The following is a 54,797-nucleotide window of genomic DNA, read 5'->3' as shown; positions in this document are numbered from 1 at the left end:
CCATCCTTGCCATGAGCTCCTGGAAGGTCCCTGGATATGAGTTGTCAATCAGCGCCACACCTTCATCTCCGAATACAAGGTAGGCGTTGTAGGTTGTCCCCTGAAGGGTGTATCCATGGTAGTTTCTGATGTCCCAGTCAAGGACACCAGCCCAGTATACTCCATCTGCTATCTTCTCTGCTCTGGCCTTCATTATATCACCACACATTTAGTTCGTATATCATCGAATGTACTATACTATACGAACTTCTATATAATTTTTTCTGTTCCATGGTATTGAAACAGTAATATAGTCCTTCAGACATAATATGGGCCGATGAAGAGGAGACATAATTTCACGATATTCTCAACCGAAACTGGAATCGAGGTAATAGAAAGCCCTGTCAAGTCGCTCATACTCTCCGAACTTAAAAAGGGAGCACTCAGCTTCCAGGAAATAGTCAGAATCACAGATAAATCCAAGTCCACAGTATCAAAACACCTCTCAGACCTCAGGAAAGCAGGCCTCATAGTTGAAATGCCGGATCCTGAGGACAGGAGAAGAAAAGTCTTCGAGATAAACTCAAGGTACCTTGGTAAACTCACAAGGAAGAGGATCGATGAACTGGATGAGGAAAAAACAGAATTCCTTGCAGAGCACCTCACAGAGAGGGGTGACCCCCTTGAATTCTTCAGACTGATGTTCCATGTCCTGAGGGTTGAACTCATAAAGGAGGGCATAAACATCGACCCTGTCCTCCATGAGGCAGGAAAAAGAATAGGGGAGGTAATATACCCACGGATAGCATCGGAGGACCCTGGGGATCTCCTTGAAAATCTCAGGAGGTTCTGGATGATAAACCGCCTGGGAGTCCTTGAGGTGGAGAGCACAGATCCACTGGTGATCAGGGCCTATGAATGCTTTGAATGCGGACTACTCCCCCAGATAGGTGAATCTGCCTGTGCACTGGACTCAGGGATACTTGAGGCGGTATTCAGCCGTCACTTCAAGGGTGATGTCCTTGTGGAGGAGACGGAATGTTATGCCCGTGGTGATGGGCGGTGCTCCTTCAGGATTGTTCCTGAAAGCTGATTTTTTTGGTTTCTATACAGAGGTGTTGCTTCAGGATTGCTCCCTGAACCTCACAAGGGTTGTTGCAAGATACCCTGCACCGGAGGCAAATCCCCTTTCAACGACCTCGCCATCCATGCTGCAGTTTGCCACCGATACAACATCCTTTCCGCGGGGATCAGACTCCACAACCTCCATGGCCCTCCTGCCATGGCGTGACGTCTTCATGATCACACAGGCATCCACATCCCTGAGCACCCTCTCAAACCGATCATCAACCCGGGGCACCACAAGGAGGATCTCATCACCCTCAACGAGGGTTCTGCCAGCGGTGGCTGCACATGCCGTGAAGGAGGTGACTCCTGGCACCATCTCGGTCTCAAAGCCCATATCCTCAATGCGCCGCTGGAGGTAACTGAAGGTACTGTAGATGGAGGGATCACCCAGTGTTATGAAGGCAACATCCCGTCCATCCTCAAGTTCAGCTGCAACCATTCTGGCCGCAGAATCCCAGTGACTTTCAAGTTCATCCCGGTCATCAGTCATTGGAAACACAGGGTCAAGTATTCTGCAGCCATCCCTGCGTTCATTGAGGATATCTTCAACGATTGAGAGGGCTATGCTCTCCCTCTCAGATGATGAACGGGGTGCGCATATAACTGGAACAGATCTGAGCACATTCACAGCCCTGAGGGTCAGAAGTTCACTGTCCCCGGGACCCACACCCACACCAATGAGTTTTCCATGCATTAGAACACCTTTAATAACTCTGTAGACATGATGATGGTCTGGTCATCCTTCTCTGGAAATATCCAGACCCGCCTTTATTATCATTATTTATTCTGTGGCACTCTCTAAACTTATATAGTTCCACCCCCTTAAATAGGTCCATGGAAAACCCACTCTTCTGTCCAGACTGTGGAATGATGAGGGATAACTGCACATGCAAGGGTAAGGGGCGCCTTTCGTTCTTCAGAAACATTATAAGGCCTCCTGAGAAATCAGACACCCTCAACGAAGACCTCCAGAGGAGGTATCCCCACATACCCCCGGAGATCATAGAGAACTTCCCCTTTCCACAGCCAAGACCGGGACAGCTTGACATAATAAACGACATCTATCAGGCAATCGAGGAAGGTTACAGGTACGTTATACTTGAGGCCGGCACAGGCACAGGCAAATCAGCAATAGCCTGCACCCTCGCAGGGATCTACCAGCCAGCCTACATCCTCACCATGACCAAACAGCTCCAGGACCAGTATGCCAGGGAATTCGGGTTTCCCGTCGTCAAGGGGAGGAGTAACTTCTTCTGCCTCAACGACAACCTGGAGTCAACCTGTGACATGGGGACATGCCAGACACTGCCCTCATCAGAGAAGTTCCAGTGCCCCTACGGTGTTGTGAGGGGGGAGACGCTCCTCGGAGAGGAGGCCTTCCAGGACTCCTATGGTAACAGGGTATTCTTCAAGACAGCTGAGCACTGCCAGTACTGGGAACAGAAGGCAGAGGCCATAAACAGCCCCATAACCCTCATGAACTATGACTATGCATTCCTTGAACTCAACTACGTCGGCCACTTCGACCGGAGAAACCTCATGATACTGGATGAGGCTCACAACATCGAGGACAAGCTCATGAGGAGGCTCGAAGTAACCATATCAAACAAACGCCTCAGCAAGGATATCAGAAGAACAATACCCCCATCGATGCTCCGGGAGGATGACCCGGCTGAATGGGTGCTCCAGATTGAGGCAATAGCAGACCACTACAGTGACCTTGAACTGGATTCAATGTCAAGAAGGAGAAGGGACAGGATAAAGAGGACCATAAAGAGGCTCTCGGAGCTCAGGATGAGTCTGGAGGATGAACCAAAGAACTGGGTCATCGACGCCGATGATGACTCTGTCTCCTTCAAGCCCCTGAGGGTACATCACTATGCACATGACAGGCTCTTCTCCTACTCTGAGGTCTGCCTATTCATGAGCGCCACCATACTCAGTGAGAGGCTCTTCTGCCAGTGGCTCGGCATAAATCCAGGGGATGCATACTTTGTAAGGGTTGACAGTCCATTCCCTGCATCCAGAAGGCCCATAGAACTGAAGATCGCAGGGAAGATGTCCCGCAACAGGATAAGGCACACGGCCCCCGAGACCATACCCATACTTAACAGGATCCTTGAGAGGCATAAAAACGATAAGGGACTCATACACACCCATAACTATCGCTGCCAGCGGTTCATAATGGATAATATACCCAGCAGGAGGCTCATCGACCATAAGGCATCCAACAGGGAGGCGGTGCTGAGGTACTTTGAGGATTCCGACGAGCCCCTGGTGCTTGTAAGCCCATCCATGAGTGAGGGTGTTGATCTACCCTATGACAAGTGCCGCTTCCAGGTGATCTACAAGATACCATTCCCCTACCTGGGTGATAAGCAGGTTAACCGGAGGCAGAGGATGGATCAGAGGTGGTACGCCTACAAAACCATAATGACCCTCATGCAGGCCTATGGGCGTGGAATGAGGGCCCATGATGACTCCTGCTACACCTACATCCTTGACGGTAACATAGAGATGATATTCAGAAGCCCCCTCTACAGGTCACTTCTGCCAGAGTTCTTCAAGGAGGCCATAATAAATGAGTGAGAGTCCTGAATGCTAACAATCTGGCAGATCTCCTTTGTATCGGCGACACACTGAGGAGAGATCCAGAATTTTTTCTGTATATCCATAGAACTTATTGAGATACTCCAGATAAGCTTCGAAGACTCTTAATTTCTACCCTCAGTTATTGCACATTCTCTGCTCCTGTACAGCATCAAAAAGAAAAAATTTTGGGGTTTATTTTCCTGCTCCGCCCCTGAGGAATCCGAAGGCCACAAGACCAGCAGCAACAAGGACACCCACGATACCGTAGACGTACCATGAGGAGTCACCGCCCCTGGCACCTGAGGTCACATTCTTAACCTCATAGGCCTTTGCAGGGGCTGATGCAGGCTCCTCTGACACTGAGGATGCAGCGCCCACCTCTGGAGGTGAAGCCGCAGTATCCACACCCGGTGAATAACCTGCATGTCCTGTGAAACCTGAACCTGAAGGAACACCTCCAGTTGAACCACCCTGGGAACCTCCCTGGTTTCCTCCTGTGTTAACTGGCGTTCCACCGTTGTTCACCGGTATAAGGTCCTCAAGGTTTCGTGCAGGTATTGAACGCAGGTATGCCAGGGGGTTACCGTTTGCACCGCTCTGTATCACTTTGAGTTCGTCCTCGGTTATCCACTTCTCAACCTCCTTTGTGAGGACCATTGGGGACGTCATGTAGGATGGTGTTTGGCCACTGTAGAGCATTATAAAGGCGGCAGCCCACTTCTCGAACATGGCGTTCCTTGTGGTGCAGTCGCTGAGGTCGAACTGTGGCCACCTGAAGCTTATCATCACAGCCTTGCCAACCTTCTTAACTGGATCCCAGACTATGAGTATTCCCTCTTCACTTCCACCGGGTATCATCGGGGATTCGAGTTCCTCCTGGAGGACCCTCTTGGCGAAGTAGGTCCCGGTACCGGGACTCACACCCATGAGGTAGAGGAGGGCGTCATCCTTGCAGTATATGCTTGTCCCGAACCACTGATACTGCTGGCCAGCTGCAAGTGGATAGTTCTCAAGGGCGTACTCGGTGATGAAGAATCCTGGCTGGACACCCGGACAGACATGGTTGTGGAACAGGAAGGTTACCAGCTGGTCATAGGGGATGCCGTACTTCCAGGCATTGGCTATGCTCTCAATGCTGAAGTAGGAGCTACCGAATATCGCGGAATTGGCGTTATCCCTTGTCGCGTTATTGAGGGCTGCGGGACCTATATCGTTAACCCGTGCACCATCAGGCGCTGCTCCGGCACTCAGTTCACCTGTCAGTGGATTGTAGGTTATATGCACTGAGTCCAGTGTTTTCCCATCAGCACCCTTCAAGACGAAGGTGAACCATAGTGGTTTGTAGAATGGGCTGTGGACCGGCAGAAGGTTTTTTCTGCTTAGCCTTGAACCAAGAACGCTGAATATTCCGTCGTAGCAGCCATCGGTCGGGGTGCCGTTCAGGTAGACGTAACCGGCTGATGTGAGGGCAGCTACATTGAGATCGTCCCTTTCAAGGTTTATTCCTCTCTCAGCCAGGAATATCTCCTTAGCCATTTCAGCGGCCCTTCTACCGATTTCACGGAGCTCAGCATAGCTCACAGGATTCCATGTTGCATTCACATTTGCCCTGGTGGCGTTTGGCAGATTGAGGCTGTTTATGTAGTTCATGTCCAGTCCATGGGTCTCATTTACCTGGTTGTAGTTGACCTCCCTTCCTGCCAGGTAGTAGTACTGGTCGGCTGTCAGGTTGTCGAGTTCCTTAACGATAGTTACAATGGAGGCAGGGTTCTCTGTGACCTTTTTAACGAGCCAGGCGTTGAATTTGAGTTCCTGAACCACTGATACTCCGGTCTCCCTTTTGTAGGTATCTATGAGTGCCTGCTGGTCGAACTTCATGACCACAAGGGTACCGGTGTTTGTCCTTGGGTTCCACCTTATGAAGCCCACCATACTGTCCTCTGCACCGGCACCGGTTGTATCGAAGCCGAGGTATGACCTCTTCCCGGGGGTGTTATCGAGTGCAAGTATGAGGGCATCATCGTCTGAGCCGCCGGGAACACCTATGGTGACGTAGCTGGTTATCTCTATGGGTGAACCGGTGGACCAGTCCTGGATAGGTGGATAGTACATGTAGATGGTTTTACTCATGGCATATCCGCTTATGGTACCCAGGCACATGTGTCCATGGAATGCGGCCTGTTTGAGCAGATCTGCTGGTGCTCCAGCTGCCCATGCATTTGCAAGGCTTGCGAAGGGGAAGGCATCATCCCCCAGCTTTGATGTAAGGTTGTTCCACTGGGCAGAGCTCATGTTCTGGGACACCGTTCCAAGGTACACCAGTGTGGTGTTCCTGTAGAATGCCATGAGAAGATCGTTACCCTTCCTCACTATGAAAGCCGTACACAGAGGGTCTGTGGCTGTTCTTCGGAGTGTAAGCAGGTTAGCTCTACCGTAGCTTATCAGGCCACCTCCCCTGTTAAGTATTCCCTCCAGGACATCCTCTGTAGTCATATTACGGTACTTCACAAGGCCGGCTGTTGTTATAACAAGAACTTCTCCCTTCCCTGTGAAGTTCAGGAGTTTATCTGCTTTTTCTGTCAGCTCTCTACCGATCCGGTATGGTTCGGTTGCATTTAGAACAAGGTTTATGCTTGCATAGTATCCGGTGTCCCGGGGTCCATGGGGTTCGGTGTGAGGTTTAACCTTCTCTCGACGGTAACGTAGCCCGGTGCCCTCACAGTCAGTGTAAGGTTTGCCGCGCTTATGTTTGAATGCTGGAAGATCAGCTTTGTATAACCACTGGATGGGTCGTAGGTCCGGTTGTATTCTATGCCTGTACCTGAATCCGTGATTTCGAGGGTCGGATTGATCCTACCGTTATCATCGCTGTACTGGTAGCTGACAAGGACACCAACCTCGCAGGTTGCGTTGTCTGCAGCTGCCACTGAACCCGTAAGCATGGCCAGAAGGAAAAGAACTGAAACCATGAATAATCTCCTCATCCATTTCACCTCCCTCTAATTTGTTTCGTATTAACTAATCACTTCTTACAATATAAAGATATATTATTACATTTTTTTGTTGATTTAAATGAAAGGTAATAATGAAAACATGGTTTACCACCATCACCTATATCTGAATCGTGATCCAGAGATAGGGAGGGTGATAGTTATGGATTATGAGGATATAGTTGGATTTCACGGTCACTCCTGTGCCGGCACTGCCCTCGGATACAAGGTCGGTGAGATCGTAGCTGAAAGATTTGGAAGGTCAGAGGATGAGGAGATAGTGGCGGTTGTTGAGAATGACAGCTGCAGCATAGACGCCATCCAGTTCATGACTGGGTGTACCTTTGGAAAGGGCAACCTGATATTCAGGGATTACGGAAAACATGTTTACACATTCTTCAACAGGAAAACAGGCGATGGAATCAGGATATCACTTAAAAAACCAATGGATCAGCTCATGAAGGAACTCGGGGTTACGGACAGGGCTGAACTGACAGAGAAGATACTTGAAATGGATCCAAATGACCTCTTTGAGGTCAGGGATGTTTCAGAGAAACCTCCAGAGGAGGCAAGGATATATGGGTCCATCATATGCGCAGAGTGCGGTGAACCCGTCTCAGAGCACCGTGCACGAGTAAAGAATGGTAGGATGGTTTGTATTCCGTGCTTTGAAGGTTAATAAATCTTTCAAGAGTAAAGAATGGTAGGATGGTTTGTATTCCGTGCTTTGAAGGTTAATAAAAAGCAGTTAATAAAAAAGCGGACCCGGGGGGATTTGAACCCCCGACCTTGGGATCCGAAGTCCCACGTCATATTCCAGGCTAGACTACGGGCCCCCTACACACATCTCTATTTAAAGTTAACCATTTAAATATTTTCTCATCAACGTGTCAGCCGAAGACCAGACTCAGGGGACAGCAGACAGCTTTATACTAAATGCCTCTTAATTAATAAATATGTCTTCCGGGTTATTTCAAATGAGAAGGAATATGTTTTACTGTAGATTCAGACACCTCAGAGTTGTTGATGGCGATTGAAATGCTTGCAAAGAGGATAATACCATGTCTTGACTGTGACCTCCAGGTTCCAAATGGCCGGGTCGTGAAGGGAGTTGAATTCAAACAGATAAGATACGCAGGGGACCCTGTTGAACTTGCAACAAGGTACTATGAGGATGGTGCCGATGAGATAGTCTTCCTCGACATAACAGCATCACATGAGAGACGGGAGACCATGACCCATGTGATAGAGGCCACCACAGAGAACGTCTTCGTACCCATATGTGTCGGTGGGGGTATAAGGAAGCCAGAGGACTATGTTAAGATGCTTAAGGCGGGGGCAGACAAGTGCTCCACCAATACAGCCGCAATAAAGAACCCTGAACTCATCAATGAGGCATCAGACCTCGTCGGGTCCCAGGCATGCGTAGTGGCAATAGATGCCAAGAGGAGATACATCGAAAACCCCCGTGAATCAGATGAAAGGTTCATAATAGAGGTTGATGATGGATACTGCTGGTACGAGTGCAGCATCTATGGTGGAAGAGAATTCACAGGTATTGACGCGGTGAAATGGGCAATGGAATGCCAGGATAGAGGTGCAGGTGAAATTCTCCTCACATCAATGGACCGTGACGGTACAAAGATGGGCTACGACATTCCCCTCACAAGGACCATGAGCGAGAACCTTGACATACCTGTGATCGCATCAGGGGGTGTAGGGGAACCTGAACACATCTATGAGGCATTCACAGATGGTAAGGCAGACGCTGCACTTGCTGCAAGCATATTCCACTTCAATGAATACCCTGTCCCTGCAGTGAAGGAGTACCTCAGATCAAGGGGAGTTCCCATAAGATTGTAGTCAGCAGAGGGGGAGGGAAATGAGGATACCCGTGGGGGACTTTGACCTTGAGATGACCCAGAGGAGTGGACAGACCTCCCAGCCACCCTGGAGGGAGGTTGAGGGGGCCTTCAGGGAACTTCTCATCATCGAGGGGGTACCCTGTCCGGTTGAGGTCAGGAATGAGGCAGGGGTGCTCAGGGTCAGACCCTACGTGGATGTACCTCAGAAAACTCTCAGGGAGAAGATTGAATACATATTCGACCTGAAATTTGATATTGAAGATTTCTACACATTCCTGGAGGATAAAAACTTATCATACACCCTGGATTCATCGAGGGGGCTGCGGCTGTTCCTTGCAAAGGACCCATTTGAGTGTGTGATATCCTCAATAGCATCAGCCAACTGTTCGGTTGTGAGATGGACAAGGTCCATAGAGGACATAAGGAGGCTCTGGGGCCAGGCCCACACCTTCAATGGCGAGACCTTCCACACATTCCCCTCCCCACATGTCCTGGCAGGCGTGGCTGAGGACTCCCTTGAGGACCTGCAGAGGGCCGAGGATAACCTCCCCTCAGACTTCAGGTTCAATGACCTCAGATCCTGTGGCGTCGGCTACAGGGCGCCCTACATCCGGGAGACATCGAGGATACTCGCAGAGGAGATGGATATCAGGAGGATCGATGGGATGGACTATGACGATGCAAGGGAGCTCCTCCTTGAACTCCCGGGTGTGGGTCCCAAGGTCGCTGACTGCATACTCCTCTATGGTTTCAGGAAGACAGAGGCCTTCCCTGTTGATGTATGGATCAGGAGGATCATGAACCACATCCACCCTGGCAGGAACTTCAATGACAGGTCGATGGTGGAATTCGCACGGAGGGAGTACGGGGAGATGGCCGGCTATGTGCAGCTCTACCTCTTCAACCATGCCAGAAAATCGGGGCTACTTGATAGGCTCAGGCAGGGCACAGGATAACACATTGATCCTGATCTGGTGGGTCATTACATACCGGTGAGTCCAGATGAAGAATATAATTGCCAGATTCAAGGTATACACAAGGAAATCCTTTGAGGATCTTCGGAGGGTCCTTGATGAAAAGTACTGCTGGAAGTGCCCCCAGAGGTCGACAAGGGAGAATATAGGGTGCCGTGAGGCAGATGCCTGGATGAGGCTCCGCTCAGCCCTTGAGGATGAACTCAGGGCGCACCTGATGGAGACCCTGGGGAGGGATCAGTTCGACCGTGTACTTCTAAGGATGAGGGAAAGGGAGTGCACCGGGGATCTGAGGATAATCAGGAGGCGCGGGGAGTACCTGGTTGTGGTGGACAGTGTATCCGGGATTAAAATAGGCCATGAGGTCCTGGTGGGGTCCCGTGTCCTCAGGGTTAAAAAACTTGCGGGGGTAAGGCTCATAACAGACCATGGAGAACACCCCCTCCATGAAATTGAGGGGAGGGTCCTTGGGAGGATAGGGCCCCGGCACCAACTCTACAGGGAGCTGATGAACTGGAGGAATGGGAATGGATCTTAAGGAAAGGATTGAGTCTGCAGCATCAGTAAGGGAAGCATCAGATATTGTTTTTGATGAAATAAAGAGGATGACCGGGAGCAGGTACTGCTACGTTGCCTATGTTGACCCCGAAAACGGGGATAGTGTCGGCATAAAATTCTCCCATCTCACAGAGTACTGCAGACACTACGAGGAGATGGGTGAGGCACGCTTTAAGCTGCCATCCAGCGGTAAATACGGGGGGCTCCTCGGCTACTCCCTGGACACCGGGGAGTCATTCTTCACCAACAACCCTGCCGGGCATCCTGCAGCCCATGGAATACCCGATGGCCACAGGAAGGTTTCAAAGTTCCTCTCAGTCGCTGTTAAGGATTCGGAGGGGATACTCGGCCAGATAGTCGCAGGTGATCCACCAGAGAACTACGATGAGACACACCTGAGAATAGCTGAGGAAATTGCGGGGCACTATGCCGGGGTCCTCAGAAGGTTCTGGAGGGGTGAGATACCCCTGGAGTGATATCAGGGAACGATTCATTCGTCGTAGACCCTGACCCTGAGCATCCGGTCTCCCCTCTCTATGGATTCAACAACATCCATACCCCTCACAACCTTTCCGAAGACGGTGTGGACGCCATCGAGATGGGGCTGGGGAGATAGTGTTATGAAGAACTGGCTGCCCCCGGTATCTCTCCCTGCATGTGCCATGGACAGGGCCCCCTTAACGTGCCTGTTCGGGTTTATCTCGCACTTTATTGTGTAACCGGGGCCGCCTGTCCCATCACCCACAGGACACCCTCCCTGGATCACGAAGTCAGGTATGACCCTGTGGAAGGTGAGTCCATCATAGAATCCACTGTTTGAAAGTTTTTCAAAATTCGCAACCGTGTTCGGGGCGTCCTCCTCAAAGAGGATCAGTTCTATATCGCCCTTAACGGTTTCAATGACAGCACTTTTCATTTAACCACCTCAACATAAATATTTATTATCAGTTTAGGTTCAACATTAATACAGGTCCCCATATAAATTTTTGGTGATATCATGGATTCAGAGGAAATAATTGAACTTGAAAGGAAATTCATCATGCAGACATATACCCGGCAGCCCATTGTACTGTCCCATGGGAAGGGGGCAACTGTGTGGGACATCGAGGGCAACTCCTACATAGACTGCTTTGCCGGGGTCGCTGTTAACAGCATCGGCCACGCCCACCCAAAGGTCGCCCTGGCAATCTGCCACCAGGCACAGAGGCTCATACATTCATCCAACATCTACTATACCCGGGAGCAGGTTGAACTCGCAAAGCTTCTAACGGCCATATCCCCCCACGACAGGGTTTTCTTTGCAAACAGCGGTGCAGAGGCCAATGAGGGAGCCATAAAACTTGCAAGGAAATTCACGGGCAAATCTGAGATAATAGCTGCTGAGAACTCCTTCCACGGGAGGACACTTGCAACGGTAACTGCGACTGGCCAGAAGAAGTACAGTGAACCCTTCAGGCCACTACCAGAGGGTTTTAAACATGTCCCCTACGGCGACATCGGGGCAATGGCGGATGCGGTAGGTGATGAAACTGCAGCCATAATTCTGGAACCGGTACAGGGGGAGGGTGGAGTCATAATTCCACCAGAGGGTTATCTGAGGGATGTCCAGGAACTTGCAAGGCAGAATGACGTGCTCCTGATCCTCGATGAGGTCCAGACAGGATTTGGAAGAACCGGAGCAATGTTCGCATCCCAGCTATTCGGTGTAGAGCCAGATATAACTACCGTGGCAAAGGCCATGGGTGGCGGGTATCCAATAGGAGCTGTGCTTGCAAATGAGAGGGTTGCCATGGCATTTGAACCGGGTGACCATGGATCCACCTTCGGGGGAAACCCCCTGGGATGTGCTGCAGCCATAGCCACCATCGAAGTTCTGATGGACGAGAAGCTACCTGAGAGGGCAGCTAAGATGGGTTCCTACTTCCTTGGAAGGCTGAGGCAGGTCCTCCATGGATGTGATGCCGTCAGGGACATACGCGGTGTCGGCCTCATGATCGGAATTGAGATCGATGGTGAATGTGCAGGGGTGGTTGACGCTGCAAGGGAGATGGGGGTGCTGATAAACTGCACGGCCGGCAAGGTCATAAGGATTGTCCCGCCCCTGGTAATAAAGAAGGAGGAGATTGATGCGGCTGTGGATGTACTGGGTCATGTGATCTCAGATCTCTGATAGCTCCAGCTTCTCTCACCTGAAGAGGTCTGGCCTATCACCTTTGAATTCACTCAGCCAGGGAGAAAATTCAAGTACCCCTGACCTGAACCAGCAGAAGTCCTCATGCTCCATGCTCAGCTCAAGGGCGCCCCCACGGACCTCCACAGAGAATATTATGTTCACCGAGACCTTATGGGGGAACACCTGCTCATATGCACCCAGCAGGTGTAGAGGTGTTATCCTGAGGCCCGTCTCCTCACGGACCTCCCTTGAAAGGGCCTCATCAAGTGTTTCCCCTGCCCTCACCTTACCACCCGGGAGCTCCCAGAGTGATGGATTTGTGGACGATTCCCGGGACCTCCTGAGCATTAGAACACCATCCTCGCCCCTTATAAGGGCCCTTACAACTGGAATAAACGGCTTCATATCTTCACACCCTAAGGACTTATATTGTCATTTGGATAAAGATTTGATTAAACTTTAGGGAGGATCAACACTAATGTTTCCTGATATTGAGGTTAACGATAAAGGACATCTTCTGATTGGCGGTGCAGATGCAGTGGAACTGGCAGATGAATACGGCACCCCACTCTATGTCATCGATGAGATGAGGATAAGGGAGAACTACCGGAGGCTCCACAGGGCATTCTCAGGTGAATACTCGCGGTTCCAGGTATTCTATGCATGCAAGGCCAACACCAACCTTGCGGTCATGAGGATACTGGAGGAGGAGGGGAGCGGAATTGACGCTGTATCTCCTGGAGAGATCTACACAGCTCTCATGGCAGGCTTTGACCCTGACAGGATACTTTACACCGGTAACAACGTCAGGGACGATGAACTGCAGTTTGCCCTAGATTCAGGTGTCAGGATCAATGTGGATTCAAGGTCACAGCTCCTGCGGCTTTCAGAGATCGCCCCTGAGGGTCTCAGGATATCCTTCAGGGTGAACCCCCTGGTGGGGGCAGGGCACCATGAGCACTGCATCACCGGCGGAGAGATGAGCAAGTTCGGTGTAATGGAGAGAGAGGCACCTGAGGTCTACAGGATGGCCATGGACCTTGGATTTGAGCCAGTGGGGATACACGCCCACATAGGCTCAGGTATACTGGACCCTGAGCCATTCATGCTGGCCGTTGAAACCCTGATGGACATAGCCGGCAGGGTTCATGAGGCCACAGGGGTTGAATTTGAGTTCATAGACTTTGGAGGCGGACTTGGAATACCATACACGCCTGAAGAGGAACCACTGGACATTGATGAATTCGCATCAAAGATAACAGGACTCTTCAAGGATAAACTCTCAGAGTACGGTCTTGGAAGACCCATGATGTGCCTGGAGCCTGGAAGGTACATAGTTGGGGATGCATCCTACCTCCTCACAAGGGTCAACACCATAAAGGAGAGCTACAGAAAATTTGCAGGTGTTGACGCAGGCTTCAACACCCTCCTGAGACCTGCCATGTATGGATCCTACCACCACATACTCGTGGCTGAAAGACCCCTGGATGAACCATCTGAGAAGATGGATGTGGCTGGAAACGTGTGTGAATCAGGGGATCTCTTTGCAAGGGACAGGCAGCTCCCTGAAATTAATGAGGGCGATGTCCTTGCCATCATGAACGCAGGGGCCTACTCCTTCTCAATGTCCTCCCAGTACAACTCCAGGCCAAGACCCGCTGAGGTCCTTGTGAGGGAAGGCAAGGTTGATGTTGTCAGGGAGAGGGAGACCTTCTCTGACCTCCTGAGGGGACAGAATGTACCTGCAAGACTTCTGAAGAGGTAGATCTGATGACGAGGATGATACTCTTTTCCAAGATGCATGGGCTTGGAAACGACTATGTGGTTATAGATGAGAGCGCCCAGGAGTGCATACCTGAGGATAAGAAGCCAGAGTTTGTAAGGGAGGTATGCACCAGGGGATTCTCTGTGGGTGCGGATGGTGTTATATTTGTCCAGCCTGCATCCGGCGAAGGGGATATCCGCTTCAGGATATTCAATGCTGATGGAAGCGAGGCAGAGATGTGCGGAAACGGTATAAGGTGCTTCTCAAAGTTTGTATATGACAATGCCATAGTGAGGAAGAGGAGACTGGAGGTGGAAACCCTCGCAGGTATCAAGACCGTGGAACTGGAGGTCGAGGATGGTGCAGTGGTCTCATCAAGGGTTGATATGGGCACCGCAACATTCAAAACAGACCAGATACCCATGGATGTTGAGGAATACGAGTTCATAGACAGGTTCCTGCCTGTGGAGGGTGAGGACATTAAGCTCACAGCACTAAGCGTCGGGAATCCACACGCCATAATATTCGTTGATGATGCGGAGGGCGTGGACCTTGACAGGCTTGGACCGGCAATAGAGAACCATCCCCTCTTTCCTGAGAGGATAAATGTCCACTTTGTTGAGGTCGTGAGCCCCTCTGAGATAATCATGGTGACCTGGGAGAGGGGTGCTGGACCCACAATGGCCTGCGGCACCGGGGCCACAGCCAGTGTAATTGCGGGTGTTAAACTTGAAAAACTGGATGACAGTGTCCTGGTGCACCTTCCAGGAGGGGAACTTAAAATAGACGTCTACCAGGACGGCACAGAACTAGGGGCCTACATGGAGGGCGATGCCGTCATGGTATTTGATGGTATACTGCTCCGTGATCCATAAACGGTTTAAAAGGTCCTATAATTCATTTTTCAAATCCTTGAAAAATGGTAGGGGCCTGGTTTTATCAGGGGATCCACTTGGGGATCTCCAATATTGTTTGATTTCTGGGTCGGGGTAACATGCGTCTCTCACTGTTCCATGTGAGAGCATCCGTGATGTCTGGTTCCTTTCCTAAAGTTGGGTTATAATATTGTGCATCTTAATAACACTTCAATTTTTCAGCGGTTTTTGTCTCGAAAAGCTTTTTAAGAGGGGATATTTATTATTAGTGCTATGAGTAATCTACTCATGCAGTGAAAGACATACCATAGCCACTATTACCATGTCTTTTCTATTTTTTCGCTGAAACGTGCAATAAAATAGCCGGCTATGACAAGCCACAAAGGGAAAGAGCATCAAACAGCTCTAAGGAATACATTAAATATCTCCCCTAAGGAAAGTAAGACTGTTCAGGATGACACACAAACCCGCATCTTCCTTCACCCACGCCTAGTTTTAATATATGTGGAATAAAATGAACCCCATAAAAGTTTATGCTGCATATCTATATCCAATCTAGCATGCAGAGCAGACAATTAGATGTGTTTGCGGAATACTTAAAAGAGCATGAGATGTTTGCTATGAACAAACCGATGTCTCCTGCTTTCGGAACTCTCTTCTTAATGTCACGTATAAGATGAATGTAAGACCAAGGAAACACCCAAGACAAAGAGTGAAAAAACTTCGATCTTGAAGGAATAACCTTCACCTTTACCCTTGATGTTCTGCATTTTCTCTTTGGTTAGGGTTGTTTTAAGTGCTGGTTTGAGCTGCGCTGTCCACGGCCGGAATGTCATCTGTTTCTTGGTTGATTACAGTAGTGTAGCCTGTAAATCTCTTGGAAATTGTGGGGGTGTTAATTGTCTATCTTTTTCCTTGGATCTGCAACTTCAACACTTTCATTTAGTTAGGGTTAGTCTCATCTGTCGATAACTATTATGTTGGCTATTTCACCTTCTCTTTTTTATCAAATGCAAGTAGAATTAACGCCGCTATAGTCACTATAGTCATGGTATTTCTTAGTAACGCTGGCTGCCGGGTTAGTATTACTATATAAAATAATAAAGCCAGAACTATTGTGTAAAACAAAAGTTTTAATCTTCTTGCGGGGGTATCATAGATACTTTGAAGTCTCGCATATCCATAAAGAGTTAGTACAATTAACAGGAACATTAATAATCTTAACTCTGAGTATTGGGAAAAATTAAATTCTATGTATAAAAAAATCCCAAAAAAGACTGCAGACAGGAGTAACATTATTCTTTTTTCATGTTTTTCACTTATATCCATGGATACTCCTCCTATTTCATAAAAATAAAATTAAATGTCAGGTATATGTCCACCACCCCTCGTTAAGATGCGCTGTTCCCACGGTGCCTAGATAAACTGTCCCTAAGAAACCAAAAAGCTTACCCACGGGATGATTTGTGTAACCTGGTGCTACACAGACCCAGGCACCTCCATAGTAGACTCTCCACCAGTTAAAGCTTCGGTTGTACCATGCATTTCTTTTCCATCTTCCCTGTCTCTTTAACCTTTGATTTAACCTGTACTTCCAGTTTTTACCTTTAATGTTCTTCATTTCCTCATCAGTCAGAGTTCTGTTGTCTGCCTTCACAGCAGAGGCGGTATCTGTCAGGTTATTTATGGTTTCTGATGAGGTGTTCTCGTTGCTTTGATCTGTTTGATTATTTGTTTGTTCTGTGGTTCCGTTGACCTGTGGATTATTGGGATCATTTATAACCAGTGCATATCCGCTGTAGATCTCAGCGAACTCTTCTATATTCATTTCGATGTTCCCGAGGCTTGGATCTGCGAGTTTGACCGTGTCATTGGTGATTCCGTTTATTACGGTGTAGTGTCCGGTGCCGTCATTGATGGTATCTTCTGGTGTCATTGATGTTGTGGTGGGGTCTGCGGAAACTCAAAGGGATTTTGATCTAGCTTTCGATATAACCTTGTCTATCATGGATCCTAATGTCATCAGTATTAGGACCATGAAAAAGTATCCAATTAAGGCTATTAAAAAGAGTCCCCCATGAGCAGATAGTAGTGTCCAGGTTGATGAAATATTGTGGTGAATCATCGATCCAAGTAATCCTCCCAGTAATCCTATGAATAAAGATACCGTGGCTGTTATAATCATGTTAACCTCTTTTTCTTCCATCTTACTGAAATGTGCGATAAATAATCCTGCCAGGATAACAAAGGACAATGCTAGAGGGAATGGTACTATCAAGGAGATGAGAAGCATTGACAAACCAATTAGCAGGACATATGCCCGTTTCATTTTTCACATACCTCCGAATGATACTCATATTCCACACTTAATTTCTTCATGCCGCATACCTATATCCCACGCGCCGATACCAATCCATATAGCGATCACCATAGGTCTTACAGCGAGCATAATAATAGTCAAAGCCATCAGCATCCAGCGTACAAGCACAGCGCACCATTTGGGCTGTATAAGAGACTATATGGAATCCATAATAGGCACGGACACGCACAGGATACCAACCATGCCAATGATAAGAACACCGCCACTTCCATGGATGCCAATGTTTATGCCTCCATTTTTTACCTTTAATGTTCTGCATTTCCTCATCAGTCAGAGTTCTGTTGTCTGCCTGCACATCAGAGGTGGTATCTGTCAGGTTATTTATGGTTTCTGATGAGGTGTTCTCGTTGCTTTGATCTGTTTGATTATTTGTTTGTTCTGTGGTTCCGTTGACCTGTCTTGGATTATTAGGATCATTTATAACCAGTGCATATCCGCTGTAGATCTCAGTGAACTCTTCTATATTCATTTCGATGTTCCCGAGGCTTGGATCTGCGAGTTTGACCGTGTCATTGGTGATTCCGTTTATTACGGTGTAGTGTCCGGTGCCGTCATTGATGGTATAGGCGATCATGTTTTCTTTGAGTTCAGATATGTTTAGTTTCATGCCGGTTGCGTTCATTCCCTTGGCCCTGCTGGCTTCCAGGAGGCCCTGCATGGTGGTCCCGTCTTCGGTTGTTCCGGCAAGGCCTGCGAGTTCATCCTCTGTGGTGTTCACTCCGAGTCTCTGGAGGACGGTGGCGAGTGCTGCGGGTCCGCAGGTGTAGTTCCTTGTCTGGAGGACCACACCCTCAGAATCCACTGTAACATTATGGGTCAGTGCACCCGTTACATCATCCCCCTGTGCTTCAAGGACTGTACAGTTGTCTGCGCAGGCCGTGTCGTCCAGTGTGGAGTTGTCTGCAGCGGCTGAAGAGTTAACAGACACCGCGAGGAGGAGCACGACCAGGAACAGGACATAAAAACCTCTCACCATGGACACCCCCATTAACTTATAATAATTCTATACAAAAAACTCATATATATATATTACGGATCAGCTACAGCATATTACTTGAGGCGACAGTAAAATTTCATAGTAGGTATATAAACGGGGGACTCGCCATAAATCGATGGGAGATTAAAAAAACTGGAAAAACATGACACACCAGCTCATGGTGCTTATAAAATTTTTTATTAAATCCTGGCTGTTATCAGGACTATCTCCTCAAAGAAGTACCTCTCACTTGCAGTAACCGACGCATCAAAGCCCATATCTGCCAGTTTCTGGAGGGTCTTCTCTGTATCGGAGAGGGAGGACTGCACCAGCTGGACCCTCCCCCCAGGTTTCAGGTGTGCCTGGACCTCATCAAGGAACCTGTCTATAACCATCCTGCCGTCGGGGCCCCCATTCCAGGCGAGGTCCAGGACATCCCCTGTGGCATCATCCCCGGTGGCTGGAAGGTAGGGTGTGTTGAAGAGGATGACGTCAAATTTTTCGCCCTCAACCGGGTCAAAGAGGTCCCCCTGCAGGACCCTGAGTTCAACTCCATTGATAATGGCATTCTCCTGCGTGCACTTAACTGCGGCGGGATTCACATCGGTTGCAGTCACATCTCCCTTCTCTGATGCTCTTATGGCAACAAGTCCTGTTCCTGTACCTATTTCAAGGACACGATCACCCTCCCTGACATCCAGGTTATCTGCAAGGAGGAAGGTGTCCTCTGCTGGTTCATAGACGTTTTCGCAGGTCTTTATTTTAATTTCACCGTATCTTATCATTTTCATTTTGCACCGTCCTCATCAAGGATGAAGATATCCTCGATATGCTCCCTTCCCAGGGCCCTTGCGATCCTGTGGGCAAGGATGAGGGAGGGGCTGTAACGTCCCTTCTCAAGGGCTATTATGGTCTGCCTTGTTACCCCAACCCTCTCTGCGAGTTCCTCCTGGGTTAATCCGAGTTCCTTCCTGTGTTCCCTTATTAGTGTCCTCAATTCTCCCTCTCCAGCCGGTAGTTTGTCACGGATTTTGCAAGGACACCTGCAAGGAGTGCAAGTAAAATGAAGGGGTCGACGTGGGGCTTTCCCTGCAGGGAACTTGAGATGAGTTCTATGAACACTCCAATTACAAGCACTGGCATCATGGCCCATGCGGCGTTTCTTTCTGCTATGGCCTCATGGAGGTACTCCCTTTCATCCCTTTTCACCTTCCACATAACATCAAACATGTCCAGGAACATGAATGCAAGCCAGGCACCTGTCACATACATCCTTGTGGTGGTGTTGAGGGGAAGTAGCTGGATCCCGACGAGCAGCAGGAATACGCATGCAAGGTATACTGCGCCCTGCCAGGTTTTTATTGAGACTCCCCAGCCACCGTACTTTCTTCTACCGAACCACTGGGGTCTTGCTATTATCAAAACAATCACCTATGTAAAAAATAGTTTACATAATACTTATAGTTTTCTCAGGGATGTGCTGATGAAGGCCCAGCTCAGGAAGAACCTGAGAGATCCTCTATATGCTCTGCTATTTCAAGTATATCCTCTGGTCTCAGCTGAAAGACCCTCTTCTCCAGTATTTCTGGTGGAAGACCCCTCAGAACTTCATTAAAGCTCAGATCAGTCCTTATTTCATGGAATGATTCTCTGAGGGATTTTGAGGTTTTCTTCTTCCTGTGCTGGAAGAGTGCACGGCATACATCCTCTAGGAATGCCGGGGCCCTGAAACCCGTAGGTTTAAGGGTTACAACCGCAGATTCAACCCTGGGACGGGGGAAGAAACAGCCCGGTTTGAGGTAGTCAACTATTTCAACCTCTGCAAGGAAGTGCACCATGACCGACAGTCTTGAGTACTCCCTTGTACCCGGCTCTGCAACCATTCTCCTTGCAAATTCCTTCTGGTACATGAGAACAGCGAGTTCAAAGTCATGCTCCAGAAGCCTGAAGGTTATGGGGGAGGAGATCTGGTAGGGCAGGTTGGATACGACCTTGTTGAATTCTGGAAAATCAACCCTGAGGGCATCACCGACTATCACATCAACGTTATCCACCTGAAGCCTGTCCATCAGGATAGCTGCAATGAGGGGATCACTCTCAATTGCGGTGACATGACCAGCAAGTTCTGCCATTGGAAGTGTGAGGGTCCCTATACCCGGTCCTATCTCAAGGACCCTGTCATCTTCCCTGAGGTCAGCGTATTCAAGTATGCGCTGCCTTTTGACCTCATCTATGAGGTAGTTCTGGCCGAGGCTCCTTCTAAGCCTCACACCATACTTCCTCAGCACCTCCCTTGTCTCGGTGTAGAGCCCTGACATAAAAATAGATTCTAAATTTAAATTGAAGGATCAGCCCCTCCTCTTCTGGGGCGGTCTTGTGAATATGTTGTACTTACGTTTTCCCCGTTTGGCGCCCTCAACATCCAGTTCCATGAGGACCCTCCTGACGATGAGTTTAACAGGGTCTGATAACATGGGGACCCTGTTCTTTATGTCCTCGAAACTTTCAAAGGGCTTCTCCTCACGGGCCTTGAGGATATCCCACATGTGCTTTTTACCGATTCCTGGAAGAAGTTCAAGCTGGTGAAGCCTGGTACTTATGGGTCCAGCCTCGTTGAAGAACTTTACAAACCGGTCCTCATTTGATTTTATTATCTCCTCAACGACGTAGGGCAGCTCAACCCTGGCGGTGGCTGTGAGTTCATTGTGACGGAGCCTCCTGTTTATACGGGCGATCTTGTCCCTTTTACCCTTACCGATGTAGACCTCCTCGTGGATTTCAAGGTCCACGTCCGGTCTTGGTGTTAACTCCAGGAGGGTGAACTCATCCTTACCCAGTGCCTGGGCAACAGGCCTCTTCTTGAATGTACCGAACCCTTCGCTCATGTAACCAAGTGGAAGGTAATCCAGTATGATAGCGTATTCTTCCATGAAATCACATACTCTACTTTTTTCAGGTCAGATATTATTTTTATTCGACCCGGTATTTATCTATTACCTCGAGTATGCCTGGAAGGTCATCAGCCTTTATGGGAACCCTCTCCTTGGCAAAGATTAAACGGAGGTCGGATATGTCCACCGGCATTATATCTGCAATTTTAACAGCATGCCTCCTTTTGATGTTGGGGATGTCCATCAGTTCCTCCACCAGCTCCCTGCTCTTTTCAGGGTCAAGCCTTGAAAAACGGGTTACATGGTCAAGGACAAGGTTCTGCTCGTATGTGAGTTCATGGTCTTCCCCAAATTTTTCAAGGATTTCCTTAACCTCTGCCATAGAAACAGGTTCACTTTCCAGAACCTTTTTCCCGATCATGGGAATCACTCTTGCATCTGAAGGTGCTCTGGCCTCACAACAAGCTGTTTATCCTTGTTACCATCCTTCAGGGCAACAACATAGGATTTACCCATCATCCCCACAACTCGACCGGTTTTACCATGGAAACGCGGGTGTGGCTGGCCCCTGTGAATGCTAGGGTCGATGATGATGTGTACAAGGTCACCCTCATTGAAGCTCTGGATCTTCCTTGTTATGGGGTTGGACCTGCCTGGCCTTTTAACCTTCTGAAGCTTGTGTCTTGTTTTACTTCTGAAACCTCTTGATCTTCTCATTCTTTAACCTCCATAAAAAGCCTTCAATGGCTTGTAACAGTCACTAAAACTTTACAAGAATCAGATATCTAAACTTATAAGTTCTCTATTTAATATCTCCATTAATATATATTTTTCCTTATCATGGCTATTCTGCATGGGACGCAGTGTTTTATTTTTTCGATCATCTGCTTAATCTTTTTCTGATGGTTCATCACCGACCTCAAGGACATCAAGGGCCACGCACCTTGCAGGGACCCCCAGAACACTGCTCACACTTGGTTCTGTACGTCCCGAATCCCCTGAAATAAGCTCCTTTATGTAGAGGCCGCCCTCACCCTTTATTATCAACTCAAGGCAACCATCCAGCAAGTTCCATGATATTTCCAGGACTCTCCTCTCTCTGACCCTGTCAGCCCTGCGGTGGGAAACTCTCACAGGGGTCCGCTGTTTTATGATGTCAAGTGACCCGAGTCTCTCAAGGTCCTCATCAGTAACGTCTCCATCCAGTTCAACCAGGGCCCGGTAAACCTTGTACCTGCTCTGGGATGAGTCCTTCAGTTCAACCTTCCTCTTCCTTGTGGAGAATCTGAGGCCCTCAACCTCAACCATGCCCTGGGCCCTGCGGTTCACCTCCTCCTCAAGGGATTCAGGGTCCAGGTTCCTCACCCGGGGTTCCCTTATCTCCAGGACAAAGGGTCTCCCTGTCCCGAGCATCCGGACGTCCACATCCTCCCTGCCTGAGCCATGGAACCTTGCATCACGTCCCTGGCTGGCCTCCAGGATGGGCCCGGCTATGAGCTCCTCCACAGACGTGGGATACATCTTACCGGTGTAATTGCACCTCTCACAGCCCCTCCCCCTGCACTTCCTGCAGGGCCAGCGGGTCTGGGGTATTCCCCTCACCAGCTTGCGGTACCTCCCCTCAAGGAAGAGGGGGTTTATCTGGATCCAGACCCTGATGTCCCCCCTGAAGTCCACCATCACCACGAGGTCGGGGTCCTCAAATTCTGCGCTGCAGCCCAGCAGTTTGACAACCCTCTTACCAAGTTCACGGTTGAGATCCCTTTTAAGCCCCTCAGTCTGGATTCCGAGGCGCTTTCTGATCTCATCATCAAGTTCCACCATTTCGGGGGGCAACCTTGTACCCACAAGTACCGAAGAGTATTCAAGGCCAAGTTCATCCACCCTCTCCTTAACCATCCCTGCGGCCTCATCAATCCTGTCAAAGACGTCACCGCATATCATGCATGGCCCGGATAGTTTCAGCGAGAATTCCTTCTGGAGCTTCTCACCCCTCAGACGGTTCCCTGGCCCTTCAACCAAATCAATAAAGTGCCTGCCAAGGCATTGCAGACATATTCTGGACTCTGTGATTTCAAGCAGTCCTCCCAGTCTCTGCTGAACATCCATGGTTATCCCCTGATCTCTGCCCTTCAGGATGCTATCTCATGAACTGCCTCATGAGCTGGCCCATGGGTCCGCCCATCTTTCTCCTTCCAAGTCCCTTCATGGCCTTTTTGGTGACCCTGTAGTACTTCAGGAGCTCCTTAACGTCCTCATTGCGTGTCCCTGAACCCCGGGCTATCCTGCGTATTCTTGAGTGTTTTATGATGTCTGGTTTTTCCAGTTCCTCCTCTGTCATGGAGTCCATTATTATGAGGTACTTCCTTATGGTCTCCTCGGTCATCTTGCTGGCGTCCTTTGGGAGTTTCCCGGCACCAGGCAGCATACTCATAACCTGCTGGAGGGGCCCCATCTTACCCATCATCTCAAACTGCACCCTCATATCCCTGAGGGTGAACTTACCTGAGAGTATTGCGTCGATGGATTCCTCTGCAATCTCCTCCTCTGAAACCTCTTCAACCTTCTCGAGGAGACTTCTGAGGTCCCCCATACCGAGGAGACGTGATATGAACCTTTCGGGATCGAAGACCTCCAGGTCATCTATCCTCTCACCGGTACCTATGAACTTTATGGGAGCACCTATCTCTGCAACGGCCGAGAGGGCCCCACCACCCTTGGCTGAACCATCGAGCTTGGTCACAATTATTGAACCTATATCTGTGGCTTTTCTGAATGCGAGGGCCTGTTCCCTTGCCTGCTGGCCTATGGTTCCGTCGATTACAAGTATGGCCTCATGGGGCTCCACAATGGCTGAAAGTTCCTCCATCTCCCTGAGGAGGTCCTTCTCCTCCTTGTGTCTTCCGGCCGTATCGAATATGATAACGTCCTTCTTCTGGAACCGGGCAAGTCCCTTCTCTGCAAGGTCCAGGGCGTCCCTGTTCTGGGGGTCGCCGTATATGCTCACGTCCTGTCCCTCGGTATACTGTTTCAGCTGCTCAAGGGCCGCAGGGCGCCAGGTGTCTGTACAGACCACCCCAACAGTGAAACCCTTCTTGCGGAGGTACCTTGCAAGTTTACCTATGGTTGTTGTTTTACCGCTACCCTGGAGTCCAAGGAAGAGTATGCGGTACGGTTTATCATCTATGACAAGTTCATGGCTCTTCTCACCCAGGAGTTTGACCATCTCATCGTACACTATGCTTATGATGTGCTCCTTTGGCGTTATCCCCTTAGGGGGTTCCTCGTTGAGTGCCCGTTCCTCAATTGACTTTGACAGGTTGAATACAAGTTTTATGTTGACATCGGACTGGATCAGGGCCCTCTGTATATCCTTTATGACCTCCCTGACGACCTCCTCATCAACAATTGTCATCCCTGCCAGCTTTTTCATAGTTTTACTGAGACTTCTGCCCAGATTCCCAAGCATGGTTTCACCTGCAGTGATGGATAATCATTAACTATTGTTGGGATCACCTTATATATTAAGAGTGGTGGATGGGCTGCGCCATATAAAGGTCACAGGTGGTGGGCGGCAGATCCTTTGAGGACCTATATTACCTATATTAAGATCCTCAATCATATCTAGATAATGAATTCAATTTTCAACAATCCCGATGCGTGATCGAAATGCTTGATAAACTCAAGGAAAGCCTCAGAAATTCACCTGTGATTAAGAAGGGAGAGTATGACTACTTTGTAAACCCTGTAACCGATGGCATACCCCTCACCGAACCCGAACTCCTGGAGGAGGTTGCAGAGGAGATAGTGAGGAGGTTCAGACCTGAAGCGGATAAGATAATCTGCATAGAGGCCATGGGCATACACCATGCAACGGTTCTATCACTGAAGACCGGAATACCCTTCGTCGTGGTGAGGAAGAGAAGGTACGGCCTTCCCGGCGAGGTTGCCGTCCATCAGATGACAGGATACAGTGAAGGGGAACTCTACATAAATGGTGTTGATAGTGGAGACAGGGTCGTTGTCATTGACGACGTTGTGAGCACTGGAGGGACCCTCCTGGCGGTCCTGGAGGCCCTCAGGGAGATGGATGTTGATGTCAGGGATGTTATAACAGTCATAGATAAGGGTGAGGGATCCAGGGTCGTGAGGGAAAGAACAGGTTTCACTGTGAAGAGCCTCGTGAAGGTTGATGTTATCGATGGCAGAGTTAAGGTTGAGGATATCCCTGCCGGGGGGCCGCATGATTAAATGTCACTCTACAGGCTTGAAACTGAAAGGGTCATCGGGGAGATAAGGAAACGTAATGCAGGGGTCGTGGGCCTTCAGTTCCCTGAGGGACTTAAAATGAGGGCAGTTGAACTTGCAGAGCAGATAGAATCAGAAACAGGCGCAACTGCCGTGATATCCGCAGACCCATGCTTCGGGGCATGTGATGTTTCAGATAGAAAAATGAGGGACATGGTTGACCTCATAGTCCACTATGGACACACACCACTCCCCCTTGACTATGAGGTCCCTGTGATATTCATAGAGGCCGCATCCTCAGTTGAGGTAGGTGAAGTCATCAGGGAGGCTGCTGACAGACTGTCCGGTCACAGGAGGATTGGAATTGCAACAACAGCACAGCACCTCCACCTGCTTGACCAGGCAAGGTCTCTCCTTGAGGAGAGGGGCTTTGAGGTCGTCACAGGGGAGGGTGTTAACACAGCCAGGGGCCAGGTCCTGGGATGCAATTTCTCAGCCATCAGGGGCACCGATGCAGATGCCTACCTTTTCCTTGGAAGCGGGAACTTCCACCCCCTCGGGATAAAACTCTTCACCGGACGCGAGGTTGTGGTGGCTGACCCATATCATGGTGAGGTGAGGGACATTGAGGAATTCGCAGACAGGGTCCTGAGGGTGAGATTTGCGAGGATAAGCAGGGCATCGGATGCCAGCAGGTGGGGGGTGGTGGTCTCATCAAAGGCTGGACAGATGAGGTTTGAGCTTGCCCTCATGGTTAAGAAAAAACTTGAGGAGGCTGGAAGGGAGGCCCTCATACTTCTCGCTGAGAACATATCACCGGCTGCACTCCTCCCCTTCAGGGAACTTGAGGCCTTCGTGGTAACTGCGTGTCCTAGGATAGCCATAGATGACTCACAGCTCTACGATAGACCACTCCTGAACCCATCTGAACTGGAGATAGTTCTGGGAGAGAGAAGCTGGGACGACTACACACTGGATGAGATAATACACGGATAACCCTTTATCTGGTGTGGTATCTACAGATAGGCCAGTGTGCGGCTGGCTCTCATGCATGGTATTCAGAGGCATGGTAATCAGTGGACAGATGTGCAGTATGGTTTTTGTAGTGAGATTTGGAGGAATGGAGTAATCGATCTTTGAAGGTCGCATGCAAAAGCATATATATAATCAGATCTAACCATAGATCACTGTAAGGTAAGCATTGTTTTTACCTTGAAGAGGTGAATGGATGAAAGTTAAATCTGGGGATATGGTTTTTCCCGGAGATTTTTTGGCTGTAAGCGAAGAGGTCCTCCCCTCTGAGGGGACCTACGATGAGGATGGTAAGATAAAATCCCTTGTCGTTGGAGAGGTTTCAAGGGATGACCGGAATAAGAGCATAAAGGTAATATCAAAGCTGAACACACCACCAACACTTAAAAGGGGTTCAAGGGTCATTGGAGAGGTCATTGATGTAAGGGGTCAGCGGGCCCTTGTGAGGATACACAGCATCAAGGGCAACAGGAGAGCCCTTGCAACATACTTCGTTGGAGGAGTCCACGTTTCACAGGCAAGGAAGGGCTACCTTTCAAAGCTAACAGACGCCTTCAGGATAGGGGACATCGTGGAGGCAAGGGTCACAAAGATCATGGGCCTCGATGGCATAGATCTACAGACATCAGGCCGTGACCTTGGGGTTATCAAGGCAATGTGCACCCGCTGCAGGCACTTCATGGAAGTGAACGGCAGGGACGAGGTCAGGTGCCCGAACTGTGAAAACCGGGAAAAAAGGAAGCTATCAGTGAATTATGAAGGTTAATCACTTAAGGGGTAATTCTAATGGAAGTCATTCTGGATAAGAGAAATGAGATGGAGATAGTATTCGAGGGAGAAACACACACCCTCTGCAATGTATTAAGAAGCATCCTCATGGAGGATGAAAAGGTTAAGGCAGCAGCATACTCGATAGACCACCCAATAGTGGGGGAACCACAGCTATATATCAGGGCAGGAAGCCCGAAAAAATCACTCAAGGCAGCAGCCGAAACCCTGAGGGATAGATGTGATGAATTCAGGGGCCTCATAGAGTCCCTGTGAACTATTTTTCCATGGAGAACCATAATTTCAGGCAGATAAAATCTGAGATAAGGATTCTTGGCATAGATGATGCTCCATTCACCCCCAGAAGTGAGGAGGATGTGCTTCTGGTCGGCACCGTATTCAGGGGCGGGCAGTGGCTCGACGGCGTCCTCACAACCACGGTGAGGGTGGACGGTGACGATGCCACAGAGCGGATCATCGAGATGGTGAATGGATCAAGGCACCTCAACCAGCTGAGGGTCATAATGCTTGATGGGCTGACCTTCGGGGGCTTCAATGTTGTGGACATAGTGGAATTATCAGAGAGGACCGGCCTTCCCGTTATAGTGGTTGTAAGGAAACATCCAGATATGGAAAGAATAAAGAGGGCGCTCAAGCACAGATTTTCTGACTGGAAGGCAAGGTGGCGCAGCATAGAGAGGGCCGGTAGAATCCACAGGGTTGAATCCAGGGAACCCCTCTACATCCAGACTGCAGGCATTGAACCTGATGACGCCGCAGAGATTGTCAGGATATCAACGACCCGCAGCTCAATTCCAGAACCACTGAGGGCGGCCCACATAATTGCCTCAGGAGTCACGTTAGGAGAGTCCAGGGGCAGCGCCTAGAAATAGATGCCTGCAGGAGGAGTCTGGTTTGAAGACACCCATGCTCACGGTGGACGTTATCATAAGGTTATCAGGGGATAGAATAATCCTCATACGGAGGGGCAGATCACCCTACAGGGGTTCCTGGGCCATACCTGGAGGATTTGTGGAATACGGTGAAACTGTTGAGGATGCAGCAAGGAGGGAGGCCCTCGAGGAGACAGGCCTTGATGTTGAAATCAAGGACCTCCTCGGGGTCTACTCCGACCCCCGGAGGGATCCCCGCGGGCACACCGTGAGCGTATGCTTCACCGCGAGGGTAGTGTCCGGTGAACCGGAGGCCGGTTCAGACGCTGCAGACATTGGAATATTCCACATCGAGGATATAGATGATCTTGAACTCGCATTTGACCACCGGAAGATTCTGGAGGATTTCAGGAGCAGATACCGGGAATAGATTGATGAGGAATGCACCCGTGTTCCACTAAAAAATCATTCTGCAGCATATCATGACCTTCAGTCACAATCAAAATTATTATAAATGTCCTTGTAGAAAAACTTTAGAAATCAAAAAGGTTTCAGTTTCTCTGACCAGGAGGAAGAAGATGGAGTTTTGTCCTAAGTGCGGAGCTGTAATGTTTCCATCCGAGGGAAAATTTAAGTGTCAGTGTGGCTATGAGAAGGATATCACAGATAAGCTCAAAGACAAGTACCGCGTCTCAGAGGAAGTTGAGGCAAAGGAGACCATAATATTCACAGGTGATGATGTAAATACCCTCCCAACAACGAGGGTTGAATGCCCGAAATGTGGTAACATGGAGGCCTTCTGGTGGCTGCAGCAGACAAGGAGGGCTGATGAATCAGAGACACGGTTCTTCAGATGTACCCGCTGCAAGCACACCTGGAGGGAATATGACTGAAAAATGGTGAGCAGATGTCTGATGAAGGCCCCGATGATGGTAAGAAAGGCAGGTATTCAGAAAGGCTCAGGGGTTTCCTTGCCCGGGTATGGGAGGAGTTACAGGAGGATGAATCAGAGCACGGCTTTCCGGTGACCCTCATAATGGAACACCGTGACGATATACTGAGGTACAGTGCAATGGTACTTGGTGTCATGCTTTTGCTGACAGGTATCGTCACCATAATGGGGTCATCTGACCGTGTTGTTGACAATGTGGTCTCAGGCGAGAACACGGTCATCGCAGCATTCCTCATCCTCACGGGTCTCCTGCTGGTGGGGGCCTTCATGGTCCATAGCATCATAGGGGGCACACCCCTTGAGGGGTTCTATAAACAGGTGAAGAAGGCTGAAAGAGGGGAAGAGAAAGAAGAAGAGGAATAGTATATAAATCATGACCCCAATATCTAGCTATATAGGATAAGGAGGACGAAAATGTTCAAGGCAGAATTGAATGACCCTAACATTTTAAGGACGAGCTTCGATGCCATATCATCCATCGTTGACGAGGTTCAGATACAGCTTAGCGCCGAAGGCCTGCGCCTGGACGCCCTTGACAGGTCCCACATCACATACGTGCACCTCGAACTGAAGGCCGAGCTTTTCGATGAGTACGTCTGTGATGAACCAGAGAGGATCAACGTGGACACAGAGGAACTCATGAAGGTCCTCAAGAGGGCAAAGGCAAATGACAGGGTCATACTCTCAACCGACGAGGGAAACCTGATAATCCAGTTTGAAGGGGAAGCAGTAAGGACATTCAAGATAAGGCTTATCGACATCGAATATGAAACCCCAAGTCCTCCTGAAATTGAGTATGAGAATGAGTTCGAGGTGCCATTCCAGCTCCTCAAGGACTCAATAGCTGACATAGACATATTCTCAGATAAGATAACCTTCCGTGTGGATGAGGACCGTTTCATAGCCTCAGCTGAGGGAGAATTTGGAGACGCCCAGATTGAATACCTCCACGGCGAAAGGATAGATAAACCTGCAAGGAGCATATACTCCCTTGATAAGATCAAGGAGATGCTCAAGGCAGACAAGTTCAGTGAGACAGCAATAATCAACCTGGGAGATGACATGCCCCTCAAGCTGACCCTGAAAATGGCAAGCAAAGAGGGTGAACTCAGCTTCCTCCTTGCTCCAAGAATAGAGGCAGAGGAATAACTTAAAGGTGAGGAATGGGGTTGGACGAATTCTTTCAGAAACTGAGGAGGATTCAGAAAAAGGAGAGATCTGAAAGCGGCCTTGCAAGGGTGGGGGATGACTTCTATGAGAGGGTTCATAGTTACATAGAGGACCTCCTTGACGCCGTTGGCAATGACCCCTTCGCCAAGGAACACTACCTCATAAGGGACACCCAGAGGATAGCCACGGAGATCTGCGAGAGAAGGGAGCACAAGATAACTGATAGTGCCGTCATGAACGTCCAGAGGTCATATCACCTCTTCAATGGCAGGCCACAGTTCGACCTCCAGGATACAACCCCCCTCAACATGACACCAGAGGAGGAGGAGCTCTACTTTTCACTGGTAGAAACCCTGAGGGAATTCAGGGCGAGGATAATCCCCTCAATAGATGTTGAATCCAGCACCAGGGATTCAGGGGCGAAACATGATGCCCCCCGGAAGGACGTTCTGGATGGTCCTGAAGCTCTTACTGGTCCTTCAACATCCGTAAAAACCGATAAAGGGGTTAAAGGGCGGGAGGAGGATATTGAAACCGTACTGATATTTGAGGAGGTACCTGCCAGAATAATGGGTGTGGATGAAAAGGTATACGGTCCATTCCGGCCGCAGGACATAGTCACGCTCCCATCACTGAATGCAAACGTCTTCATAAATGCAAAGAAGGGTCGGAGGATAAGGTATTCATAGGCAGCAGGCTTTAAAATGGTTAGACTGCTCTCCTGTTCTCTGAGGATCAGGTACCCTGCAATGAAACTGATGGATCAACACGGATTAGCAGTTTAAGGTTCAGTGAACCACCAGGTGGTGTCACATACAAAGGTATAAATAGAGATTTGAGATATACTAACCCAGTATAAAAAAGTTCAGTTATTTTAAAGGCTTACTTTTTCACTTACGAGGTGATTAGATATGAAGATTCCTAAGGAAAGAAGAACTTACTGTCCAAACTGTAGAAAACACACCGTTCACGAGGTACTGGAATCAAAGAGGAGAAAGGCCAGTGAACTTAAGTGGGGTCAGAGGCAGTTCAGACGTGTCACTGCCGGTTACAGGGGTTACCCACGTCCACTCCCATCAGGTAACAAACCCGTTAAGAAACTTGACCTCAGGCTCAAATGCAAGGAATGTGGAAAGTCACACATAAAGAAGAAATCCTTCAGGGCTGGAAGGGTTGAATACGTGGCCTAGAGGTGATTGGCGTGATATTCTACAATACCAAGGGTAACTTTCTCCGTGTTAAATGTCTGGACTGCGGAAACCAGCAGGTTGTCTTTGACAGGGCAGCATCATATGTTCAGTGCATAATCTGTGGTAAAACACTTGTTGAGCCAACAGGAGGAAAGTCAAAGATCAAAGCCCAGATTCTAGAGGTCCTGGATTAATCTAGGTGTTTTTCATGGTAAGAAGAAAAAATGAATGGCCTGAAGAGGGTGAACTGGTGGTTGGGACCGTTCACAAGGTCCTCAACTACGGCGCCTTCGCCACCCTGGAGGAGTATCCAGGGAAGGAGGCTTTCATTCACATCTCAGAGGTATCCTCTGGATGGGTTAAAAACATAAGGGACTTTGTAAGGGAGAACCAGAAGATCGTTGCAAGGGTCCTCCGTGTGAATCCCCGTAAGGGACACGTGGATGTTTCAATGAAAAGGATAAGGGAGGACCAGCGCACAAAGAAGATCCAGGCATGGAAGATCGAACAGAAGGCTGAGAAATTCCTTGAACTCGCAGCAAGGGACCTTGGAAAGGACCTTGACACCGCCTATGAAGAGGTTGGATACGAACTGATGGACATATTCGGAGACCTCTACGGCGCCTTTGAAACCGCTGCAGAGGAGGGGGAAAAGTCCCTCATCGAGGAGGGAGTCCCTGAGGACTGGGCAGCCGTCATCACAGAGGTTGCCAAGCGCAACATAACACCCCCCGAGGTCCAGATAACCGGATACGTTGACATCAAGTCCTACGCACCCAACGGCGTCGAAATAATTAGGAAGGCACTTAAATCAGCCCAGGATGAGGGTATAACAGTCCAGGCGGTAGGAGCCCCCAGGTACCGGCTCATCGTGAAGTCAACGGACTACCTGAAGGCAGAGAAGCAGCTCAAGGAAGCAGCCCAGAAGTGCATAGAGATCGTTGAGAAAGAGGGTGGAGAGGGAGAATTCCTCCGTGAACTCACATGAAGATGAAAAGATGCCGTTCATGCGGAGAGTACACCCTGAAAGAGGTCTGCCCACACTGCGGAGGTAGAACAGGGGTTATTTATCCTCCAAAGTTTTCCCCGGAGGACAAATATGGCGCATACCGGAGAAAACTCAAAAGAGAGCTTTACTCTAGAGGTAGTGGTGAATCAAAATGAGGGAAACAATCATAAACGTTCTGGAAGACATTGAACTTTCCAGCCCCATATTCATCGAGGCACTTCCAGGAATAGGACATGTGGGTAAACTGGCAGCCGATCACATAATAGATGAACTGGAGGCTGTCAAATTTGCTGAACTCTACTCCCCATCATTCCCACCACAGGTACTGGTTGATGAGGATGGTATAGTTGAACCCATGAGGAATGAGTTCTATTACCTCAGGGATGCAGGCGGGGATGAGAGGGATTACATAATACTCGTGGGCAACACCCAGGGACTCTCACCTGAGGGACAGTATGAGATCTGTGGCATGATACTCGACTTTGTTGAGGGATACGGCGCCAGGAGGATATTCACCCTTGGAGGCCTCGCAACGGGGCAGCCCGTTGAGAAGGCGAGGGTCTATGGGGCAGCAACCAGCATGGAACTCGTCGAGGATCTCAAGGAACACGGCGTCATCATGAGATCCGCTGATGGAGGCATAATAGGCGCATCAGGACTTCTCCTTGGAATGGGGAGGCTGAGGGGCATGGATGGTGTATGCCTCATGGGTGAAACACCAGGCTACTTCATAGACGCCGAAGCCGCCCGTGCACTCCTTGAGGTGCTACTTGAGATGACAAAACTTGAAGTGGACCTTGAAAAACTTGAGGAGCGTGCAGAGGAGACAAAGAAGATGATCTCAAAGGCCCAGCAGATGGAGCAGGAAATGATTGAGAGGATGAACCTCAAACCCGGGGAAGAGGACCTGCGTTACATAGGCTGACCCCACCACCTATTTTTTCTGGATGATCAGATGATCATAAACGCTGACCTGCATATCCATAGCTGTTTTTCAAGGGCAACGTCCCGTAACATGGTTATTGACAACATAGCACCCCAGGCACGCCTCAAGGGCCTTCAACTTGTAGGGACAGGCGACGCACTTCACCCTGGATGGCGGAAGATCATAGCTGAATCAACTGAATATGAGGGGGACGGGATTTACGGGCGCGATGAGTGCAGCTTCGTAATAACGGCGGAGGTTGAGGACTCAAGGAGGGTCCACCACCTCCTGATACTCCCCTCACTTGAGGCTGCAGAGGAGATAGCCGGGAGGATGCCCTCAGCCAGCACCACAGATGGAAGGCCCAGGGTGAGGATGAACGGGGCCCAGATACTTGAACTTGTACATGAATACGATGGCATGGCAGGACCATCCCATGCCTTCACACCATGGACCAGCATGTACAAGTCATATGACAGCTACATGGACTGTTACGGGGCAAGACCAGACTTTCTTGAACTGGGCCTCTCTGCAGATACTGACATGGCTGATAAGATAGCCGAACTTGCAGACATACCCTTCCTGACCAACTCCGATGCCCATTCGCCATGGCCCCACAGGCTGGGGAGGGAGTTCAATCAGTTTGAGATGGAGGATGTGTCCTTCACCTCCCTCAGGAGGGCCATAGGTAAGTGCAGGATAAGGGCGAACTATGGACTTGACCCGCGCCTCGGAAAGTACCACATGACTGCATGTACCCGGTGCTACCGCATTTACAGTCCTGAGGAGGCGCTTGAAATGGACATGAGGTGTCCCTGTGGCGGTAAAATCAAGAAGGGTGTGGATTACAGGATATACGAGCTCTCAACCTGGGATGAACCTCACCACCCACCACACAGGCCCCCCTACGTCCACCTGATGCCCCTTGCAGAGATCATAGGGATGAAATATGATAAGGGAGTAACCACAAAATTTGTACAGGGAATCTGGGAGAAACTTGTGGGGGAATTTGGAACAGAGATCCGGGTGCTGCTTGATGCCCCCCTTGAGGATATTGCAGCTCTGGATACGGGTGTTGCTGTTGCAGTGGAGGCCTTTCGCAATGGCTCACTGATTGTGATACCCGGTGGTGGTGGGAAGTATGGTGAGATAAGGTTCCCTGCCGAGACCCTTGATGCTTACTTCAGATAATCTAATCAATAACCTGGGGTACCATTATCATCCATCATTATTTCTTCAATGAACCTGGAAAATGGGCTGTTTTATTCCATGGGTCTCAAAAAATGGAATTCCTATCATTGTTTCTTAGAATTAGAATATTGAGCGGACCCGCCGGGATTTGAACCCGGGACCTTCAGATTAGGAGTCTGATGCCCTATCCTGGCTAGGCTACGGGCCCCGTTTCCTTTGCACCTTTTTTAGCGGACCCGCCGGGATTTGAACCCGGGACCTTCGGATTAGAAGTCCGACGCCCTATCCTGGCTAGGCTACGGGCCCTAACAAAAGAGTAAAGAAATATTTGATTTTCTAATATATAAACTTTTACATGTAGATGGGTGTCTCGGCCTCTCCCTGCACCGTCTCTGCGAGCTTCTTGAGGCGTGACTCTATGGCCTGCGCCTCCTGCAGGAGGGGCTCAGGGTCAACAGATGTACCGAGCATTTCATTCAGGACCTCAACGACACTTGCAGCTGCCCTAGGGTCAGGGTAGGGGTTGAGGATCTCTGCAAAGAGGCATGATGCTGGTATATCATTAACAGCGCACCTTGTAAGGAGGGTCCCTGAAATACCATTGAGGTTACCGAAGGGGACTATCGGTATTCCAAGGTCTGCAAGTCTCTGGATGACCTCCTGGCTGTTACCCGCACCCGCCACTGGCTGTGACTTTTCACGGACAACCATGCTGTTAAAGGTTATCAGCTCCCTGCTCTTATTGCGGACCATCCATTCCACGATCGCATTTGTCATATCATAGACAACTGCAGGGGGGAGGATGAAGTCCGAGAGGAAGAGGACTATCCCATCACCCTCATATATCCTGAAGGGGTGTATTGCAACGCCCTTATAGAGGACAGCCAGGGGAGGGAAGTACTTTGAGTCAATGTAGCCTATCTCTCTCATCTTGAGGTCCTCAACCAGAAGCCACCCCAGTATGTTGCCTATGAGGCCAACTCCAGGAGAACCCTCAAGGACTACAGCGTCCTCAACATCCTCTGAATATATTGTGCAGCACTCTGTTTCTGTCTTAATCATCATGGCGCACCACCAGCCCCTCCAAGGTTTTTACCGGTCATGGGGTCAATGTAGATCTCTCCAACGGTTTTCCCACCCATTTCGATGGGAACAACATAGACCAGTTTACCGTCCATTTTAAGGAGCCTTGGTGTCCCTGCAGCGGCACCCTCCTGCTTTATATATGTCTGGGCAATACTCTTTGCCTCTGAATAGGATATCTTCACATTCACGCCTGAACCCCCACCTGAGGTTGAACCACTGCCACCCTGTGATGATGTGGTTGAGGGCGATTCACTGTGGACGCTTGACTCCCCCTGCTGCTGGCCCTGATCATGACTGCTCTGGGGACTTGTGAATTTCCACAGTGTCTCGGAATTCTGACTCACCTGATAACCTGCAGCAACAGCTCCAATTATCAGGACTATCGCCACCGATGCTAGAACCTTTGAGTTTATCATCAACTCACCTTCCTGGTGTTAACAACACATTTAGTATGTGGGTCAAGATATATAACACTTAGTATTACTGAACAAAAAATTAATATTATAAACTCTGTTTTCTACTAATAATAAGTGATCTATAAAATGATATAAATAGTTTTCACTTTTTTTATAATTGAAAAACTTATAACATTTAAAAATAGTTATAATATTGAAGGTTTTTTGAACTTTAAAAACAAGAGGTGATACATTTGAGCGAAAGGATTGTTATATCGCCGACATCACGACAAGAAGGACATGCAGAACTTGTCATGGAAGTCGATGATGAGGGAATCGTGACAAAGGGGCGATACTTCAGTATTACTCCTGTCAGGGGCCTTGAGAAAATAGTGACAGGTAAAGCACCTGAAACAGCACCTGTCATCGTCCAGAGGATATGTGGAGTATGCCCTATACCACACACCCTGGCTTCCGTTGAGGCAATAGACGACTCCCTTGACATTGAGGTTCCAAAGGCCGGAAGACTTCTCCGTGAACTTACACTTGCAGCACACCACGTAAACAGCCACGCAATACATCACTTCCTCATAGCACCGGACTTCGTGCCTGAAAACCTCATGGCAGACGCCATAAACTCAGTCTCCGAGATAAGGAAAAACGCACAGTACGTAGTTGACATGGTTGCAGGTGAGGGTATACACCCATCCGATGTCAGGATAGGTGGAATGGCCGACAACATAACGGAACTCGCAAGGAAAAGGCTGTATGCGAGGTTAAAGCAGCTCAAACCAAAAGTCGACGAACACGTTGAACTCATGATAGGATTAATCGAGGATAAGGGCCTTCCAAAGGGCCTTGGAGTCCACAACCAGCCAACACTTGCAAGCCACCAGATCTACGGTGACAGGACAAAATTCGATCTGGACAGGTTCACCGAGGTAATGCCTGAGAGCTGGTACGATGACCCTGAAATAGCCAAGAGGGCCTGCTCAACAATACCACTCTACGATGGAAGAAACGTGGAGGTCGGTCCAAGAGCAAGGATGGTTGAATTCCAGGGATTCAAGGAGAGGGGTGTTGTTGCACAGCACGTTGCAAGGGCACTTGAGATGAAAACGGCACTCGCAAGGGCAATTGAAATCCTTGATGAACTGGACACATCCGCACCGGTAAGGGCAGACTTCGATGAGAGAGGCACAGGTAAACTGGGTGTAGGTGCAATTGAAGGTCCAAGGGGACTGGACGTTCACATGGCCCAGGTTGAAAATGGTAAGATACAGTTCTACAGTGCACTCGTCCCAACAACCTGGAACATCCCAACAATGGGTCCTGCAACTGAAGGATTCCACCATGAATACGGGCCACACGTCATACGCGCTTACGACCCCTGTCTCTCATGCGCAACACACGTGATGGTTGTTGATGATGAGGACAGATCAGTAATCAGGGATGAAATGGTCAGACTCTAGGGAATAACATGCCATACGACGCTGAGATTCTAGTGGTGGGCTGTGGAAACATCCTTTTCAAGGACGATGGATTCGGCCCAGAGGTTATCAAGGCCCTTGAAGAGTACTTCAAGGATAGGGAAAAACCAGATAATGTTATGTTCATTGATGCTGGGACTGGCGGTCCGCACTTTGTCTTCTCCCTCCCCCATGAGGAGTGGAAGAAGATGATAGTTGTGGATGTTGTTGAATTCAACGCAGAACCCGGAACACTCAGGAAATTCGATGTCACTGAGATTCCAAAGGGATCCTATGAAAATATGCATACATGGCCAGTGAGCCAGCCCCTCCATGAACTCAGTGAAAAGATCGATGTTGTGGTAATAGGGTGTAAACCCAAGGAGATATCAGCTCCCAATGTGGAAATGGGCCTCACACCCCCAGTAAAAAAGGCTATTCCCAGAGCCATTCAGATGATCTTAGATGAGATTGGGGTTTCTAAATGAGCTTAATTGCCCGCATCAAAAGATTTTTAGGATTGGAGGCTGAAGCTAAGAGGGAAGAACCCGAAAAAGAAAAATCGGAACCTGTTGGAGCTTCAAAAGAGGAGGTTGAAAAAGTGGCTGAAGAAAATGCAAAACCAAGAATAGGTTACATTCACCTCAGTGGATGTACCGGAGATGCCATGTCGTTAACTGAAAATTACGACATTCTAGCAGAATTACTCACCAACATGGTGGACATAGTATACGGACAGACCCTGGTGGATCTCTGGGAGATGCCAGAGATGGATCTGGCCCTTGTTGAGGGATCTGTCTGTCTGCAGGACGAACACAGCCTGCACGAACTCAAAGAACTGAGGGAGAAGGCAAAACTCGTCTGCGCCTTCGGTTCATGCGCAGCAACAGGCTGCTTCACAAGGTACTCAAGGGGCGGACAGCAGGCACAGCCATCACACGAGTCCTTTGTACCAATAGCAGACCTCATAGATGTGGACCTCGCCATTCCAGGGTGCCCACCATCACCTGAGATAATAGCAAAGGCAGTCGTTGCACTCCTCAACAATGACATGGAGTACCTCCAGCCAATGCTGGACCTTGCAGGCTACACAGAGGCATGCGGATGCGACCTCCAGACAAAGGTTGTAAACCAGGGTCTCTGCACTGGATGTGGAACATGTGCAATGGCCTGCCAGACAAGGGCCCTTGACATGACCAACGGAAGACCCGAACTCAACAGCGACCGCTGTATAAAATGTGGAATCTGCTATGTGCAGTGCCCAAGAAGCTGGTGGCCAGAAGAACAGATCAAAAAGGAGTTAGGGCTATAGGAGGCTGGAAAAATGGTTTTAGGTACTTACAAGGAAATAGTTTCCGCCAGATCAACTGACAGAGAGATTCAGAAATTAGCCCAGGATGGAGGAATAGTTACAGGTCTTCTAGCATATGCCCTTGACGAGGGCATAATCGAAGGCGCAGTTGTTGCAGGACCCGGAAAGGAGTTCTGGAAGCCAGAACCAATGGTCGCCATGACCTCAGATGAACTCAAGGCGGCTGCAGGTACCAAGTACACATTCTCACCAAACGTCCTGATGCTCAAGAAGGCAGTGAGGCAGTACGGTATAGAGAAACTGGGTACAGTTGCAATACCCTGCCAGACCATGGGTATAAGGAAGGCCCAGACCTACCCATTCGGTGTCAGGTTTGTTGCAGATAAGATAAAACTCCTGGTCGGTATCTACTGCATGGAGAACTTCCCATACACATCACTGCAGACCTTCATCTGTGAAAAACTCGGATTAAACATGGAGCTCGTTGAGAAGATGGACATAGGTAAAGGAAAATTCTGGGTCTACACCCAGGACGATGTCTACACACTCCCCCTCAAGGAGACCCATGGATACGAACAGGCAGGATGCAAGATCTGCAAGGACTATGTGGCTGAGCTGGCAGACGTATCAACAGGTTCAGTGGGATCACCGGATGGCTGGTCAACAGTCATAACAAGGACCGATTCAGGGGACTCAATATTCAAGCAGGCTGTTGAGGCAGGTATATTCGAGACCAAACCAATAGAGGAAGTCAAACCTGGCCTGGGACTTCTTGAAAAACTCTCTGCACAGAAGAAGGAAAAGGCAGAGAAGAACATCGCTGCAAGGAAAGAGATGGGATTACCAACACCATACTGATCCCATCCCTAAATTTTCTATTTTTCAGAACATTCAGTCCATTCAACTGCATCCTCAAGTTAACTATTCTGTTATAACCGTGCAGCCGTCCTCCTCAACAATGACTGTATGTTCCCACTGGGCGACCATTGCACCGCTCTTTTCCCTCAGCACATGGTAGGGGTATATGGCCCTTGACTGTATCAGCATTCTCATGGAGGCATTCAGTCTCTTTGCATCGAAGTACTCCTCAAGCCACCGCTGTGCAAAGGGGAGGGCGTGATACTCCTCCCGTATCTTACCCAGGACCCTCCGGGCATGTACAAGCCGGAGGGGCCTCTCCCTGAGGAACCGGAATATGTAGGTCTGCGGCATATCCGTCACAAGACCCACACCATCCGTGGCAAAGGGTTCAATCGCCAGGACGTCCCCCTCCTCCAGCTGATGAGTGTTCCTTTCATTTATATTGGGTATTGATAGTCCTGAGTGCAGTATCCAGCGCTCCATGCTGTGCCCGGTCAGATTGGAAACAGGGTTCATGCCATGGGAGTGAATGGTTTCCTCGATTACGCGTCCAATTTCTCCAACCTCAACACCGGCCCTTATGGTTGAAATGGCATTCTCAAGGGCCTCCCTTGCAGCGTCCATCATCTGGTGGCATTTATCATCAACATCCCCCACAGGCACCGTGATGGCGGTGTCGGCTATGAATCCATCCACATGGGCGCCAAGGTCCAGCTTAACAAGGTCACCATCACCTATTACACTATCATCGCCTGGTGGAGAGGTGTAGTGGGCCGTTACCTCATTCACCGATACGTTACATGGAAAGGCTGGCCTACCACCCTCCTCAATTATACGATCCTCCACGTAATTTACGAGTTCTATTATGGGCAAGCCATCCCTTATTATCCCCGCGGCTTCCCTTCTGACCTTTGATACAATTTTACCTGCCTTCAAGTATGATTCGATCATCTTTATCACTGATCCTGTTCTGCTATTTATTTAAATAAGGAGTTATATATACAGTAGATAATACTATGCAAGGGGGCAGTATATGGCGACCACGGCAACGGTACCTCAGAATGTTTTGTGGCTTATAATATCTATCCTAGGTTTTATAACTGTGATTATCGTGGCTGTACAGTGGAGGAGGGTGAGGGAATCCCAGAACGACATCATGCTTCTTGAAAAACAGATTGAACTCAAGAAGATAACCCTTGTTGAAAATGACCTTCATGCAAAGCGTCTGATGGAGACAACGATACCCCTTCCCAAGGATAAGCAGGATAAACTGGCATCCATAAGGAAGAAAACATCCGAGATAATGCATGAGGTGGGTTATCTCCAGAGTGAAATAAGTGAGAGACTGGCCCTTCTTGAGGCCAAGACAGAGTTCAAGAAACTCGAAAAGATGCTTAAGGAACTTGAGAAGAAGGAAGCGGAGATGAATTCCAGGCTGAAAAAGTAATGGGGAGGTTTTAAAGTGGGACCGGTGGAGCTTCTTGCAATTCTGATACTTGCAGGGGCGATAGTAGTCCTCATATACTACTACCTGATGGAATCAGGAAACATAGCGCCCGTAACAAGGATATATGGAGCTGGTGAAGGCACAGCCGAAGGGAGGGAAGGTTACATGGCAGGTGTTGGAGAAAAGATGTCAGATGTGAGTGACAGGATAATGGGCAAGGTGAGGGAGGTACCCATAAGCACGGATGTCATCTCAAACAAGATAGACGCCTTCCTCAATGAGAAGAGCGATGAACTCATAGAGGACTGGTCACTTGCAACCATGGATGACATATCTAAACTTGAGAAAAGGCTTGAACTTGTATCAAGGAACATAGATGAACTGGAGCAGAGATTCAACGAGTACAGGGGTCACACCAATAAGAAACTCGAGTCCCTTGACAGGAGGCTCAGAAGGCTTGAGGAAAAGGAGGAAAAGGACTGACCACAACATTTATATACTGAAATAACAAATCTAATGTTTAGCGGGGTGGGGTAGTCTGGTGATCCCGCGGGGCTCATAACCCCGAGATCCCTAGTTCAAATCTAGGCCCCGCTATCAGTTCTAATTTTCATGATTATTTACCGGGCAAGCCGAAGGGCAGCTGACGGTCCCTCAAGGGGCTGAGGAAACTCCACCCATCATACAGAACCGTGGTGCCGTGAGGCATCAGCTGAGAGGCTGGACCCTGGAGCAGAAACGACACGTCTCCTGATGGATGATAATGAAGCTTCACCCTCAAGGAGCAGACTGACATCAGGAGGACCGGTGAAACGGCCATTCCACGGGATGCAAGGACAAATGCTGCCGGTGATTACTGTAGGAGGCAGAGGTAGTCCGCCCAGATGAATGCTGCCGAAACAGAAGGTGGGTTACTCTCGGCATGCCCGGTTTCAATCATTATATTCAATTACTGTGATCCAATAAGAGCCCCTGAGGGGGTACGGAAATCAGTATCCCTGCATAGCTCTCCAGAACTAACTGATTTTTTCGCAGGCGCGATGGAGCTGTTGTTCTCTCTTCAGAACTAACTGATTCTGTCAGAGGTCATGAATTCGAAAAAATAGGAGATTCAGTGGATTATGGCATCCTTCACCTTATCGAAGAAGCCCTTATCCTCGTGGATCTCATCCCCACTGATACTTGCAAATTCCCTGAGGAGTTCCTTCTGCCTGGGGCTCAGCTTTCTTGGTGTCACAACCTTGACCTTTACGTAGAGGTTCCCGTAGCCGTTCCACTTGAGATGGGGCATCCCGTGGCCCTTAACACGGAAGGTTGTACCGCTCTGGGTCCCTGCGGGTATCCTCAGTTTCACTGGCCTGTCAAGGGTCGGGACCTCGATGGTGTCACCCAGGGCTGCCTGGACGAAGCTTATGGGCTTCTCGGTGTACAGGTTGGCGCCCTCCCTCCTGAAAATGCTGTGGGGCTTGACCTTGATAACCACGTAGAGATCCCCTGGTTCTCCACCACGAAGACCCATCTCCCCCTCACCTGGGACCCGGAGCCGGGATCCTGTCTCAACACCTGCAGGGACCTTCACATGGATGGTGCTGGTCTTCCTGACAACGCCTTTACCGTTACAGTTACTGCAGGGTTTCTCGACTACTGTACCCTCGCCCTGACAGTCGGGGCACGTTGTTATGTTCATCATCTGCCCCAGGATGGTGTTCCTCACCTGCCGCACCTGTCCGCTGCCACCGCAGGTCTGGCAGGTCCTTGTACCGGTGCCTGGCTCAGCCCTGCTGCCATGGCACACCGGACACTTCTTTGTATGTGGAACCCTTATATCGGTTTCAAGACCATTGTAGGCATCTTCAAGGCTTATCTCCAGGGTGTAGCTTATATCAGCGCCCCTCTGTGGCCCGTGCCTTCTTCCCCCACCAAATCCGAACATGTCAAATATGTTTCCAATGTCAAATCCCAGGCCGCTGAAGATGTCCTCAAAGTTTATGTTGTTGAATATATCCTCCTGACTGAAGCCATCCATACCAGCATGGCCGAAGCGGTCGTACCTCGCCCTCTTCTCATCATCAGAGAGGACTGCGTAGGCTTCGCTTATTTCCTTGAACTTTTCGGCTGCATCAGGGTCATCACTGACGTCAGGGTGATACTTTCTGGCGAGCCTCCTGTAGGCCTTCTTTATCTCCTTCTTATCCGCACCCCTATCCACACCGAGGATCTCATAGTAGTCACGTTTAGCCATCGATTTTCACCTGGTATACTCTAGAAACAGTCTACTAGGAATTAATTGTTTTCAAGAATAAAAAAATGTGGGTTGGGGGCTAGTTCTTGACCTCAAAGTCTGCATCTATGGTATCATCGCCGCCCCTGTCTTCACCCTCGGAGGCTGTGCTGCCTGCCTGCTGCTGTGCTGCTTGTTGCTGTGCTGCCTGCTGGTATATAACTGCTCCGATCTCCTGGACCGTCTTTGTGAGCTCCTCTGTCTTTGATTTTATTGCCTGGATGTCGTCTCCTGCTATGAGTTCCCTGAGTTCCCTGACCTGTTTCTCAACCTCTTCCTTCTTCTCGGCTGGCACTTTGTCTCCGAGTTCATCCAGGGTCTTTTCTGCAGTGTAGATCATTGAATCTGCGTTGTTCCTTATTTCGATTTCCTCCTGTTTTCGTCTGTCCTCCTCTGCGTGTTTCTTGGCCTCCTCTATCTTCTGTTTTATCTCCTCCTCGGAGAGCTTGTTTGGAGCTGTTATTGTTATGGCCTGTTCCTTACCCGTTCCAAGGTCCTTTGCTGATACATTCAGTATACCGTTTGCGTCAATGTCGAAGGTCACCTCAATCTGGGGCACTCCACGGGGCGCTGGTGGTATGCCCACGAGCTGGAATCTTCCAAGGCTTGTGTTGTCTGCGGCCATTGGCCTCTCACCCTGGAGGACGTGGATATCCACTGATGTCTGGTTGTCCGCTGCAGTTGAGAATATCTGGCTCTTCCTGGTGGGTATGGTGGTGTTCCTTTCTATTAGCTTGGTGAAGACCCCTCCGAGGGTCTCTATACCCAGGGACAGTGGTGTTACATCGAGAAGTACCAGGTCCTTTATCTCACCGGCAAGGACACCTCCCTGTATGGCTGCACCCATGGCAACGCACTCCATGGGGTCTATTCCCCTCTCGACGGGTTTTCCTATGAAGTCCTCAACGAATTTCTGGACGATGGGCATCCTTGTGGGTCCGCCGACAAGTATTATCTTGTCAACGTCCTCCCTGGTCATCCCGGCGTCCCTGAGTGCCTGTTCCATGGGTCCTGCACATTTCTGGACTATGGGGTCAACGAGTTCCTCCAGTTTGGCCCTTGTTATTGTCTTTATGAGGTGTTTTGGTCCATCCTGGGCCACTGTGATGTATGGGAGGTTCACCTCGGTTGTCAGGGTTGTTGATAGCTCTATCTTGGCCTTCTCAGCGGCCTCCCTCAACCTCTGGACCGCCTGGTCGTCCTCCATGAGGTCTATACCGGTCTCCATTTTGAATTCTTCGGCAAGGTAGTTCATTATCGCATTGTCCATGTCGGTTCCACCGAGCTGGGTGTCACCACTGGTTGATCTGACCTCGAAGACCCCTCCACCGAACTCCATTATTGTAACGTCCAGTGTACCTCCACCGAGGTCGAAGACCATTATGACCATGTCCTCGTCTTCCTTGTCAAGCCCGTAGGCAAGGCTTGCGGCTGTTGGCTCGTTGACGAGCCTCACAACGTCAAGACCGGCGATGGTCCCGGCGTCCTTTGTGGCTGTCCTCTGGTTGTCGTCAAAGTAGGCAGGTACAGTGATCACTGCCTTCTTTATCTCCTCTCCCAGGAAGGCCTCGGCATCCTTTTTGATCTTCTGGAGGATGAATGCTGAGATCTCCTGTGGTGTGTACTCCTTGCCATGGACCTTAACCTTCCTGTCTGTACCCATACTCCTTTTTATGGCTGTTATGGTGTTCTCTGGGTTTGTGACTGCCTGGCGCCTTGCAGGTTCACCCACCAGCATCTGTCCGTCCTCTGTGAATGCCACGCAGCTTGGGAATGATTTACCGTACTGTGATGCACCCTCTGCACTGGGTATGATGGTTGGTTTACCGCCTATGAGAACTGCGGCTGCAGAGTTACTTGTTCCAAGGTCAATACCGAGAATTTTTTCTTTCTTTGCCATGTGATCACCTCAAATCAGCTTTTCTTACATACCTTAACAATTGAGTGCTTTATTATGCGGTCGTTCAGTCTGTAACCACGTGATAACTCCTCGATGATGATACCATCCTCATATCCGTCATGGTCCTCAACCATAACGGCCTCGTGGAGGAAGGGGTCGAATTTCTCCCCCTCTGCAGGTATCTCACTGAGACCCTCCTTTGTGAGGGTGTCTCTGAACTTCCGGTAGATGACCTCAAGACCATCCATGCTGCTGTCCTGATTTTCAATGGCCCTTTCGAGGTCCTCATAGACATCCAGGAGCTTGAGTATGAGCCTTTCGTTGGCGTTTTTTATGATTTCGAGTTCCTGTTTCTCCATCTGTTTCTTGTAGTTATCGAAATCTGCCTGGAGTCTCTGGAGGTGGGAGGTGTACTCCCTGACTTCCTCTTCCTTCTTTTTGATTTCGTTCTCTAAATCTTTAAGACGCTCCCTGAGTTCCTCAAGTTCCTTCTGGCATTCCTGTTGGGACCTAGAATCAGTTTTTTTATCTTCGCACATCAGTTCACCTTTGATTTTTTACAGAAATTAAAGTTACCGGAGGTTACCTATAACCTTATAGCTATTATACTTACAAAAGGTTATATAAACCTTTCGACATAATCTACATGATGAGCGGAAAATCCACTGAAAACCAGAACATGGAAGTTATACTTGATGTCATGGGTTGCAAGACCCGGAGGGATATCATAAACCTCCTTCGTGAGGAGCCAAGATTTGTCAGTGAGATATCCCGGGAGCTGGATATAGGGCAGAAGGCCATAATAGAGCACCTGAGGGCCATGGAGGAGGCAGGGATCCTGAGCTCCTTCTTCAGGAAAATAGAGCGGGGAAGGCCCCGTAAGTACTATGACATCTCAAGGGACATCCACGTCAGCATAACAATAAACAGGAACACCTTCAGGGTTGACGTCATGGATGACCTCCTGAACAGGAAGCAGCTACCTCCCGGGGATGAATGGTCCAGACTCCTCAACATTGAAAATAAGATAAAGAAAGGCCAATGGGAGGCAGTTGAGGAGTTAAAGAACCTCATAAGGCTCTATGATCACCTTAAGCGGAGGGCCGAGGACCTGCTGATGGAAGCAGAGATTCGAAGGAAAATGGAGTGACATGACCCCCACCTTATTTATATGGACTGAAGGTGCCTAACGGTATCTGAGGGCCACTGCAACAGCCTGTCCTAGGGAAACTGAGCCATCACCTGCACAGGAATTCCTGTGCTGGATGAACCTGTAACCCCTCTCTGTGACGTAATCCCTCACAGCGAGACTTATGGCCTCATTATAGAACACGCCACCGGTCCCGCCGATACACTTCACTCCAGCATCATCTGCTGCAAGTACCGCCATCTCTGCAAGGCCCTCTGCAACGGCTTTCTGGGCGGCATGGGCTATCTCTGCTCTATCCTCACCCCTATCAATAAGTTCCATGACATCCAGCAGGATGGCTGATGTGTCCAGGATGTACCTCCCACCTTTTTCTTTAACCTCAAAGGGCATACTCAGCTTTCCAGAGGCCCTGAAGGCCTCGGATTCCAGTTTCATTGCACACTCACCCTCATAGGTCCTTACACCACAGATCCTGAGGGCTGCTGAGATGGCGTCAAGCACACGCCCGGTGCCTGTACTTATACCTGTATTCAGCCCGGACTCCAGCTGCCTCATCACCACACCGATCTCCCTCTCGCCGTGGGGGAAATAGTCAGAGTACCTCTCACTGAATAGCTCCTGGAGGTCCCCCTCATAGCGTCCCCTCAACATGGAGAGGAGCATCCTTGCAGGGTACCTTGTCGCAAGATCACCGCCCGGCATCCTCTGGGGCATCAGACTCCCCAGTCTCTCATAATCTGAACCATGGCAGTGGAGTATCTCACCACCCCATGATGTACCGTCATCACCGTAACCAACACCATCTGCAGCTATGCATATGCACTCATCGACACCAGCATCAAGCATCAGGGCAAGGGCATGGGCGTGGTGGTGCTGGACCCTCAGGACCTCTGCAGAGAACCTGCTGGCGAGTTCCTCAGCATAGGATGTTGTGAGGAACTGGGGGTGCAGGTCACAGGCTATAACATCAACATCCTCTGTCCCGGTTATGCCCATGAGGTAATCCACAGCGTCCTTAAGAAAGAGGAGGGTGTCATACCTTGAGGTGTTGCCTATGTGCTGGGAGACATAGCACTGACCACCCTTCAGCACCGAGAATGTAACGTCAAGTTCCGGTCCCAGGCAGATTGCCGAGACGTCACCGGCAACATGGGGGATCTCGTAGGGTTCAGGGGCATATCCGCGGGACCTCCTTATGAATGCCATCTCACCACCCCTGAAACGGACAACAGAGTCATCGCAGCGGTTCACAATCCTTCGGTCATGGAGCAGGAAGTAATCTGCTATCCCCTGAAGGCCCCCTATGATCTCAGTGTTCTCTATGAACATGGGGTCCCCTGGCCTGTTTGCAGATGTCATCACATAGGCCGGCGCCTCTGTGTACCTCAGGAGGACATGGTGAAGACCAGAGTAGGGTAACATGACCCCTATGTTATGGAGGCCCGGTGCAACCGAGGGGGCCAGGCAGTAGTCCCGGCTTTTTTTCAGGACAACGATGGGCCTCCTCCTTGAGGTGAGGGCTTCCTCCTCCACGTCTGATATGGACGCATAGGACTCTATGGATTCGAGGTCAGGGGACATGCATGCGAAGGGCTGATTTGGTCTTCCGAGCCCTGAACGGAGCCTTTTAACTACCTCATCATCATCGGCACGGCAGACGAGGTGCGTACCACCGATACCCTTAACTGCAAGTATGCTGCCATCATCAAGGAGTTCTGCCGCCATTTTAATGGGGTCATGGGTCTTCAGGATCCCATCCCTGTACAGGAAGGGCTTTGGACCGCAGATGGGGCAGCATGTGGCCTCTGCATGGTACCTCCTGTCGAGGGGGTTGAGGTATTCCTCCATGCAGGAGCTGCAGAGAGGAAAATCACGCATGCTGGTCCTTTCACGGTCATAGGGAATGGATTCTATAACGGTGAACCTGGGCCCGCAGTCTGTGCAGGCGGTGAAGGGATAGAGGTATCTCCTGTTATTCTCATCCATCATCTCTTCCAGACAGCTGCTGCAGGTGGCGACATCCGCGGGTATTACAGATGTCCCTGAGGAACTGGATGAACTCTCCTTTATAATGAATTCAGTGAATGATGCCTCATTGACCTCAAAAATGTCCTTTTTTATACTGTTTATCCTTGAAATGGGGGGTTTATCTTTCTTAAGCCTCTCAATGAATTCTTCAATGCCTTCGTGGCTACCCTCGAGGACTATTTCCACCATGTTCCCCATGTTCCTCACGTATCCCGTGAGGCTGAGTTCCTTTGCAAGTCTGTAGACCGCTGGCCTGAAGCCAACGCCCTGGACTATTCCCTCCACTGTGAGATGGGCACGGTACATTTCTATCTACCTTGAGTTTGCATGAGTTCTCCTATGCTAAGATTATATTGATGTACTTATAAATTAGGTAGTGATGCCGGTAAGATCAATTCTTGAGGAACTACTCAGGGGAAGGATATCACTGGAGGAAGCTGAGAGGGCCATTGAATCAGCCCAGCTGAGCCTGGGGGATAGGGTGAGGTTTGATATATTCCGCGAGAAGAGAACAGGATTTCCAGAGGCAGTATTCGCCCCAGGCAAGAGTGATGAGGATATAGTTAATATTGTGAAGGCTGTGGGGGATGTGCTTGTAACCAGACTCCCACCTGATAGGGCTGAAGGAATACTGAAAGAACTCGGGGATATTGATAGAAGAATTGAGTACCATGAGACCGCAGGGGTGCTCGCTGCAAGGTCAGGAGACCCCCAGTTTATTGGAAGGATAGGGTTGCTCTCTGCAGGGACATCGGACATACCCGTTGCAGAGGAGGCAAGGGTGGTTGCAGAGGAATCAGGCTGTGAGGTCATCAATGCCTATGATGTTGGTGTTGCAGGCCTCCACAGGCTCCTGGACCCACTCAGGAGGATGCATGAATCAGGGGTTAAGGCCCTCATAGTGGTTGCAGGTATGGAGGGCGCTCTTCCCTCGGTGGTTGCAGGACTTGTTGATGTACCCGTCATAGGGGTTCCAACCTCTGTTGGCTACGGTGTGGGTGAGGGCGGGTCAGTGGCGCTTAAATCAATGCTCCAGTCATGCTCGCCCGGCATAGGGGTTGTTAACATAGACAATGGATTCGGGGCGGCTGTTCTGGCAGTTAAGATACTGAGGGCATGCAGTCTCTAACTCCCCGCAGCCCTTTCAGGGGGCTTTCTCACCTGAATTCTCCTGGTGGGACCCGTACATTTTACCCCATTCGCAGAGGGCGTCCAGTATGGGTATGACGGATTTTCCCTTCTCTGTGAGGCAGTACTCCACCCTGGGGGGCACCTCAGGGTAGACCTCTCTGTTTATCAGTCCACTGGATTCAAGTTCACGGAGTGTCCTTGTGAGCATCCGCTGTGTTATTTTTGGGATCCTCCGGTTTATTTCACTGAAGCGTAGTTTACCATCCTTCAGGGCGCATAGGACCAGTGATTTCCATTTACCACCTATCTCGTTGACGGCAACCTCAACTGAACACAGGTATTCATCATCTCCCATGTCATCACCACTATACCCGCTGTAACCTGGTATACTTATTGTAAGTATATACATTCTGTGTAACTACATCATTTAAATACATTAAGTTACTTTACTATAGTAAAGAAGGTTGAGAGGTGAAAAACATGCTTGTAAGCTTTGATCTACAGCACTTCTGCTGCGGTCCAAAGGGCTGTCAGATAGAGATAGAATACGGCGAAATGCTCGACGCAGAGCAGTAAATTCTCCTTTTCTAACAGCCCCCATTTTTCATAACCCCCTTCATTTTGACAAAATTTTATGCACCTGGACTTAAATCATAAAAATCCACTGATTCTCAGTAAAGAGGATACCATGAGAGTGCACCCATTCACGCCCACACCATCATCCAGAAGGAGTGTCAGCCACCTCATATATGAGTCGGACAGGCAGCTATTTGACTGGTTCTTCACTGACCCAGATCTGATAATAGAAAAGCTTATAGCCCACGGACTCTACCTGGATCCTGACAGGATAATACTGGCATCCAGGGGCCCGGAGGTTATTGGGGCACTGGCCTATGAACTTAAGGGCGCAGAGATCAGCAGGCTGGATCTGATAAGATGTCTGGGCCCCCTGGATTTCCTGAGGTTCTCTGCAATGGATTTAATTGACTCCCTCAGCACACTGGACCTGGGGGAGGGTGATCTCTACATCTCATCCCTTGCAGTTTCAGCGGGAGCAAGGGGGATGGGGGTAGGGTTCAGACTCCTCGAGGAGGCACGAAAAATAGCAGAGGAGGAAGGTCTTGAGAGACTCACCCTTGATGTTGCACAGAGCAACAGACCGGCCCTCAAACTTTACAGGAAATTCGGTTTCAGAATCAAAGACGAAAGCGGAATAAAAATCTTAAACAGAATGTTCTACCGCATGGAATTATCTCTTATCTGAGTTTCCACCAGCCTATTCCATTTCCTGTTCCGCTTCTACCGTTAAAGCTGTCTTTCCCTATTTTCTTCTTGCAGCAAACTCCTCCAGGAGGCTGTCAAGGGCCACGCCCTTGTATACCAGCAGGAGCAGAGTGTGGAATATGAGGTCGGCCGCCTCCTCCACGAGGTTCTCATCATTCTTTGATGCTATTATGACCTCTGCGGCCTCCTCCCCTATCTTCTCAAGGATCTTATCCTCTGCCCTTTTATCATCATCCCTCATGAGGCGTGAAGTGTATGAATCAATGGGTCTGTCCCTCCGATCCTCAAGCACACGGTATACTTCCCTTAAAATTCCCTCATCTACCATTCTTCTTACCTGCCATGGCCTTTCTCATGCTCGTCGTTATCGCAATCAGGGGGTGCTGGGCGTCATCTATGACCTCTATGTCCTCCAGGCTGTGAACACCATTGAGGTCAGCTGTCTTCTCCATACCCAGCTTCATATCCTTCTTTATATCTATGACATAGGAGTCTATCTCCTTGCACCCTAGCCTGTAGGATGCGAGGGTCCTGTGGTGACCATCAATGAGGACGTACCTTTCACCTGTCTTAACAACTATTGTGGGCTCTGCAAGACCCCTTTTAATTTCATAGGTCCTGCCCTGGAGTTCATCGGCATAGACCTTGTTCTGGGTTGGCCTCAATTTCTCGATTGGGACCTTCATCCTTTTAACCTCTGGTTTAACACCATAGAGCTGTTCCAGGGTCTTCTTGAAGTAGTTGACCTTCATGGGTGTTGAACGCTCGATGTGGGACCTCACGATATCGGTGTTTGTTATGATTCCAACAAGCTTACCCTCCTTGTTTATAACAGGCAGCCTGGAGATGCCCATCCTGAACATCACCCTCGCGGCGTCATTGAGTGACATGTCCTGGTCAGCCACAACAACATCCCTTGACATGATCTCTGAGACGGTCTTAACCCACGGTTTTATCAGAAGGTCAAAGGCCGTCACCATCCCGATCACCGAACCGTTATCCTTAACAGGGAACCCGTCGTGCCCTGTTTCCTTCATAAGTTTGATTATCTCAGCAGTTGAAGTATCTGAGGATACCGTTATAACGTCCCGGGTCATGTAGTCCCTTACAAGTGCCTTGTTGCTCATCCTATTCCCTTCTTCTGTTTTTTCCAGATGAAACTGTTATCACAGACTATCTTCACCACACGGTGGTATGGGATGGAGCTTCCATCCCTCAGTATCATGAAGCCCCTCTCAAGCCTTTCTATGTCGGAGCCCCTGATTGTTTTAAGGTTCCTGCAGGCACCCCTGTGGAGGTAGCTTATCCTGCATCTTTCAATATCCCACTTCGGATGCCACATCAGAAGATCCAGGACGTTCTTGGCCATACACCTCAGATCCGTTCCTTTATCAGTTCAACGGTGCGTTCGGGTTCAGCCTTACCACGGGTCATCCTCATGACCTGACCAACCAGGAAATTTATGGCTGCCTCCTTACCGGCATGGTAATCCTCAACAGCCCCTGGATTCTCTCTTATGGCCTGTTCAACGGCCCTTATGACTTCCGATTCATCTATGATGCCTATGAGTCCCATTTCGGTCGCTATCTCCCTGGGACCCTTTTTATTCAGTGGCATCTCCTCTATGATCTTCTTGGCTGCCTTGCTTGTTATCTCCTTCTTCCTGATCATGGCGAGAAGCTCGATGATATCCTCTGGTGTTATCATGCTTTCTGCAAAGCTTATCTTGTTGTAGTAGAGCACCCTTTTCAGTTCATCCCTCATCCAGAGGGCAGCAAATTCAGGGTCTATTGAGCCAGCAACCTCCTCGAACGCGTCTGCAAGCTCCAGCTCTGATGTGAGGACCCTCGCATCCTCCTCCCTCAGGCCGTACTCCTCCATGAAACGCTTCACCTTCAGGTGGGGTGCTTCCGGTATCCTCTCCCGCAGACCCTCCACCACTTCATCCGTGAACTTCATTGGCGGAAGGTCCGGGTCAGGTATGTACCTGTAGTCCTCTGCCTCCTCCTTGAGCCTCATTGAAACAGTTATCATCTGCGACTCAAGAAAGGCCCTTGTTTCCTGCTTAACCTCAACACCCCTCTTCAGGAGGTTCTTCTGTCTGATCATCTCAAATTTCAGGGCCTTGTAGGCGCCCTTAATTGAGTTTATGTTCTTTATTTCAACCCTTTTACCACCCTCAAGGGATATGTTGACGTCGGCCCTCATTGTACCCTCCCCACGTGCACAGCCACTGTACTCGAGGACCCTTATGAGTTCCCTGAGGAAGTTCCTGGCCTCCTCAGGGGAGGTCATGTCGGGTTCTGTGACTATTTCAATGAGGGGGATTCCTGACCTGTTGAAGTCAACGGTTCCCTGGTCGGGCTTGTACTGGCCCGGGTCCTCCTCGATGTGGACCTCCCTGATCCTCACACCGTTCAATTCACCCTCAAGTCCCACGGGTATGGATGTCCTCTGATACCCGGATGGGAGGTCCGGGTAGTTGTAGTGCTTACGCATGAAGTAGGTGATCTCAGGGTTTATCCTGCAATCGAGCATGAGTGCAATTTTAAGTGCCCCCTCAAGGGCGCTCCTGTTTGGGGGGTATGGCTTGGCCCCGGGCTGGTTGAGGCAGACCGGGCATATGTTGGTGTTTGGTGGGGCTTCCTGGTAATCTGTGGGGCACCTGCAGAAGAGTTTTGATCTGGTGTCAAGCTGAACATGAATTTCAAGACCACATTTCATCTTAATGGTTATTCCTCCCTTTTTATGATCCGGTGAACTTCAGAGTATATTATTATCATCATTTACTTAAAGCAATTTAAGATTTTTCAGACACCCCTCAACATATCTGTCTATGAAGGGGTCAAGTTCAGGGTAGGACCTCCCATTCCTGAGTCTCTCAAGGTCTGTGAATGTACCCCTGAGTCTTCTTCCGGCCCAGCGAACTTCATCCTCAACACGTCGCCCATAAGCTGTGCCGAACATCTTGAAGAGGGGGAACTTGGTTATCCCGTTGGCTCCGCTGAGGACCAGGGGTCCTATGCTGCCAAGGTTATCTATCCAGGTCCCTGTTATGATTTCAAGTTCGGGGAACTCTATGCGTGTAGCTGCCACGGTCCCTGCATAGTAGAGGGTGGATGGCTGTGGCTGGTTTTCAAAGGGGGTGCCCTCATGGGGGTTAAGGGCGTAGAATGTGACGCGATCTATTTTCAGGTCCCTTATGAATTCAAAGAGGTGTGTGAGGTCATCGGGTGTTTCTCCAAGTCCAAGGATTATGGTTATCCCCTTTCTGAATCCAAGTTCACCGGCTTTTTCCAGCATTGAGATTATGTCCTCCCTCGGCTTGCTCGGGCAGAGCCTCCTCTGAAGGTCTGGCCTTGCAACCTCAAGGGCCCCTGTTATACCGGCAACCTCTGGTCCGTAAATATCCAGCTCGGAATTTATGCCTGTGTTGAGCCACACAGGGGAGCCTGTTATGTCCCTTATCCTCTCAGCGATCCTCTTTATTTCCATTCCTGAGAAGGAACCATAACCCCCTGAAAGGAACTCTATGTTCCACCCGATCCTTCTGCAGATCTCTGCCTCTGCCAGTATGGCGTTTATGTTCCTTCTGGCCCTTGAAGGATCCTTTATGCGGGGTTTCTGGGTGCTCATATAGCAGAATGCGCAGTCACCCCTTTCACACCACCATGATAGGAAAACAGCCCTCTCGAGGCTTATCACGTCGCCGTGGTTTTCCAGGGTTATCTTGCCGGCCCTCTCCATGAGTTCGAGGATGTTCCTTTCCTTCAGTGAGTCTATAACATTCATATCTGACACTTGAATTCCGTGATAAATGTGAAGTCCGTAAGTTGTGGAATTTATCTTGACTGATGTTTCTGTAGCTACAGGGTTACAATCTTGAGTGATGTTTCTGTAGCTGCAGGGTTACATCTGCAGTAGTGCAG

67 protein-coding genes, 4 tRNA genes and 1 other RNA gene (1 of these 72 cut by a window edge) are annotated in these 54,797 nt (G+C 49.5%); 37 read left to right on the top strand and 35 right to left on the bottom strand.

Annotated features, from left to right (window positions below):
• Nucleotides 1-193: the 5' portion of an FprA family A-type flavoprotein gene (locus tca_RS06450; protein ID WP_269899213.1), read on the bottom strand. The gene continues 1,022 nt to the left of window position 1, outside the view; 193 of the gene's 1,215 nt are visible here — the first part of the coding sequence; its start codon is at nt 191-193; its stop codon lies beyond the left edge, outside the window.
• Nucleotides 194-316: 123 nt separating this feature from the next.
• Between tca_RS06450 and tca_RS06445 the strand changes: the two genes are divergently transcribed.
• Nucleotides 317-1,072: a V4R domain-containing protein gene (locus tca_RS06445; RefSeq protein ID WP_269899212.1), complete on the top strand. Its 756-nt coding sequence runs from the start codon at nt 317-319 to the stop codon at nt 1,070-1,072.
• A gap of 30 nt (nt 1,073-1,102) precedes the next feature.
• Here the strand turns inward: tca_RS06445 and cobI are convergent, their stop codons facing one another.
• A complete protein-coding gene (gene cobI / locus tca_RS06440) occupies nt 1,103-1,801 on the bottom strand; it encodes a precorrin-2 C(20)-methyltransferase (RefSeq protein WP_269899211.1) in 699 nt (232 codons plus the stop codon).
• A 140-nt stretch (nt 1,802-1,941) separates the two neighbouring features.
• Here cobI and tca_RS06435 point away from each other — a divergent pair, with 140 nt between their 5' ends.
• Nucleotides 1,942-3,696, top strand: a complete 1,755-nt coding sequence (locus tag tca_RS06435) for a helicase C-terminal domain-containing protein (protein WP_286708724.1) — start codon at nt 1,942-1,944, stop codon at nt 3,694-3,696.
• 195 nt (nt 3,697-3,891) lie between these two features.
• Here tca_RS06435 and tca_RS06430 read toward each other — a convergent pair whose 3' ends face one another.
• Both tca_RS06430 and tca_RS06425 read right to left on the bottom strand, forming a co-directional pair.
• Nucleotides 3,892-6,192, bottom strand: a complete 2,301-nt coding sequence (locus tca_RS06430) for an FmdE family protein (RefSeq protein WP_286708723.1) — start codon at nt 6,190-6,192, stop codon at nt 3,892-3,894.
• A gap of 134 nt (nt 6,193-6,326) precedes the next feature.
• A complete protein-coding gene (locus tag tca_RS06425; protein ID WP_286708722.1) occupies nt 6,327-6,668 on the bottom strand; it encodes a hypothetical protein in 342 nt (113 codons plus the stop codon).
• A gap of 184 nt (nt 6,669-6,852) precedes the next feature.
• Between tca_RS06425 and tca_RS06420 the strand changes: the two genes are divergently transcribed.
• Nucleotides 6,853-7,368: an FmdE family protein gene (locus tca_RS06420; RefSeq protein WP_286708721.1), complete on the top strand. Its 516-nt coding sequence runs from the start codon at nt 6,853-6,855 to the stop codon at nt 7,366-7,368.
• Between the two features lie 81 nt (nt 7,369-7,449).
• On the opposite strand, the gene tca_RS06415 is transcribed toward tca_RS06420, so the two are convergent.
• Nucleotides 7,450-7,525, bottom strand: a tRNA-Arg gene (locus tca_RS06415).
• 202 nt (nt 7,526-7,727) lie between these two features.
• Between tca_RS06415 and hisF the strand changes: the two genes are divergently transcribed.
• Genes hisF through tca_RS06395 form a run of 4 tightly spaced genes read left to right on the top strand, consistent with a single transcriptional unit; the run spans nt 7,728 to nt 10,562 of the window.
• Nucleotides 7,728-8,552: an imidazole glycerol phosphate synthase subunit HisF gene (hisF, locus tag tca_RS06410; RefSeq protein WP_286709243.1), complete on the top strand. Its 825-nt coding sequence runs from the start codon at nt 7,728-7,730 to the stop codon at nt 8,550-8,552.
• A 19-nt stretch (nt 8,553-8,571) separates the two neighbouring features.
• Nucleotides 8,572-9,510 (top strand): DNA glycosylase, encoded by a 939-nt coding sequence (locus tca_RS06405; RefSeq protein WP_286708720.1) that lies wholly within the window; start codon nt 8,572-8,574, stop codon nt 9,508-9,510.
• A 46-nt stretch (nt 9,511-9,556) separates the two neighbouring features.
• Nucleotides 9,557-10,066, top strand: a complete 510-nt coding sequence (locus tca_RS06400) for a hypothetical protein (RefSeq protein ID WP_286708719.1) — start codon at nt 9,557-9,559, stop codon at nt 10,064-10,066.
• The gene (locus tca_RS06395; RefSeq protein WP_010876952.1) at nt 10,056-10,562 is read left to right on the top strand and encodes a GAF domain-containing protein; all 507 of its coding nucleotides are present in this window, start codon (nt 10,056-10,058) and stop codon (nt 10,560-10,562) included. The genes tca_RS06400 and tca_RS06395 overlap by 11 nt, the downstream gene beginning before the upstream one ends.
• 14 nt (nt 10,563-10,576) lie before the next feature.
• On the opposite strand, the gene tca_RS06390 is transcribed toward tca_RS06395, so the two are convergent.
• Nucleotides 10,577-11,002: a peptidylprolyl isomerase gene (locus tca_RS06390; RefSeq protein ID WP_010876951.1), complete on the bottom strand. Its 426-nt coding sequence runs from the start codon at nt 11,000-11,002 to the stop codon at nt 10,577-10,579.
• Between the two features lie 81 nt (nt 11,003-11,083).
• Between tca_RS06390 and tca_RS06385 the strand changes: the two genes are divergently transcribed.
• Nucleotides 11,084-12,256, top strand: a complete 1,173-nt coding sequence (locus tca_RS06385) for an acetylornithine transaminase (RefSeq protein ID WP_048175869.1) — start codon at nt 11,084-11,086, stop codon at nt 12,254-12,256.
• A gap of 15 nt (nt 12,257-12,271) precedes the next feature.
• On the opposite strand, the gene tca_RS06380 is transcribed toward tca_RS06385, so the two are convergent.
• Complete coding sequence (locus tag tca_RS06380; protein ID WP_010876949.1) at nt 12,272-12,664, bottom strand: NUDIX domain-containing protein; 393 nt, start codon at nt 12,662-12,664, stop codon at nt 12,272-12,274.
• Nucleotides 12,665-12,737: 73 nt separating this feature from the next.
• Between tca_RS06380 and lysA the strand changes: the two genes are divergently transcribed.
• Together lysA and dapF are read left to right on the top strand one after the other, a co-directional pair.
• Nucleotides 12,738-14,024 carry a diaminopimelate decarboxylase gene (lysA, locus tag tca_RS06375; protein ID WP_286708718.1) on the top strand — a complete coding sequence of 429 codons (1,287 nt, stop codon included), beginning with the start codon at nt 12,738-12,740 and terminating at the stop codon, nt 14,022-14,024.
• 5 nt (nt 14,025-14,029) lie between these two features.
• Nucleotides 14,030-14,899: a diaminopimelate epimerase gene (gene dapF / locus tca_RS06370; RefSeq protein WP_010876947.1), complete on the top strand. Its 870-nt coding sequence runs from the start codon at nt 14,030-14,032 to the stop codon at nt 14,897-14,899.
• A gap of 984 nt (nt 14,900-15,883) precedes the next feature.
• On the opposite strand, the gene tca_RS06365 is transcribed toward dapF, so the two are convergent.
• The 13 genes from tca_RS06365 to tca_RS06305 all read right to left on the bottom strand — a co-directional run bounded on the left by tca_RS06365 (nt 15,884) and on the right by tca_RS06305 (nt 24,615).
• Nucleotides 15,884-16,228 (bottom strand): hypothetical protein, encoded by a 345-nt coding sequence (locus tag tca_RS06365; protein WP_286708717.1) that lies wholly within the window; start codon nt 16,226-16,228, stop codon nt 15,884-15,886.
• 37 nt (nt 16,229-16,265) lie between these two features.
• Nucleotides 16,266-16,835, bottom strand: coding sequence for a cysteine peptidase family C39 domain-containing protein (locus tag tca_RS06360; protein WP_010876945.1), 570 nt, complete (start codon nt 16,833-16,835; stop codon nt 16,266-16,268).
• A 27-nt stretch (nt 16,836-16,862) separates the two neighbouring features.
• A complete protein-coding gene (locus tca_RS06355) occupies nt 16,863-17,192 on the bottom strand; it encodes a hypothetical protein (RefSeq protein ID WP_286709242.1) in 330 nt (109 codons plus the stop codon).
• Between the two features lie 82 nt (nt 17,193-17,274).
• On the bottom strand, nt 17,275-18,255 hold the full coding sequence (locus tca_RS06350) for a C39 family peptidase (RefSeq protein ID WP_245942729.1): 981 nt from the start codon (nt 18,253-18,255) through the stop codon (nt 17,275-17,277).
• Between the two features lie 200 nt (nt 18,256-18,455).
• The gene (locus tag tca_RS06345; RefSeq protein ID WP_286709241.1) at nt 18,456-19,040 is read right to left on the bottom strand and encodes a HemK2/MTQ2 family protein methyltransferase; all 585 of its coding nucleotides are present in this window, start codon (nt 19,038-19,040) and stop codon (nt 18,456-18,458) included.
• A gap of 2 nt (nt 19,041-19,042) precedes the next feature.
• Entirely contained in the window at nt 19,043-19,252 is a 210-nt protein-coding gene (locus tag tca_RS06340; protein WP_010876941.1) for a helix-turn-helix transcriptional regulator, read from the bottom strand.
• Nucleotides 19,249-19,686, bottom strand: a complete 438-nt coding sequence (locus tag tca_RS06335; protein WP_010876940.1) for a hypothetical protein — start codon at nt 19,684-19,686, stop codon at nt 19,249-19,251. Before tca_RS06335 ends, tca_RS06340 begins: the two co-directional genes overlap by 4 nt.
• A gap of 65 nt (nt 19,687-19,751) precedes the next feature.
• Nucleotides 19,752-20,573: a 16S rRNA (adenine(1518)-N(6)/adenine(1519)-N(6))-dimethyltransferase RsmA gene (rsmA, locus tag tca_RS06330; RefSeq protein WP_010876939.1), complete on the bottom strand. Its 822-nt coding sequence runs from the start codon at nt 20,571-20,573 to the stop codon at nt 19,752-19,754.
• Between the two features lie 30 nt (nt 20,574-20,603).
• Complete coding sequence (locus tca_RS06325) at nt 20,604-21,185, bottom strand: DUF655 domain-containing protein (protein WP_010876938.1); 582 nt, start codon at nt 21,183-21,185, stop codon at nt 20,604-20,606.
• A 40-nt stretch (nt 21,186-21,225) separates the two neighbouring features.
• Nucleotides 21,226-21,567 carry an RNA polymerase Rpb4 family protein gene (locus tca_RS06320; RefSeq protein ID WP_048061025.1) on the bottom strand — a complete coding sequence of 114 codons (342 nt, stop codon included), beginning with the start codon at nt 21,565-21,567 and terminating at the stop codon, nt 21,226-21,228.
• A 5-nt stretch (nt 21,568-21,572) separates the two neighbouring features.
• Nucleotides 21,573-21,863: a 50S ribosomal protein L21e gene (locus tag tca_RS06315; RefSeq protein WP_010876936.1), complete on the bottom strand. Its 291-nt coding sequence runs from the start codon at nt 21,861-21,863 to the stop codon at nt 21,573-21,575.
• A 171-nt stretch (nt 21,864-22,034) separates the two neighbouring features.
• Entirely contained in the window at nt 22,035-23,255 is a 1,221-nt protein-coding gene (locus tca_RS06310) for a tRNA pseudouridine(54/55) synthase Pus10 (protein ID WP_286708716.1), read from the bottom strand.
• A 31-nt stretch (nt 23,256-23,286) separates the two neighbouring features.
• Complete coding sequence (locus tag tca_RS06305; protein WP_286708715.1) at nt 23,287-24,615, bottom strand: signal recognition particle protein Srp54; 1,329 nt, start codon at nt 24,613-24,615, stop codon at nt 23,287-23,289.
• A gap of 200 nt (nt 24,616-24,815) precedes the next feature.
• Here tca_RS06305 and hpt point away from each other — a divergent pair, with 200 nt between their 5' ends.
• The 16 genes from hpt to tca_RS06225 all read left to right on the top strand — a co-directional run bounded on the left by hpt (nt 24,816) and on the right by tca_RS06225 (nt 34,524).
• The gene (gene hpt / locus tca_RS06300; protein ID WP_048061024.1) at nt 24,816-25,397 is read left to right on the top strand and encodes a hypoxanthine/guanine phosphoribosyltransferase; all 582 of its coding nucleotides are present in this window, start codon (nt 24,816-24,818) and stop codon (nt 25,395-25,397) included.
• Nucleotides 25,398-26,390: a diphthamide biosynthesis enzyme Dph2 gene (gene dph2, locus tca_RS06295; RefSeq protein WP_010876932.1), complete on the top strand. Its 993-nt coding sequence runs from the start codon at nt 25,398-25,400 to the stop codon at nt 26,388-26,390.
• A gap of 232 nt (nt 26,391-26,622) precedes the next feature.
• Nucleotides 26,623-27,192: an exosome complex RNA-binding protein Csl4 gene (locus tca_RS06290; protein ID WP_010876931.1), complete on the top strand. Its 570-nt coding sequence runs from the start codon at nt 26,623-26,625 to the stop codon at nt 27,190-27,192.
• Nucleotides 27,193-27,212: 20 nt separating this feature from the next.
• Nucleotides 27,213-27,470 (top strand): DNA-directed RNA polymerase subunit L, encoded by a 258-nt coding sequence (locus tca_RS06285; RefSeq protein ID WP_269889653.1) that lies wholly within the window; start codon nt 27,213-27,215, stop codon nt 27,468-27,470.
• Between the two features lie 11 nt (nt 27,471-27,481).
• Nucleotides 27,482-28,081: a DUF99 family protein gene (locus tca_RS06280; protein WP_048061023.1), complete on the top strand. Its 600-nt coding sequence runs from the start codon at nt 27,482-27,484 to the stop codon at nt 28,079-28,081.
• Nucleotides 28,082-28,109: 28 nt separating this feature from the next.
• Nucleotides 28,110-28,517 carry an NUDIX hydrolase gene (locus tca_RS06275; protein ID WP_010876928.1) on the top strand — a complete coding sequence of 136 codons (408 nt, stop codon included), beginning with the start codon at nt 28,110-28,112 and terminating at the stop codon, nt 28,515-28,517.
• A gap of 148 nt (nt 28,518-28,665) precedes the next feature.
• On the top strand, nt 28,666-28,980 hold the full coding sequence (locus tca_RS06270) for a transcription factor S (RefSeq protein WP_048061022.1): 315 nt from the start codon (nt 28,666-28,668) through the stop codon (nt 28,978-28,980).
• A gap of 14 nt (nt 28,981-28,994) precedes the next feature.
• Complete coding sequence (locus tca_RS06265) at nt 28,995-29,402, top strand: hypothetical protein (RefSeq protein ID WP_010876926.1); 408 nt, start codon at nt 28,995-28,997, stop codon at nt 29,400-29,402.
• A 51-nt stretch (nt 29,403-29,453) separates the two neighbouring features.
• On the top strand, nt 29,454-30,188 hold the full coding sequence (gene pcn / locus tca_RS06260; protein WP_010876925.1) for a proliferating cell nuclear antigen (pcna): 735 nt from the start codon (nt 29,454-29,456) through the stop codon (nt 30,186-30,188).
• A gap of 20 nt (nt 30,189-30,208) precedes the next feature.
• Nucleotides 30,209-30,898: a DNA replication complex GINS family protein gene (locus tag tca_RS06255; RefSeq protein ID WP_115891927.1), complete on the top strand. Its 690-nt coding sequence runs from the start codon at nt 30,209-30,211 to the stop codon at nt 30,896-30,898.
• Between the two features lie 222 nt (nt 30,899-31,120).
• Nucleotides 31,121-31,399 (top strand): 50S ribosomal protein L44e, encoded by a 279-nt coding sequence (locus tca_RS06250; RefSeq protein WP_010876923.1) that lies wholly within the window; start codon nt 31,121-31,123, stop codon nt 31,397-31,399.
• 2 nt (nt 31,400-31,401) lie between these two features.
• Nucleotides 31,402-31,593, top strand: a complete 192-nt coding sequence (locus tca_RS06245; RefSeq protein ID WP_010876922.1) for a 30S ribosomal protein S27e — start codon at nt 31,402-31,404, stop codon at nt 31,591-31,593.
• Between the two features lie 14 nt (nt 31,594-31,607).
• The gene (locus tca_RS06240) at nt 31,608-32,387 is read left to right on the top strand and encodes a translation initiation factor IF-2 subunit alpha (protein ID WP_048061020.1); all 780 of its coding nucleotides are present in this window, start codon (nt 31,608-31,610) and stop codon (nt 32,385-32,387) included.
• Entirely contained in the window at nt 32,384-32,563 is a 180-nt protein-coding gene (locus tca_RS06235) for an RNA-protein complex protein Nop10 (RefSeq protein ID WP_010876920.1), read from the top strand. The genes tca_RS06240 and tca_RS06235 overlap by 4 nt, the downstream gene beginning before the upstream one ends.
• A complete protein-coding gene (locus tca_RS06230; RefSeq protein WP_269889652.1) occupies nt 32,560-33,333 on the top strand; it encodes a proteasome assembly chaperone family protein in 774 nt (257 codons plus the stop codon). Before tca_RS06235 ends, tca_RS06230 begins: the two co-directional genes overlap by 4 nt.
• Before the next feature lie 30 nt (nt 33,334-33,363).
• A complete protein-coding gene (locus tca_RS06225; RefSeq protein WP_010876918.1) occupies nt 33,364-34,524 on the top strand; it encodes a TIGR00375 family protein in 1,161 nt (386 codons plus the stop codon).
• Between the two features lie 133 nt (nt 34,525-34,657).
• Here the strand turns inward: tca_RS06225 and tca_RS06220 are convergent.
• From tca_RS06220 to tca_RS06205, 4 genes are all read right to left on the bottom strand, one after another.
• Nucleotides 34,658-34,732 (bottom strand) — tRNA-Arg (locus tag tca_RS06220).
• A gap of 23 nt (nt 34,733-34,755) precedes the next feature.
• Nucleotides 34,756-34,830 (bottom strand) — tRNA-Arg (locus tag tca_RS06215).
• 45 nt (nt 34,831-34,875) lie between these two features.
• On the bottom strand, nt 34,876-35,586 hold the full coding sequence (locus tag tca_RS06210; RefSeq protein WP_238374186.1) for a proteasome assembly chaperone family protein: 711 nt from the start codon (nt 35,584-35,586) through the stop codon (nt 34,876-34,878).
• On the bottom strand, nt 35,586-36,026 hold the full coding sequence (locus tag tca_RS06205; RefSeq protein WP_048061019.1) for a PepSY domain-containing protein: 441 nt from the start codon (nt 36,024-36,026) through the stop codon (nt 35,586-35,588). The genes tca_RS06210 and tca_RS06205 overlap by 1 nt, the downstream gene beginning before the upstream one ends.
• 233 nt (nt 36,027-36,259) lie before the next feature.
• On the opposite strand from tca_RS06205, the gene frhA reads away from it, so the two are divergent.
• From frhA to frhB, 4 genes are read left to right on the top strand one after another with little or no spacing between them, the layout of a single operon-like run.
• On the top strand, nt 36,260-37,477 hold the full coding sequence (gene frhA, locus tca_RS06200) for a coenzyme F420 hydrogenase subunit alpha (RefSeq protein WP_048061018.1): 1,218 nt from the start codon (nt 36,260-36,262) through the stop codon (nt 37,475-37,477).
• Between the two features lie 8 nt (nt 37,478-37,485).
• On the top strand, nt 37,486-37,962 hold the full coding sequence (gene frhD, locus tca_RS06195; protein WP_010876914.1) for a coenzyme F420-reducing hydrogenase, FrhD protein: 477 nt from the start codon (nt 37,486-37,488) through the stop codon (nt 37,960-37,962).
• Nucleotides 37,959-38,786: a coenzyme F420 hydrogenase subunit gamma gene (gene frhG, locus tca_RS06190; protein WP_010876913.1), complete on the top strand. Its 828-nt coding sequence runs from the start codon at nt 37,959-37,961 to the stop codon at nt 38,784-38,786. The genes frhD and frhG overlap by 4 nt, the downstream gene beginning before the upstream one ends.
• A gap of 12 nt (nt 38,787-38,798) precedes the next feature.
• Nucleotides 38,799-39,644, top strand: coding sequence for a coenzyme F420 hydrogenase subunit beta (gene frhB, locus tca_RS06185; protein ID WP_048175828.1), 846 nt, complete (start codon nt 38,799-38,801; stop codon nt 39,642-39,644).
• Nucleotides 39,645-39,707: 63 nt separating this feature from the next.
• On the opposite strand, the gene map is transcribed toward frhB, so the two are convergent.
• Nucleotides 39,708-40,598 carry a type II methionyl aminopeptidase gene (gene map, locus tca_RS06180; protein ID WP_048061017.1) on the bottom strand — a complete coding sequence of 297 codons (891 nt, stop codon included), beginning with the start codon at nt 40,596-40,598 and terminating at the stop codon, nt 39,708-39,710.
• 82 nt (nt 40,599-40,680) lie between these two features.
• Between map and tca_RS06175 the strand changes: the two genes are divergently transcribed.
• The 4 genes from tca_RS06175 (at nt 40,681) to rnpB (ending at nt 42,020) form a co-directional block, all read left to right on the top strand.
• A complete protein-coding gene (locus tca_RS06175) occupies nt 40,681-41,094 on the top strand; it encodes a hypothetical protein (protein ID WP_048175826.1) in 414 nt (137 codons plus the stop codon).
• A 15-nt stretch (nt 41,095-41,109) separates the two neighbouring features.
• The gene (locus tca_RS06170; RefSeq protein ID WP_010876909.1) at nt 41,110-41,577 is read left to right on the top strand and encodes a hypothetical protein; all 468 of its coding nucleotides are present in this window, start codon (nt 41,110-41,112) and stop codon (nt 41,575-41,577) included.
• Between the two features lie 39 nt (nt 41,578-41,616).
• Nucleotides 41,617-41,691 (top strand) — tRNA-Met (locus tca_RS06165).
• A gap of 30 nt (nt 41,692-41,721) precedes the next feature.
• An RNA gene (rnpB, locus tag tca_RS06160) (RNase P RNA component) lies at nt 41,722-42,020 on the top strand.
• Between the two features lie 185 nt (nt 42,021-42,205).
• Here rnpB and dnaJ read toward each other — a convergent pair.
• From dnaJ to tca_RS06145, 3 genes are all read right to left on the bottom strand, one after another.
• Complete coding sequence (gene dnaJ / locus tca_RS06155; RefSeq protein WP_115891932.1) at nt 42,206-43,336, bottom strand: molecular chaperone DnaJ; 1,131 nt, start codon at nt 43,334-43,336, stop codon at nt 42,206-42,208.
• A gap of 79 nt (nt 43,337-43,415) precedes the next feature.
• On the bottom strand, nt 43,416-45,275 hold the full coding sequence (gene dnaK, locus tca_RS06150; protein ID WP_269889651.1) for a molecular chaperone DnaK: 1,860 nt from the start codon (nt 45,273-45,275) through the stop codon (nt 43,416-43,418).
• Nucleotides 45,276-45,289: 14 nt separating this feature from the next.
• The gene (locus tca_RS06145) at nt 45,290-45,814 is read right to left on the bottom strand and encodes a nucleotide exchange factor GrpE (protein ID WP_010876906.1); all 525 of its coding nucleotides are present in this window, start codon (nt 45,812-45,814) and stop codon (nt 45,290-45,292) included.
• Nucleotides 45,815-45,921: 107 nt separating this feature from the next.
• Between tca_RS06145 and tca_RS06140 the strand changes: the two genes are divergently transcribed.
• Entirely contained in the window at nt 45,922-46,425 is a 504-nt protein-coding gene (locus tca_RS06140; RefSeq protein ID WP_010876905.1) for an ArsR family transcriptional regulator, read from the top strand.
• Between the two features lie 36 nt (nt 46,426-46,461).
• Here tca_RS06140 and hypF read toward each other — a convergent pair whose 3' ends face one another.
• On the bottom strand, nt 46,462-48,759 hold the full coding sequence (gene hypF, locus tca_RS06135; RefSeq protein ID WP_269889650.1) for a carbamoyltransferase HypF: 2,298 nt from the start codon (nt 48,757-48,759) through the stop codon (nt 46,462-46,464).
• A 73-nt stretch (nt 48,760-48,832) separates the two neighbouring features.
• Here hypF and larB point away from each other — a divergent pair, with 73 nt between their 5' ends.
• Entirely contained in the window at nt 48,833-49,582 is a 750-nt protein-coding gene (larB, locus tag tca_RS06130; protein ID WP_048061016.1) for a nickel pincer cofactor biosynthesis protein LarB, read from the top strand.
• 15 nt (nt 49,583-49,597) lie between these two features.
• Here larB and tca_RS06125 read toward each other — a convergent pair whose 3' ends face one another.
• The gene (locus tca_RS06125) at nt 49,598-49,939 is read right to left on the bottom strand and encodes a helix-turn-helix domain-containing protein (RefSeq protein WP_286708714.1); all 342 of its coding nucleotides are present in this window, start codon (nt 49,937-49,939) and stop codon (nt 49,598-49,600) included.
• Nucleotides 49,940-50,272: 333 nt separating this feature from the next.
• Here tca_RS06125 and tca_RS06120 point away from each other — a divergent pair, with 333 nt between their 5' ends.
• On the top strand, nt 50,273-50,848 hold the full coding sequence (locus tca_RS06120; RefSeq protein ID WP_286708713.1) for an N-acetyltransferase: 576 nt from the start codon (nt 50,273-50,275) through the stop codon (nt 50,846-50,848).
• A gap of 57 nt (nt 50,849-50,905) precedes the next feature.
• Here the strand turns inward: tca_RS06120 and hisE are convergent, their stop codons facing one another.
• The 5 genes from hisE to tca_RS06095 form a co-directional block, all read right to left on the bottom strand.
• Nucleotides 50,906-51,196, bottom strand: coding sequence for a phosphoribosyl-ATP diphosphatase (gene hisE / locus tca_RS06115; protein WP_286708712.1), 291 nt, complete (start codon nt 51,194-51,196; stop codon nt 50,906-50,908).
• The gene (locus tca_RS06110; RefSeq protein ID WP_286708711.1) at nt 51,186-51,995 is read right to left on the bottom strand and encodes a CBS domain-containing protein; all 810 of its coding nucleotides are present in this window, start codon (nt 51,993-51,995) and stop codon (nt 51,186-51,188) included. Before tca_RS06110 ends, hisE begins: the two co-directional genes overlap by 11 nt.
• Entirely contained in the window at nt 51,992-52,237 is a 246-nt protein-coding gene (locus tca_RS06105) for a DUF504 domain-containing protein (RefSeq protein WP_010876898.1), read from the bottom strand. The genes tca_RS06110 and tca_RS06105 overlap by 4 nt, the downstream gene beginning before the upstream one ends.
• A gap of 5 nt (nt 52,238-52,242) precedes the next feature.
• Nucleotides 52,243-53,592, bottom strand: a complete 1,350-nt coding sequence (gatB, locus tag tca_RS06100) for an Asp-tRNA(Asn)/Glu-tRNA(Gln) amidotransferase subunit GatB (RefSeq protein ID WP_286708710.1) — start codon at nt 53,590-53,592, stop codon at nt 52,243-52,245.
• Between the two features lie 66 nt (nt 53,593-53,658).
• Nucleotides 53,659-54,660: a radical SAM protein gene (locus tag tca_RS06095; protein ID WP_048175815.1), complete on the bottom strand. Its 1,002-nt coding sequence runs from the start codon at nt 54,658-54,660 to the stop codon at nt 53,659-53,661.
• Nucleotides 54,661-54,797 lie beyond the last annotated feature (137 nt).

The sequence above is a fragment of the Methanothermobacter sp. EMTCatA1 genome, assembly GCF_002356395.1.
Taxonomy (GTDB): Archaea; Methanobacteriota; Methanobacteria; order Methanobacteriales; family Methanothermobacteraceae; genus Methanothermobacter; species Methanothermobacter thermautotrophicus.
The sequence above is the reverse complement of the archived record's forward strand: the minus strand, read 5'-3'. Positions and strand labels throughout refer to the sequence as shown.

Coding starts and splice junctions, on each gene's coding strand:
- tca_RS06445 (WP_269899212.1), top strand. CDS start 317: ATGAAGAGGAGACATAATTTCACGATATTCTCAACCGAAACTGGAATC.
- cobI (WP_269899211.1), bottom strand. CDS start 1,801: ATGCATGGAAAACTCATTGGTGTGGGTGTGGGTCCCGGGGACAGTGAA.
- tca_RS06435 (WP_286708724.1), top strand. CDS start 1,942: ATGGAAAACCCACTCTTCTGTCCAGACTGTGGAATGATGAGGGATAAC.
- tca_RS06430 (WP_286708723.1), bottom strand. CDS start 6,192: ATGACTACAGAGGATGTCCTGGAGGGAATACTTAACAGGGGAGGTGGC.
- tca_RS06425 (WP_286708722.1), bottom strand. CDS start 6,668: ATGGTTTCAGTTCTTTTCCTTCTGGCCATGCTTACGGGTTCAGTGGCA.
- tca_RS06420 (WP_286708721.1), top strand. CDS start 6,853: ATGGATTATGAGGATATAGTTGGATTTCACGGTCACTCCTGTGCCGGC.
- hisF (WP_286709243.1), top strand. CDS start 7,728: ATGCTTGCAAAGAGGATAATACCATGTCTTGACTGTGACCTCCAGGTT.
- tca_RS06405 (WP_286708720.1), top strand. CDS start 8,572: ATGAGGATACCCGTGGGGGACTTTGACCTTGAGATGACCCAGAGGAGT.
- tca_RS06400 (WP_286708719.1), top strand. CDS start 9,557: ATGAAGAATATAATTGCCAGATTCAAGGTATACACAAGGAAATCCTTT.
- tca_RS06395 (WP_010876952.1), top strand. CDS start 10,056: ATGGATCTTAAGGAAAGGATTGAGTCTGCAGCATCAGTAAGGGAAGCA.
- tca_RS06390 (WP_010876951.1), bottom strand. CDS start 11,002: ATGAAAAGTGCTGTCATTGAAACCGTTAAGGGCGATATAGAACTGATC.
- tca_RS06385 (WP_048175869.1), top strand. CDS start 11,084: ATGGATTCAGAGGAAATAATTGAACTTGAAAGGAAATTCATCATGCAG.
- tca_RS06380 (WP_010876949.1), bottom strand. CDS start 12,664: ATGAAGCCGTTTATTCCAGTTGTAAGGGCCCTTATAAGGGGCGAGGAT.
- lysA (WP_286708718.1), top strand. CDS start 12,738: ATGTTTCCTGATATTGAGGTTAACGATAAAGGACATCTTCTGATTGGC.
- dapF (WP_010876947.1), top strand. CDS start 14,030: ATGACGAGGATGATACTCTTTTCCAAGATGCATGGGCTTGGAAACGAC.
- tca_RS06365 (WP_286708717.1), bottom strand. CDS start 16,228: ATGGATATAAGTGAAAAACATGAAAAAAGAATAATGTTACTCCTGTCT.
- tca_RS06360 (WP_010876945.1), bottom strand. CDS start 16,835: ATGACACCAGAAGATACCATCAATGACGGCACCGGACACTACACCGTA.
- tca_RS06355 (WP_286709242.1), bottom strand. CDS start 17,192: ATGCTTCTCATCTCCTTGATAGTACCATTCCCTCTAGCATTGTCCTTT.
- tca_RS06350 (WP_245942729.1), bottom strand. CDS start 18,255: ATGGTGAGAGGTTTTTATGTCCTGTTCCTGGTCGTGCTCCTCCTCGCG.
- tca_RS06345 (WP_286709241.1), bottom strand. CDS start 19,040: ATGATAAGATACGGTGAAATTAAAATAAAGACCTGCGAAAACGTCTAT.
- rsmA (WP_010876939.1), bottom strand. CDS start 20,573: ATGTCAGGGCTCTACACCGAGACAAGGGAGGTGCTGAGGAAGTATGGT.
- tca_RS06325 (WP_010876938.1), bottom strand. CDS start 21,185: ATGGAAGAATACGCTATCATACTGGATTACCTTCCACTTGGTTACATG.
- tca_RS06320 (WP_048061025.1), bottom strand. CDS start 21,567: ATGATCGGGAAAAAGGTTCTGGAAAGTGAACCTGTTTCTATGGCAGAG.
- tca_RS06315 (WP_010876936.1), bottom strand. CDS start 21,863: ATGAGAAGATCAAGAGGTTTCAGAAGTAAAACAAGACACAAGCTTCAG.
- tca_RS06310 (WP_286708716.1), bottom strand. CDS start 23,255: ATGGATGTTCAGCAGAGACTGGGAGGACTGCTTGAAATCACAGAGTCC.
- tca_RS06305 (WP_286708715.1), bottom strand. CDS start 24,615: ATGCTTGGGAATCTGGGCAGAAGTCTCAGTAAAACTATGAAAAAGCTG.
- hpt (WP_048061024.1), top strand. CDS start 24,816: ATGCTTGATAAACTCAAGGAAAGCCTCAGAAATTCACCTGTGATTAAG.
- dph2 (WP_010876932.1), top strand. CDS start 25,398: ATGTCACTCTACAGGCTTGAAACTGAAAGGGTCATCGGGGAGATAAGG.
- tca_RS06290 (WP_010876931.1), top strand. CDS start 26,623: ATGAAAGTTAAATCTGGGGATATGGTTTTTCCCGGAGATTTTTTGGCT.
- tca_RS06285 (WP_269889653.1), top strand. CDS start 27,213: ATGGAAGTCATTCTGGATAAGAGAAATGAGATGGAGATAGTATTCGAG.
- tca_RS06280 (WP_048061023.1), top strand. CDS start 27,482: ATGGAGAACCATAATTTCAGGCAGATAAAATCTGAGATAAGGATTCTT.
- tca_RS06270 (WP_048061022.1), top strand. CDS start 28,666: ATGGAGTTTTGTCCTAAGTGCGGAGCTGTAATGTTTCCATCCGAGGGA.
- tca_RS06265 (WP_010876926.1), top strand. CDS start 28,995: ATGTCTGATGAAGGCCCCGATGATGGTAAGAAAGGCAGGTATTCAGAA.
- pcn (WP_010876925.1), top strand. CDS start 29,454: ATGTTCAAGGCAGAATTGAATGACCCTAACATTTTAAGGACGAGCTTC.
- tca_RS06250 (WP_010876923.1), top strand. CDS start 31,121: ATGAAGATTCCTAAGGAAAGAAGAACTTACTGTCCAAACTGTAGAAAA.
- tca_RS06240 (WP_048061020.1), top strand. CDS start 31,608: ATGGTAAGAAGAAAAAATGAATGGCCTGAAGAGGGTGAACTGGTGGTT.
- tca_RS06235 (WP_010876920.1), top strand. CDS start 32,384: ATGAAGATGAAAAGATGCCGTTCATGCGGAGAGTACACCCTGAAAGAG.
- tca_RS06230 (WP_269889652.1), top strand. CDS start 32,560: ATGAGGGAAACAATCATAAACGTTCTGGAAGACATTGAACTTTCCAGC.
- tca_RS06225 (WP_010876918.1), top strand. CDS start 33,364: ATGATCATAAACGCTGACCTGCATATCCATAGCTGTTTTTCAAGGGCA.
- tca_RS06210 (WP_238374186.1), bottom strand. CDS start 35,586: ATGATTAAGACAGAAACAGAGTGCTGCACAATATATTCAGAGGATGTT.
- tca_RS06205 (WP_048061019.1), bottom strand. CDS start 36,026: ATGATAAACTCAAAGGTTCTAGCATCGGTGGCGATAGTCCTGATAATT.
- frhD (WP_010876914.1), top strand. CDS start 37,486: ATGCCATACGACGCTGAGATTCTAGTGGTGGGCTGTGGAAACATCCTT.
- frhG (WP_010876913.1), top strand. CDS start 37,959: ATGAGCTTAATTGCCCGCATCAAAAGATTTTTAGGATTGGAGGCTGAA.
- frhB (WP_048175828.1), top strand. CDS start 38,799: ATGGTTTTAGGTACTTACAAGGAAATAGTTTCCGCCAGATCAACTGAC.
- map (WP_048061017.1), bottom strand. CDS start 40,598: ATGATCGAATCATACTTGAAGGCAGGTAAAATTGTATCAAAGGTCAGA.
- tca_RS06175 (WP_048175826.1), top strand. CDS start 40,681: ATGGCGACCACGGCAACGGTACCTCAGAATGTTTTGTGGCTTATAATA.
- dnaJ (WP_115891932.1), bottom strand. CDS start 43,336: ATGGCTAAACGTGACTACTATGAGATCCTCGGTGTGGATAGGGGTGCG.
- dnaK (WP_269889651.1), bottom strand. CDS start 45,275: ATGGCAAAGAAAGAAAAAATTCTCGGTATTGACCTTGGAACAAGTAAC.
- tca_RS06145 (WP_010876906.1), bottom strand. CDS start 45,814: ATGTGCGAAGATAAAAAAACTGATTCTAGGTCCCAACAGGAATGCCAG.
- tca_RS06140 (WP_010876905.1), top strand. CDS start 45,922: ATGATGAGCGGAAAATCCACTGAAAACCAGAACATGGAAGTTATACTT.
- hypF (WP_269889650.1), bottom strand. CDS start 48,759: ATGTACCGTGCCCATCTCACAGTGGAGGGAATAGTCCAGGGCGTTGGC.
- larB (WP_048061016.1), top strand. CDS start 48,833: ATGCCGGTAAGATCAATTCTTGAGGAACTACTCAGGGGAAGGATATCA.
- tca_RS06125 (WP_286708714.1), bottom strand. CDS start 49,939: ATGGGAGATGATGAATACCTGTGTTCAGTTGAGGTTGCCGTCAACGAG.
- tca_RS06120 (WP_286708713.1), top strand. CDS start 50,273: ATGAGAGTGCACCCATTCACGCCCACACCATCATCCAGAAGGAGTGTC.
- hisE (WP_286708712.1), bottom strand. CDS start 51,196: ATGGTAGATGAGGGAATTTTAAGGGAAGTATACCGTGTGCTTGAGGAT.
- tca_RS06110 (WP_286708711.1), bottom strand. CDS start 51,995: ATGAGCAACAAGGCACTTGTAAGGGACTACATGACCCGGGACGTTATA.
- tca_RS06105 (WP_010876898.1), bottom strand. CDS start 52,237: ATGGCCAAGAACGTCCTGGATCTTCTGATGTGGCATCCGAAGTGGGAT.
- gatB (WP_286708710.1), bottom strand. CDS start 53,592: ATGAAATGTGGTCTTGAAATTCATGTTCAGCTTGACACCAGATCAAAA.
- tca_RS06095 (WP_048175815.1), bottom strand. CDS start 54,660: ATGAATGTTATAGACTCACTGAAGGAAAGGAACATCCTCGAACTCATG.